51 protein-coding genes and 1 tRNA gene (1 of these 52 cut by a window edge) are annotated in these 57,671 nt (G+C 60.5%); 13 read left to right on the top strand and 39 right to left on the bottom strand.

What is annotated here, in order from left to right:
- On the bottom strand, window positions 1-1,946 hold the 5' portion of the coding sequence (gene purL / locus HBO05_RS24665) for a phosphoribosylformylglycinamidine synthase (protein ID WP_169956698.1). The gene continues 1,951 nt to the left of window position 1, outside the view; 1,946 of the gene's 3,897 nt are visible here — the first part of the coding sequence; the start codon lies at window positions 1,944-1,946; its stop codon lies beyond the left edge, outside the window.
- A gap of 287 nt (window positions 1,947-2,233) precedes the next feature.
- Here purL and mltF point away from each other — a divergent pair, with 287 nt between their 5' ends.
- Complete coding sequence (gene mltF / locus HBO05_RS24660; RefSeq protein WP_172314422.1) at window positions 2,234-3,694, top strand: membrane-bound lytic murein transglycosylase MltF; 1,461 nt, start codon at window positions 2,234-2,236, stop codon at window positions 3,692-3,694.
- Between the two features lie 139 nt (window positions 3,695-3,833).
- Here the strand turns inward: mltF and HBO05_RS24655 are convergent, their stop codons facing one another.
- From HBO05_RS24655 to treP, 5 genes are all read right to left on the bottom strand, one after another.
- Window positions 3,834-4,118 carry a PTS transporter subunit EIIB gene (locus tag HBO05_RS24655; protein WP_169956669.1) on the bottom strand — a complete coding sequence of 95 codons (285 nt, stop codon included), beginning with the start codon at window positions 4,116-4,118 and terminating at the stop codon, window positions 3,834-3,836.
- A 2-nt stretch (window positions 4,119-4,120) separates the two neighbouring features.
- Entirely contained in the window at window positions 4,121-6,652 is a 2,532-nt protein-coding gene (gene ptsP / locus HBO05_RS24650; RefSeq protein ID WP_172314420.1) for a phosphoenolpyruvate--protein phosphotransferase, read from the bottom strand.
- A 169-nt stretch (window positions 6,653-6,821) separates the two neighbouring features.
- Entirely contained in the window at window positions 6,822-8,042 is a 1,221-nt protein-coding gene (locus HBO05_RS24645) for a carbohydrate porin (protein WP_170042961.1), read from the bottom strand.
- A 71-nt stretch (window positions 8,043-8,113) separates the two neighbouring features.
- Window positions 8,114-9,760 carry an alpha,alpha-phosphotrehalase gene (gene treC / locus HBO05_RS24640; RefSeq protein ID WP_172314418.1) on the bottom strand — a complete coding sequence of 549 codons (1,647 nt, stop codon included), beginning with the start codon at window positions 9,758-9,760 and terminating at the stop codon, window positions 8,114-8,116.
- Window positions 9,761-9,879: 119 nt separating this feature from the next.
- Complete coding sequence (treP, locus tag HBO05_RS24635; RefSeq protein WP_170042963.1) at window positions 9,880-11,322, bottom strand: PTS system trehalose-specific EIIBC component; 1,443 nt, start codon at window positions 11,320-11,322, stop codon at window positions 9,880-9,882.
- 200 nt (window positions 11,323-11,522) lie between these two features.
- Here treP and treR point away from each other — a divergent pair, with 200 nt between their 5' ends.
- The 4 genes from treR to HBO05_RS24615 all read left to right on the top strand — a co-directional run bounded on the left by treR (window position 11,523) and on the right by HBO05_RS24615 (window position 16,613).
- Window positions 11,523-12,227: a trehalose operon repressor gene (gene treR, locus HBO05_RS24630; protein ID WP_169956677.1), complete on the top strand. Its 705-nt coding sequence runs from the start codon at window positions 11,523-11,525 to the stop codon at window positions 12,225-12,227.
- 64 nt (window positions 12,228-12,291) lie between these two features.
- The gene (locus HBO05_RS24625; protein ID WP_172314416.1) at window positions 12,292-15,324 is read left to right on the top strand and encodes a membrane-targeted effector domain-containing toxin; all 3,033 of its coding nucleotides are present in this window, start codon (window positions 12,292-12,294) and stop codon (window positions 15,322-15,324) included.
- A 118-nt stretch (window positions 15,325-15,442) separates the two neighbouring features.
- Complete coding sequence (locus HBO05_RS24620) at window positions 15,443-16,213, top strand: APH(3')-II family aminoglycoside O-phosphotransferase (protein ID WP_172314414.1); 771 nt, start codon at window positions 15,443-15,445, stop codon at window positions 16,211-16,213.
- Between the two features lie 88 nt (window positions 16,214-16,301).
- Entirely contained in the window at window positions 16,302-16,613 is a 312-nt protein-coding gene (locus tag HBO05_RS24615; protein ID WP_169956683.1) for a hypothetical protein, read from the top strand.
- A 323-nt stretch (window positions 16,614-16,936) separates the two neighbouring features.
- Here HBO05_RS24615 and guaA read toward each other — a convergent pair whose 3' ends face one another.
- The 4 genes from guaA to HBO05_RS24595 all read right to left on the bottom strand — a co-directional run bounded on the left by guaA (window position 16,937) and on the right by HBO05_RS24595 (window position 21,722).
- Window positions 16,937-18,514 carry a glutamine-hydrolyzing GMP synthase gene (gene guaA / locus HBO05_RS24610; protein WP_029298509.1) on the bottom strand — a complete coding sequence of 526 codons (1,578 nt, stop codon included), beginning with the start codon at window positions 18,512-18,514 and terminating at the stop codon, window positions 16,937-16,939.
- Window positions 18,515-18,595: 81 nt separating this feature from the next.
- On the bottom strand, window positions 18,596-20,065 hold the full coding sequence (gene guaB / locus HBO05_RS24605) for an IMP dehydrogenase (protein ID WP_016977684.1): 1,470 nt from the start codon (window positions 20,063-20,065) through the stop codon (window positions 18,596-18,598).
- Between the two features lie 186 nt (window positions 20,066-20,251).
- The gene (locus tag HBO05_RS24600; RefSeq protein WP_172314412.1) at window positions 20,252-20,800 is read right to left on the bottom strand and encodes a sugar ABC transporter ATPase; all 549 of its coding nucleotides are present in this window, start codon (window positions 20,798-20,800) and stop codon (window positions 20,252-20,254) included.
- A gap of 154 nt (window positions 20,801-20,954) precedes the next feature.
- Window positions 20,955-21,722, bottom strand: coding sequence for a sulfite exporter TauE/SafE family protein (locus HBO05_RS24595; RefSeq protein ID WP_172314410.1), 768 nt, complete (start codon window positions 21,720-21,722; stop codon window positions 20,955-20,957).
- Between the two features lie 99 nt (window positions 21,723-21,821).
- On the opposite strand from HBO05_RS24595, the gene HBO05_RS24590 reads away from it, so the two are divergent.
- From HBO05_RS24590 to leuA, 4 genes are all read left to right on the top strand, one after another.
- A complete protein-coding gene (locus tag HBO05_RS24590; RefSeq protein ID WP_170058294.1) occupies window positions 21,822-22,712 on the top strand; it encodes a LysR family transcriptional regulator in 891 nt (296 codons plus the stop codon).
- 30 nt (window positions 22,713-22,742) lie between these two features.
- Window positions 22,743-24,122 carry an exodeoxyribonuclease VII large subunit gene (gene xseA / locus HBO05_RS24585; protein WP_169956692.1) on the top strand — a complete coding sequence of 460 codons (1,380 nt, stop codon included), beginning with the start codon at window positions 22,743-22,745 and terminating at the stop codon, window positions 24,120-24,122.
- Window positions 24,123-24,125: 3 nt separating this feature from the next.
- On the top strand, window positions 24,126-24,947 hold the full coding sequence (locus HBO05_RS24580; protein ID WP_169956694.1) for a M23 family metallopeptidase: 822 nt from the start codon (window positions 24,126-24,128) through the stop codon (window positions 24,945-24,947).
- A gap of 382 nt (window positions 24,948-25,329) precedes the next feature.
- A complete protein-coding gene (gene leuA, locus HBO05_RS24575; protein ID WP_169956696.1) occupies window positions 25,330-27,009 on the top strand; it encodes a 2-isopropylmalate synthase in 1,680 nt (559 codons plus the stop codon).
- A gap of 173 nt (window positions 27,010-27,182) precedes the next feature.
- On the opposite strand, the gene HBO05_RS24570 is transcribed toward leuA, so the two are convergent.
- The 21 genes from HBO05_RS24570 to trmJ all read right to left on the bottom strand — a co-directional run bounded on the left by HBO05_RS24570 (window position 27,183) and on the right by trmJ (window position 46,098).
- Entirely contained in the window at window positions 27,183-27,974 is a 792-nt protein-coding gene (locus HBO05_RS24570) for an amidohydrolase (protein ID WP_172314408.1), read from the bottom strand.
- Entirely contained in the window at window positions 27,962-29,110 is a 1,149-nt protein-coding gene (locus tag HBO05_RS24565; protein ID WP_172314406.1) for a pyridoxal phosphate-dependent aminotransferase, read from the bottom strand. Before HBO05_RS24565 ends, HBO05_RS24570 begins: the two co-directional genes overlap by 13 nt.
- 220 nt (window positions 29,111-29,330) lie before the next feature.
- Window positions 29,331-30,800, bottom strand: coding sequence for a ribosome biogenesis GTPase Der (gene der, locus HBO05_RS24560; protein ID WP_057437955.1), 1,470 nt, complete (start codon window positions 30,798-30,800; stop codon window positions 29,331-29,333).
- Window positions 30,801-30,934: 134 nt separating this feature from the next.
- The gene (gene bamB, locus HBO05_RS24555) at window positions 30,935-32,086 is read right to left on the bottom strand and encodes an outer membrane protein assembly factor BamB (protein WP_032858293.1); all 1,152 of its coding nucleotides are present in this window, start codon (window positions 32,084-32,086) and stop codon (window positions 30,935-30,937) included.
- Complete coding sequence (locus tag HBO05_RS24550; RefSeq protein ID WP_029298536.1) at window positions 32,079-32,720, bottom strand: tetratricopeptide repeat protein; 642 nt, start codon at window positions 32,718-32,720, stop codon at window positions 32,079-32,081. The genes bamB and HBO05_RS24550 overlap by 8 nt, the downstream gene beginning before the upstream one ends.
- Before the next feature lie 41 nt (window positions 32,721-32,761).
- Window positions 32,762-34,051 carry a histidine--tRNA ligase gene (gene hisS, locus HBO05_RS24545; RefSeq protein WP_099169878.1) on the bottom strand — a complete coding sequence of 430 codons (1,290 nt, stop codon included), beginning with the start codon at window positions 34,049-34,051 and terminating at the stop codon, window positions 32,762-32,764.
- 23 nt (window positions 34,052-34,074) lie between these two features.
- Window positions 34,075-35,184 (bottom strand): flavodoxin-dependent (E)-4-hydroxy-3-methylbut-2-enyl-diphosphate synthase, encoded by a 1,110-nt coding sequence (gene ispG / locus HBO05_RS24540; protein WP_057437947.1) that lies wholly within the window; start codon window positions 35,182-35,184, stop codon window positions 34,075-34,077.
- A gap of 2 nt (window positions 35,185-35,186) precedes the next feature.
- On the bottom strand, window positions 35,187-36,176 hold the full coding sequence (locus HBO05_RS24535) for a RodZ family helix-turn-helix domain-containing protein (protein WP_169956317.1): 990 nt from the start codon (window positions 36,174-36,176) through the stop codon (window positions 35,187-35,189).
- Window positions 36,176-36,934: a type IV pilus biogenesis/stability protein PilW gene (gene pilW, locus HBO05_RS24530; protein ID WP_169956315.1), complete on the bottom strand. Its 759-nt coding sequence runs from the start codon at window positions 36,932-36,934 to the stop codon at window positions 36,176-36,178. The genes HBO05_RS24535 and pilW overlap by 1 nt, the downstream gene beginning before the upstream one ends.
- A 12-nt stretch (window positions 36,935-36,946) precedes the next feature.
- The gene (rlmN, locus tag HBO05_RS24525; RefSeq protein ID WP_169956313.1) at window positions 36,947-38,095 is read right to left on the bottom strand and encodes a 23S rRNA (adenine(2503)-C(2))-methyltransferase RlmN; all 1,149 of its coding nucleotides are present in this window, start codon (window positions 38,093-38,095) and stop codon (window positions 36,947-36,949) included.
- A gap of 29 nt (window positions 38,096-38,124) precedes the next feature.
- Window positions 38,125-38,550 (bottom strand): nucleoside-diphosphate kinase, encoded by a 426-nt coding sequence (gene ndk / locus HBO05_RS24520; RefSeq protein ID WP_017846179.1) that lies wholly within the window; start codon window positions 38,548-38,550, stop codon window positions 38,125-38,127.
- A 91-nt stretch (window positions 38,551-38,641) separates the two neighbouring features.
- Complete coding sequence (iscX, locus tag HBO05_RS24515) at window positions 38,642-38,842, bottom strand: Fe-S cluster assembly protein IscX (protein WP_057437937.1); 201 nt, start codon at window positions 38,840-38,842, stop codon at window positions 38,642-38,644.
- Between the two features lie 14 nt (window positions 38,843-38,856).
- Window positions 38,857-39,198, bottom strand: a complete 342-nt coding sequence (gene fdx, locus HBO05_RS24510) for an ISC system 2Fe-2S type ferredoxin (RefSeq protein WP_016977666.1) — start codon at window positions 39,196-39,198, stop codon at window positions 38,857-38,859.
- A 3-nt stretch (window positions 39,199-39,201) separates the two neighbouring features.
- Window positions 39,202-41,064 (bottom strand): Fe-S protein assembly chaperone HscA, encoded by a 1,863-nt coding sequence (hscA, locus tag HBO05_RS24505; protein ID WP_169956311.1) that lies wholly within the window; start codon window positions 41,062-41,064, stop codon window positions 39,202-39,204.
- Window positions 41,065-41,115: 51 nt separating this feature from the next.
- A complete protein-coding gene (gene hscB, locus HBO05_RS24500; RefSeq protein ID WP_169956309.1) occupies window positions 41,116-41,637 on the bottom strand; it encodes a co-chaperone HscB in 522 nt (173 codons plus the stop codon).
- Between the two features lie 8 nt (window positions 41,638-41,645).
- Window positions 41,646-41,969, bottom strand: coding sequence for an iron-sulfur cluster assembly protein IscA (gene iscA / locus HBO05_RS24495; protein ID WP_010565230.1), 324 nt, complete (start codon window positions 41,967-41,969; stop codon window positions 41,646-41,648).
- 28 nt (window positions 41,970-41,997) lie between these two features.
- Window positions 41,998-42,384, bottom strand: coding sequence for a Fe-S cluster assembly scaffold IscU (gene iscU / locus HBO05_RS24490; protein ID WP_028617851.1), 387 nt, complete (start codon window positions 42,382-42,384; stop codon window positions 41,998-42,000).
- Window positions 42,385-42,483: 99 nt separating this feature from the next.
- Window positions 42,484-43,698 (bottom strand): IscS subfamily cysteine desulfurase, encoded by a 1,215-nt coding sequence (locus tag HBO05_RS24485; protein ID WP_169956307.1) that lies wholly within the window; start codon window positions 43,696-43,698, stop codon window positions 42,484-42,486.
- A gap of 50 nt (window positions 43,699-43,748) precedes the next feature.
- Entirely contained in the window at window positions 43,749-44,240 is a 492-nt protein-coding gene (iscR, locus tag HBO05_RS24480; RefSeq protein WP_003210305.1) for a Fe-S cluster assembly transcriptional regulator IscR, read from the bottom strand.
- 299 nt (window positions 44,241-44,539) lie between these two features.
- Window positions 44,540-45,325, bottom strand: coding sequence for a serine O-acetyltransferase (gene cysE / locus HBO05_RS24475; RefSeq protein ID WP_169956306.1), 786 nt, complete (start codon window positions 45,323-45,325; stop codon window positions 44,540-44,542).
- Window positions 45,326-45,327: 2 nt separating this feature from the next.
- On the bottom strand, window positions 45,328-46,098 hold the full coding sequence (gene trmJ, locus HBO05_RS24470; protein ID WP_170058289.1) for a tRNA (cytosine(32)/uridine(32)-2'-O)-methyltransferase TrmJ: 771 nt from the start codon (window positions 46,096-46,098) through the stop codon (window positions 45,328-45,330).
- A 145-nt stretch (window positions 46,099-46,243) separates the two neighbouring features.
- Here trmJ and suhB point away from each other — a divergent pair, with 145 nt between their 5' ends.
- Window positions 46,244-47,059 carry an inositol-phosphate phosphatase gene (gene suhB / locus HBO05_RS24465; protein WP_003175971.1) on the top strand — a complete coding sequence of 272 codons (816 nt, stop codon included), beginning with the start codon at window positions 46,244-46,246 and terminating at the stop codon, window positions 47,057-47,059.
- A 182-nt stretch (window positions 47,060-47,241) separates the two neighbouring features.
- Here suhB and HBO05_RS24460 read toward each other — a convergent pair whose 3' ends face one another.
- The 6 genes from HBO05_RS24460 to queA all read right to left on the bottom strand — a co-directional run bounded on the left by HBO05_RS24460 (window position 47,242) and on the right by queA (window position 53,315).
- Window positions 47,242-47,784 carry a glycine zipper 2TM domain-containing protein gene (locus HBO05_RS24460; RefSeq protein ID WP_029298576.1) on the bottom strand — a complete coding sequence of 181 codons (543 nt, stop codon included), beginning with the start codon at window positions 47,782-47,784 and terminating at the stop codon, window positions 47,242-47,244.
- Between the two features lie 123 nt (window positions 47,785-47,907).
- Entirely contained in the window at window positions 47,908-48,822 is a 915-nt protein-coding gene (gene secF / locus HBO05_RS24455; protein ID WP_169956302.1) for a protein translocase subunit SecF, read from the bottom strand.
- A 9-nt stretch (window positions 48,823-48,831) separates the two neighbouring features.
- Window positions 48,832-50,700, bottom strand: coding sequence for a protein translocase subunit SecD (gene secD, locus HBO05_RS24450; RefSeq protein ID WP_169956300.1), 1,869 nt, complete (start codon window positions 50,698-50,700; stop codon window positions 48,832-48,834).
- A gap of 62 nt (window positions 50,701-50,762) precedes the next feature.
- Entirely contained in the window at window positions 50,763-51,101 is a 339-nt protein-coding gene (gene yajC / locus HBO05_RS24445; RefSeq protein ID WP_003175975.1) for a preprotein translocase subunit YajC, read from the bottom strand.
- Between the two features lie 43 nt (window positions 51,102-51,144).
- Entirely contained in the window at window positions 51,145-52,260 is a 1,116-nt protein-coding gene (gene tgt, locus HBO05_RS24440; RefSeq protein WP_032858353.1) for a tRNA guanosine(34) transglycosylase Tgt, read from the bottom strand.
- Between the two features lie 5 nt (window positions 52,261-52,265).
- Window positions 52,266-53,315 (bottom strand): tRNA preQ1(34) S-adenosylmethionine ribosyltransferase-isomerase QueA, encoded by a 1,050-nt coding sequence (gene queA, locus HBO05_RS24435; protein WP_170042975.1) that lies wholly within the window; start codon window positions 53,313-53,315, stop codon window positions 52,266-52,268.
- A 108-nt stretch (window positions 53,316-53,423) separates the two neighbouring features.
- Here queA and HBO05_RS24430 point away from each other — a divergent pair.
- From HBO05_RS24430 to HBO05_RS24420, 3 genes are all read left to right on the top strand, one after another.
- A tRNA-Leu gene (locus HBO05_RS24430) sits at window positions 53,424-53,508 on the top strand.
- A 94-nt stretch (window positions 53,509-53,602) separates the two neighbouring features.
- Entirely contained in the window at window positions 53,603-53,932 is a 330-nt protein-coding gene (locus HBO05_RS24425; protein ID WP_169956296.1) for a hypothetical protein, read from the top strand.
- Between the two features lie 34 nt (window positions 53,933-53,966).
- Window positions 53,967-54,338, top strand: a complete 372-nt coding sequence (locus tag HBO05_RS24420) for a PH domain-containing protein (RefSeq protein WP_172314404.1) — start codon at window positions 53,967-53,969, stop codon at window positions 54,336-54,338.
- Between the two features lie 240 nt (window positions 54,339-54,578).
- On the opposite strand, the gene ribD is transcribed toward HBO05_RS24420, so the two are convergent.
- On the bottom strand, window positions 54,579-55,718 hold the full coding sequence (gene ribD, locus HBO05_RS24415; protein WP_172314402.1) for a bifunctional diaminohydroxyphosphoribosylaminopyrimidine deaminase/5-amino-6-(5-phosphoribosylamino)uracil reductase RibD: 1,140 nt from the start codon (window positions 55,716-55,718) through the stop codon (window positions 54,579-54,581).
- Window positions 55,719-55,725: 7 nt separating this feature from the next.
- Window positions 55,726-57,618, bottom strand: coding sequence for an aminotransferase class I/II-fold pyridoxal phosphate-dependent enzyme (locus HBO05_RS24410; RefSeq protein WP_172314400.1), 1,893 nt, complete (start codon window positions 57,616-57,618; stop codon window positions 55,726-55,728).
- Window positions 57,619-57,671: the final 53 nt, after the last annotated feature.

Genomic DNA, 57,671 nt, shown 5'->3' with positions numbered 1-57,671 from the left:
AAGCTTTTGCTCGCCACGGCCGGGTGGTGCAGCACGCGCTCGATGCTGTCGGCCAGGTCGAGGCTGCTTGGGTCGAAATCATCGCCCAACTCGGCTTCACGTACCGCCGAGCGGTGCATGCGTGGAGCCTTGCCCAGCAGCACTTCCAGGGGCATGTCCACCGGGCTGTTGCCGAAGTGGCTGTCAGTGACGGTCAGTTGCGGCTCGGCGGTTGCTTCGCCGACGACCGCAAACGGGCAACGCTCGCGCTCGCAGATCGCCTGGAAGCGTTCGAAGTCCGCAGGCCCCACCGCCAACACGTAGCGTTCCTGGGATTCGTTGCTCCAGATCTCGTGCGGGGCCATGCCCGGCTCGTCGTTTGGAATGTTGCGCAGTTCGAAACGGCCGCCACGGTCGCCATCGTTGACCAGTTCCGGGAAGGCGTTGGACAGACCGCCGGCGCCGACGTCGTGGATGAAGCTGATGGGGTTCTTGTCACCCAACTGCCAGCAACGGTCGATGACTTCCTGGCAACGGCGTTCCATCTCAGGGTTTTCCCGTTGTACCGAAGCGAAGTCCAGGTCCGCCGAGCTGGTGCCGGTGGCCATGGAGGAAGCCGCGCCGCCGCCCAGGCCGATCAGCATGGCCGGGCCGCCGAGGACGATCAGCTTGGAGCCGACGAGAATCTCGCCCTTCTGCACGTGGTCTTCACGGATGTTGCCCATGCCGCCGGCCAACATGATCGGCTTGTGGTAACCGCGCACTTCATCGCCACGGGGGGTGGTGATGGACTGCTCGAAGGTACGGAAGTAACCGGTCAGGGCCGGACGCCCGAATTCGTTGTTGAACGCGGCGCCGCCCAGGGGGCCTTCGATCATGATGTCCAGCGCGGTGACGATGCGCTCAGGCTTGCCGTATGGCACTTCCCACGGCTGTTCGAAACCTGGGATCTGCAGGTTGGACACGGTAAAACCGGTCAGGCCGGCCTTGGGCTTGGCGCCACGACCGGTGGCACCTTCGTCGCGGATCTCGCCGCCCGAGCCGGTGGCTGCGCCCGGGAACGGGGCAATCGCGGTCGGGTGGTTGTGGGTCTCGACCTTCATCAGGATGTGCACCGGCTCCTGCACCGCGCCGTACTGGCGGGTCTGCGGGTCCGGGAAGAAACGGCCGGCGACAGAGCCGACGATCACCGAGGCGTTGTCCTTATAAGCCGACAGAACGCCTTCGCTGTGCATCACGTAGGTGTTCTTGATCATGCCGAACAGGCTTTTTTCCTGGCTCTGGCCGTCAATATCCCAACTGGCGTTGAAGATCTTGTGGCGGCAGTGCTCGGAGTTGGCCTGGGCGAACATCATCAGTTCGATGTCGTGGGGGTTGCGCTGCAAGCCGTTGAAGGCGTTGACCAGGTAGTCAATCTCGTCTTCGGCCAGGGCCAGGCCCAGCTCGGTGTTGGCCTTCTCGAGGGCGGCGCGGCCACCGCCGAGCACGTCAATCGCGGTCAGCGGCTTGGGCTCGGCGTGGCTGAACAGGCCGCCAGCCTGTTCCAGCTGGCTGACGATGATCTGGGTCATGCGGTCGTGCAGGCTGCTGGCGATCAGCTCGGCCTCGGCGTCGCTGAACTGGCCAGCCACGTAGAAGGCGATCCCGCGTTCCAGACGCTGGATTTTTTCCAGGCCACAGTTGCGGGCGATATCGCTGGCCTTGCTCGACCAGGGCGAGATGGTGCCGAACCGCGGCAGAACCAGGAACAAGCGGCCGGTCGGCTCTTGAACGGGAACGCTGGGGCCGTACTTCAGAAGGCGTGCCAGCACTTGCTGTTCGTCGGCGGTCAAAACGCCGTTAACGTCGGCGAAGTGAGCAAATTCAGCATACAAGCCTGTGACAGCTGGAACCTTCTGGCTCAGTTGCTCAAGGAGTTTGCTGTGGCGAAAGGCAGAAAGGGCAGGAGCGCCGCGCAGGATCAACATCTTCGGGACAGCCTCGGGAAGGGGGTGTGCTTTGAGGCCGTGCATTCTAGCGTAAACCTGCGCCAACGGCACCCGAAACGGCACCGCTGGCCGCTGCCGAACGTCAGTTGGCACCGATTGCACGGTATCGGGGCGTTTTCCAGGGCCGGCGGCGCAGTTATTTTAACCGTCACAATCGCGCCCCAGGCCACGTTTCTGCGGGCTGCAGCACAGTTTCGCGGGCGCTAGCAGACAACGCCGATGCTGTCGAGATATGGCGCCATGGGCCGTTTGCGTATACTGCGCAGATGTTCCCCCCAACTGCTTTGCGCCCGCGATGTGCCAAATGGCTCCTCGCCACCGGACTCTTCCTGATGCTCAGCGCCTGTGTTGATAAGCCCAGCACGCTCGAGCGAATCAAGGAGGATGGCGTATTGCGGGTGATCACCCGAAACAGTCCGGCCACCTATTTCCAGGACCGCAACGGCGAAACCGGTTTCGAATACGAACTGGTCAAGCGCTTTGCCGACGACCTGGGGGTCAAGCTTGAAATCGAGACTGCCGACAACCTCGACGACCTGTTCGGCCAGTTGGGCAAACCCAACGGCCCGGTATTGGCCGCTGCCGGCCTGGTCAGCAGCGAACAGCGTAAACAGCAGGTGCGCTTCTCCCATGCGTACCTGGAAGTGACCCCGCAGATCATTTACCGCAACGGCCAGTCCCGCCCCACCAACGCGGCCGACCTGGTGGGCAAGAAGATCATGGTGCTCAAGGGCAGCACCCACGCCGAGCAACTGGCCGAGCTGAAAAAGCAGAATCCTGCGATTGAGTACGAAGAGTCCGACGCCGTTGAAGTAGTCGACCTGCTGCGCATGGTCGATGAAGGGCAGATCGACCTGACCCTGGTCGACTCCAATGAAGTGGCGATGAACCAGGTGTACTTCCCCAACGTGCGGGTGGCCTTCGACCTGGGCGACGCCAGCAACCAGAGCTGGGCCGTGGCAGCCGGGGAAGACAACAGCCTGCTCAACGAGGTCAACAGCTACCTCGACAAGGTCGAGAAGAACGGCACCCTGCAGCGCCTCAAGGATCGTTATTACGGGCATGTCGATGTGCTGGGCTACGTGGGCGCCTACACCTTTGCCCAGCACTTGCAGCAGCGCCTGCCCAAGTACGAGAAGTTTTTCAAGACCTCGGCCAAGGAAGAAAAGGTCGATTGGCGGCTGTTGGCGGCCATTGGTTATCAGGAGTCATTGTGGCAGCCGGCGGTCACCTCCAAGACCGGCGTGCGTGGCCTGATGATGCTGACCCAGAACACCGCCCAGGCCATGGGCGTATCCAACCGCCTCGACGCCCGGCAGAGCATCAAGGGTGGCGCCAAGTACCTGGCGATGATCAAGAGCGAACTGGACGACAAGATTCTCGAACCTGATCGCACCTGGTTTGCCCTGGCGGCCTACAACGTCGGCGGCGGTCACCTGGATGACGCGCGCAAGCTGGCGCAAAAGGAAGGCCTGAACCCGAACAAATGGCTGGACGTGAAGAAAATGCTGCCGCGCCTGTCGCAGAAGCAGTGGTACAGCAAGACCCGCTACGGCTACGCCCGGGGCGGTGAGCCGGTGCACTTCGTGGCCAACATCCGCCGTTACTACGACATCCTGACCTGGGTGACCCAGCCACAGCTGGAGGGCAACCAGGTGGTGGAAGGCAATCTGCATGTGCCGGGCGTGGACAAGACCAAGCCGCCGCAAGATACCCCCCAACTCTGACCCCTGGGAACGACCAGACACCACAAAACCCAATGTGGGAGCGGGCTTGCCCGCGATCGCGGTGGGTCAGTTGATGAGTATTTGACTGACCCACCGCTATCGCGGGCAAGCCCGCTCCCACATTGGGTTTTGTGGTGTTCTACAGGCCGGTGATCAGATGTACTACCCCACCCGCCAGTACCATCACCGCCGTGATACCCGCCGCCTTCAGCGCCGCCTCGTCCACCCGCGCCGGGTCCTGTAGCTGCACGCGGATCCGGGTCAATGCCACGCGCTGCTGTGACTTGAGATTACTCGCCCCACCCAACGCACTCAGCACCTCAGGCGCCAGCATCGCATCAGCCGCCGGCTCGGCAACCACCGTTTCTGCCACCAGGTCCGGGGTCAGGGCTTTCCAGAACGCCTGCTGCAATTTCTCGAACATATTCAGTTCTCCACAACCAGTGAGGTTTCCACAGTCGCCGCGTGGTACTGGCTCAAGGCCTCGCGCACCTGGGCGGCTTCTTCCAGGTTTAACACCTGGTGGGCGATCAGTTGGCAGTCCGCCAGGTCCAGCTCACGCACCGTGGCCTTGATGCTCGGGATCAGCGGTACGCTGACGGACAACTCGTCCACCCCCAGCCCGATCAGCATCGGCACCGCCAGCGTTTCGGACGCCAGCGCGCCACACACCCCCACCCACTTGCCGTGGGCATGGGCGGCCTTGACCGTGGTGGCGATCAGGCGCAGCACCGCCGGGTGAAAGCTGTCGGCCTGGCTGGCCAGGCGCGGGTGGTCGCGGTCCATGGCCAGGGTGTATTGGGTCAGGTCATTGGTGCCGATCGAGAAAAAATCCACATGGGGCGCGAACACATCCGCCATCAACGCGGCTGACGGCACCTCGATCATGATCCCCAGTTTCGGCAGTTCAGTGAGCCCCAGGGCCGCCGCTTCCTCTTCGAGGATCTGGCGGGCCTGGCGCAGCTCCGACAGCAGGCTGACCATCGGCAACATGATGTGCAACCGGGCCAAGCCCGCGCTGGCGAGGATTGCCCGCAACTGCTCGCGCAACAGCTCAGGACGCTCCAGGCACAGGCGAATGCCACGCAGGCCAAGAAAGGGGTTGCTCTCGCTGTCCATCGGCACGTAGGCCAAAGGCTTGTCACCGCCCACATCGAGGGTGCGCACCACCAGGTTGCGCTCGGTGCCCAGGGCACCGGCAATGGCGCTGTAGGTCTGGGCCTGTTCCTGCGGGCTCGGCGCACGGTTGCGGTCCAGGTAGAGAAACTCCGAGCGCAACAGCCCGACACCCTCAGCCCCCAAGACCAGGGCTTGCTGCACTTCTTGCAGCGAAGCGACGTTGGCTGTCACCTCGACATGATGACCATCGCGCGTGGTAGCCGCCAAGGCGGCCTGTTGCACATCGCGCTGGTGACGCAACACCTGTTGCGCGCGCACGGCCCGCAGCCGCTCGATTACCGTCGGGTCCGGGTCCAGGTGCAGTTCGCCTTTATCGGCGTCCAGCAACACTTGCTTGCCCTCGGGCAAGTCCAGGACCTGGGCTGGCACCCCGCACATCGCTGGCAAGCCCAAAGCACGCGCAAGGATGGCGACATGGCTGGTGGCGCCGCCGGCAACGGTGATAAATCCCAACACCTTGCGCGGGTCGAGGCTGGCGGTTTGCGAGGGTGTCAGTTGCTCGGCAATCAGGATTGCCTGCTCCGGCAACTCCCAGGCGCCGTCCTGCACCCCGAGGATCAGCTTGAGCACACGCTGGCCAACATCCGCCATATCGGCGGCGCGTTCGGCCAGCAGGGAGCTGCCGGATTGCTCGAACAGCCCGGCGGTGGCGAGTGTGGCGCTGTTCCAGGCAAAGGCGGCGCTCTTGCCTTGGGCGAGCAGGCCTTGGGCTTGTTCAAGCAGGGTCGGGTCTTCGAGCAATTGCTGATGGGCGCGGAAAATCTCTGCCTGGGCACTGCCACCGGCCTTGTCCTGCAACACTTGCAGCGCTTGGGTTGCAGCGCGCAAGCCACGTGCCAGGGCGGCATGCTCCAGCGTCTCGCCAGCCCCCTGCTCAGGCACATTCAGCTCGGGCTCAGCCACCTGCACCACCTGACCAAACGCCGAACCCGGCGATGCACATACGCCACGCAGCACGCTTGCCGATGACAGCGGCGCAACTGGCTCAACCACCTCGGCCACCAGCGCAACGGTTTCGCCACAGCCTTCTGTCAACAGCGTAACCAACGCCTGGATCGCCGCCGCGGCATCCTCCCCCGCCGCGCTCACTTGCAGGATATCGCCCCGTACCGTTTGCAAGCCCATGATCGCCACCAGGGACTTGGCGTTGGCGCTCTGGGTTTGCTTGTGCAGGCAGATGCTCGCCTTAAAAGCCTTGGCCGCCTGGGCCAGCACCGCCGCCGGGCGGGCATGCAAACCGTTGGCGTTGGGCAGCTTCAGGGGCTTGGAGAACAGTGCGTCACCCTCCTCCTCGTCATCGTTGGCGGCGCGTATTACCGGCGTCACACGCAACAACGGTTGCCCGGTTTCCACCAACCCCGCGCCCGCCGCCAGCAGCACAAATGGCTCACCGCTGACCACCAGCATCAGGGTCAGCAAGCTACGGGCATTGAGCGCGATAAAGTCGCCATCGAATTCGATCAAAGGCTGGCCCGCCTCAACCCGCTGGCCTTCCTCGACCAGCCGGGTGAAGCCCTTGCCCGCCAGGTTCACGGTGTCCAGGCCGATATGCATCAGCACTTGCACGCCCTGGTCGTCGGTGACGCTGACCGCATGCCCACTGTCCTGGATATTGCTGATCACCCCGGCCAGCGGCGCGCAGAGGGTCTGCGAGGTGGGATCGATACACACGCCGTCGCCAATCAGGCGGCTGGAGAACACCGGATCCGGCACCTGGTCCAGGGGCAACAGCACACCCGCCAGGGGCGCCAGCAGTTCCAGGGGTTGAGTTGTGGTCATGACATCACCTGCTGTTTGGTTCTGTAAAAAACATGGGCCGAGTACACGTCCCGGGGTGAAATGGGCCCCTGTGGGAGCTGGCTTGCCTGCGATTGCATCAACGCGGTCTCATTGGAATACCGAGCCGCCTGTATCGCGGGCAAGCCCGGCTCCCACATAAAGCCGGTGTTTATTTCCACCAGTATTCGACCTGCACACCGAAGTTGGAACCGTGGCGCGCGGTGCCATAGGAGCCGGTGTCGGACAACGCCGAACCCGCCGCCAGTTCATTGGCCGCGCGCTTGGCTGCTTGGTTCCAGGTGGCATAGGTGTAGTACAAACGCACCTCCGGCCGCGCCCAGAAATCCGGGCCCTTGGGCGACCAGGTCGGGGCGAAGGTGAACTTGCTGAGTTTGCGCGTGCCGCCGCTGGCGTCGACCTGATCGTGGCCCAGTTCGGTGACCAGCTTGAACTGTTCGCTGATGGCATACGCCGGGCGCACACCGACAGACATCCAGGTCTGGTCCTGGCTGCCGGGGCGCACGTCTTTCTGGTACACCGCCTCCACCTGGCCGCCAAAACGCGGGGTCACTTGCCAGTCAAAAAACTCCACCGCGCGGTAGCTTTTGCTACTGCGCTCCAGAGCTGTATTCCCGGTGTAGCCCAGGCCGGTGCCCGGCCCTTCGCCGTACTGCAGGGCGAACTTGTTCTTGCCACCGAGGAACGCGGCCTGCACATGCTGCGCAGTGAGGGCCCAGCCGCTGTGGGTGTCGCGCCCGCCCGCCTGTTCGATATAGCTCAGGCCCAGTTCCAGTTCGCCGCCGGGGTTGGTCTTGAAGCCTGCGACGTTGAAGTCGTGACGGGTGGCGTATTGCTTCTGGTACAGGTTGTCCTTGCGCGACAGGGCGTAGCTGTACTTCAGATCGCCGATCAGCACGTCCTCGATGCCGCCGCCGGTGGCGCTCTGGTTCCAGTAGTAGAAGTCGGAAATATGGATGTCGTTACGTTTGTAGTAGCGCCGACCGGCCCACAGTGAGCCGCCGTTGAGGCTGGGCATGTTCGACCATTGCGCATACATCTGTGGCATGCGCGCCGAGCCGTTGTTTTCGCCCTGGAACTTCAGTTCGCGGTCGTATTTGTTATACAGCGAGGCCATGGCATCCACGCTCAGCACCGAACCGTCGTCCAGGGTGAACAGGTCCTGGCGCAATTCCAGCTCGGCATATTGCTCGCATTCGTTACCCAGGCGGTACTTGGATTGAGCGCCCGGCAGTTGGAAACATTGCTGCGGGCCGCTGCCGGTCGAGGTGCCGGCGCCGCTACGCAGGTAGCCGGCAAATTCCAGGGCGTGGGCCGCCAGGGGCAGGGTCAGGCAGGATGCGACGAGGCCCAGCTTTATTGTTGTTTTCATGAAGCGCTCCATTATTTTTTTTATTTTTTCCCTGTCGGAGCCGGCAAACCGGCTCCTGAAAAGGGGATGTTTCAGTCGGTCAGGTGCAGCACAAAAGACTCGTAAGGACGCAAGATGAGCGTGTCGGTGCGCACCGGGCAGTCGGGGTAGTTGCTGATCAGCAGGCGTTGCGCGCTCGTCGCGCTAATCACGCTGTGAGGCAGTTGGATTTCGCAGGGCTGGCCGTAGAAGTTGTTCAGCACCAGCAGGCGTTCGCCATGGCCTTCGCGCAGGTACGCCCAGACCTTGTCGTGGTCCTGTAGCAGTTGGCGGTAAACCCCCTCCTGGATCAGCGGCTCAAGGCGCCGCAAAACGATCAAGGCCCGGTAGTGATGCAGCACCGAATCCGGGTCATCCAGCTGGCTCTGGACATTGATCTGCGCCGCATTGGCCGGGATGCCGATCCACGGTTCAGCGCGGCTGAAACCGGCATTGGCCTGGCTGTTCCACTGCATCGGCGTGCGCCCGTTGTCACGGGACTTCTGCATGATCGCGGCCATGCTCGAGGCCTCGGACTCACCGGCATCGCGCTTGAGGCGGTAGATGTTCAGGGTCTCGACATCACGGTACTGCTCGATGCTGTCAAAGCCCGGATTGGTCATGCCCAGCTCTTCGCCCTGGTACACAAACGGCGTGCCCTGCAGGAAGTGCAAAGCGGTGGCGAGCATCTTGGCCGAGACCACGCGGTGCTCGCCGTCATCGCCAAATCGCGAGACCACCCGCGGCTGGTCGTGGTTACACCAGAACAGCGCGTTCCAGCCGCCACCGGCCTGCATGCCCATTTGCCAATCGGAAAGGATCTGCTTGAGCTGCAGGAAATCGAAGTCGGCGCGCACCCACTTTTGCAGGTTGGGGTAATCGACTTTCAAGTGATGAAAGTTGAAGGTCATCGACAGTTCTTTCGACTCAGGGCCAGAGTAGCGAATGCAATGTTCGAGACTGGTGGAGGACATCTCGCCGACGTTGATCAGCGCGTGGCCCTCGAACACTTCGCGGTGCATTTCCTGCAGGTAGGCATGCACGTTCGGGCCGTCGGTGTAGAAGCGCCGGCCGTCGCTGTTGTCTTCGGGGAAATCCGCCGGCTTGGAGATCAGGTTGATCACGTCCAGACGGAAGCCGCCCACGCCCTTGTCACGCCAAAAGCGCATGAGTTTGTAGACCTCGGCGCGCACCTTGGGGTTGTCCCAATTGAGGTCGGCCTGGGTGTGGTCGAACAGGTGCAGGAAATACTGGCCGGTCTGCGCCTCGTATTCCCAGGCCGAACCGCCGAACTTGGATTGCCAGTTGTTCGGCTGGTCGCGCCAGATGTAGAAGTCGCGGTACGGGTTGTCGAGGCTGCTGCGTGCCTGCTGGAACCACTCGTGCTCGATGGAGGTGTGGTTGACCACAATATCAAGCATCAGCTTGATGCCGCGCTTGGCTGCTTCGCTGATCAGCAGGTCGCAGTCGGCCATAGTCCCGTAGCTGGGGTCGATGGCGTAGTAGTCGCTGATGTCGTAGCCGTTGTCGCGCTGGGGCGAGCGCAGGAACGGGGTGATCCACAGGTAATCGACGCCCAGCCACTGGAGGTAGTCGAGCTTGTCCACGATGCCCAGCAGGTCACCGGTGGTGTTACCCGCGTGGCTGTGGAAGCTTTTGGGGTAGATCTGGTAGATCACCGAGTGTTGCCAGTCTTGCATGGTGGGTTCCTTCAATTGAGTGGTGTAGCGGCCTTGCGGGCCTCATCGCGGGCAAGCCCGGCTCCCACAGTTGAAATGCATTCCTCTGTGGGAGCTGGCTTGCCTGCGATAGCGATCTATCAGGCGACGCGATAACCCGGCCGCACAATTTTCATGCTTAACCCACAGGTCAAAACAAACGGCACCACAATCGCGACGGCCATGCCGATGACAAAGCTTGGGATGTATTGCGGGATGATCGAGATGAATCCGGGCAAGCCGCCAACCCCGATGGCCGAGGCCTGGACCTTGTTCAGCGAGAGGAAAATGCTGCCCAGGGCCGAACCCAGCAACGCGGCATAGAACGGAAACTTGAAGCGCAGGTTGACCCCGAACATCGCCGGCTCCGTGATGCCGAAGTAGGCGGAAATCGCCGAGGTCGAGGCCATGCTTTTGTCTCGCGCATTGCGGCTCATGTAGAACACGCCGAGGGCCGCACTGCCCTGGGCCAGGTTGGACATGACGATCATCGGCCAGATAAACGTGCCACCCTGGGTCGAGATCAGTTGCAGGTCCACGGCAAGGAACATGTGGTGCATGCCGGTAATCACCAGCGGCGCATACAGCAGGCCGAAAATCGCCCCGCCCACCATTGGCGCCAGGTCAAACAGGGTGACCACGCCTTCGGTGATCAGGATGCCGAGGTGCCGGGTGACCGGGCCGATGATCGCCAGGGCCAGCACGCCGGTGACAACGATGGTGGTGATCGGCACGACAAGCAATTGAATGGCATTCGGCACCCGCGCCCGCAGCCATTTTTCAATTACGCTCATGACGTAGGCGGCCATCAGGATCGGCAGGATCTGGCCTTGATAGCCAACCTTCTCGATCTGGAACCAGCCCAGAATGTCGAAGTACGGCAGGCTCTGGCCGTCGAGCCCGGCCACCGCCTTGCCGTAGTTCCAGGCATTGAGCAGGTCCGGGTGGACTAGCATCAGGCCGAGCACGATGCCGAGGATTTCACTGCCACCAAAACGCTTGGCCGCCGACCAGCCCACCAGCGCCGGCAGGAACACAAACGAGGTGTTGGCCATCAGGTTGATCAGGCTCCACAGGCCATCCAGGTTCGGATAGGCCTCCAGCAACGTCTGGCCCTCGATGAACATGCCCTTGGCGCCCATCAGGTTGTTGATGCCCATTAGCAGGCCGGCAATGATCAGCGCCGGCAGGATGGGCATGAACACATCGGAGAACACCCGCACCAGGCGCTGCATGGCGTTGGTCTTGTCGGCGCCCTTTTTCTTCACGTCGGCGATGGTGGCGGCGGCCAGGCCGGTCTGTTCGCGCAGGGCGGCGTAGACCTTTTCTACTTCGCCGGGGCCGATGACGATCTGGAACAGCCCGCCGGTGAAGAACGAGCCCTTGACCAGGTCGACCTGGTTCAACGCACTGGCGTTGACCAAGCTCGGGTCCTTGAGCGCCAGGCGCAGGCGCGTCACGCAGTGGGCCGCTTGCTCAAGGTTATCGCTGCCGCCGAGGTTCAGGAGAATCTCGCGGGCAATGTTGGAATAGTCGTGGCTCATGCTTGGTCTTCCACTTTAGATTCTTGTTATTGGCAGCACGCCGAGGGCAAAAGTACTCGTCTGTACGAGTTAAAGCAACAACTCGTCTGTACGAGTTGTAAAAATATTCGCCCAGCGCTTTCCAAGGGTCCAATGGACAAAGCCCACCTGTGCCACTAAGGTTCCTGCCTTGAACGCAAACGCGGCACAGAGCCCTCTCCATGAGTAAATACAACCAGATCTACACCGATCTGCTTGCCAGCATCACCACCGAACGCCTGCAACGCGGCACGCGCCTGCCTTCTGAAACCGAATTGATGCAGACCTACCAGGCCAGCCGCGGCACCGTGCGCCGGGCCATCGAGCAGTTGCAGGAGCGCGGGTTTGCGCAAAAAATCCACGGCAAGGGCACCTTCGTGCTGTCGCCCAACCCGATTGAGTTTCAACTGGGCGGCATCGTCAGCTTCCACGAAACCCACGCCGACCTGGGCGATGACGTACGCACCGAAGTGGTTGAGTTCACCCAACTCCCGCTGGAAGGTTCGCTGCTGCAACACATCGAGGCCGACCCCGGCACCCTGATCACCCGCATCAAGCGCGTGCGGCGCATTGGCGGCAAACGGGTGATCCTCGATATCAACCACTTCGTTGCCGAGCTGATCCCGGGCTTGGACCAGACGATTGCCGAACAGTCGATCTACGCCTTCATCGAACAAACCCTGCACCTGCAGATCAGCTACGCCCAGCGCACCATCGAAGCCCTGCCCCGCAGCAAGGACGACCAGGCGCACCTGGACCTCGACGGCCAGAGCCATGTGATCGTGGTGAGCAACCAGACGTTTTTGCAGGATGGGCGCCAGTTCGAGTACACCGAGTCGCGGCATACCCTGGATAAGTTCTACTTCTCCGATATCGCCCGGCGTTAATTATCTACCCACACCCACTCTGAAGCGCTTGGCATGCTCGCCTCCCCCCCTCAAGGAGAGCAGCATGCCACTTGCCGACACATCCCCCGCCGCCCAGCAACAACTTCGCGCCCTGGCCCCCGTGGTACTGGATGCCTGCCCGAACATGCAGGCGATGGCCATCGAGGCCGCCGGTGAAATCCTCACGAAACATGGCCTGGCGCACCTGGATCCCGATCAGGTGTACTGGCACCGCTTCAACCGCGGCACCGGTGATCCGGCGACCTTTACCGGCTGGAGCCATAACGAAAAACCCCAGGCGTCGATGACCCTGACGCAGTTGGTCATGCACCGCTTCGAGGTGCATGACCAGGATAATGCCGACCTGCTCGACGGCGATGGCGGCTTCTACAGCGAGGGTGCCCAGGTGCGAGTGTTCGATCAGCACAACGAAGTGCAGCTGTCCGCCAGCGCCGTGCTCCATGATTTCTGGGCGATCAATTTCAGCGATCGCTACACCACGCGCGTGGAGCAATTCTGGAGTACCCACCACCACCATTTCCGCACCCTGGCCAAGGTCAATTGCCTGGCCCAGGCCCTGCAAGCGCGACAGGCCGGGCACCTCGACGAGGAGCAGTTGCAGAAGGTGATCAAGGCCCTTGCCGGCAACCTGGGCTGGCCGCCGACCCTGCCCGACCTGCAAGCCGAGGCAACCCCGGCAAGCGGGCTACGCGTGGCGGCACTGGATATTGGCGGGCATATCGCCACGGACATCCTGCGTATTGTCGATGGCGATGGTCGGCAAATCCTCTACGTGCCCGGCGAGGCCCAGGCCTTCCACTGCCTTGAGACGCCTGCCGACCTGCATTTCTGGCTGTTGAACCAGACCAACCGCGCCGATAACCGCGAGCGTTTCATGGCCCATTTCCCCTTGTCGGCCCAGGTCCAGCAGGACGACACCGACGCCGTGACCTGGAAGCAAATGCTGCTGACGCCCGTGCTGATCTACCGCACCGCCCAGGCCGTGGCCGGCACCCTGCCGCCAGACTGGGTGGACAAAGGCCTGTACCACCAACTCGACCAGCTGTTTATCGACTGGGGCACGTGGGACCACCACCTGATCAATCAAGCCGACCAGCCCCTCGACGGCGACGCCTTTACCTGGCTCGCACAGTCGAGCCGTGCGCGCATGGACAACGATGCGCAGTTCTCCCTGCAGAGCAACGGCGACCTGCGCAAGAAGCTGTGGATCGGCTACCTGGCCGCCTTTGGCAAGACCTTCGGACCAATGGCCGTGGCAGGCTGGCCGGTGGCCCTGGTGGTGATGGGCGCCAGCGTGGCCAGTCTGGGCCTGAATATCGACCAGGCAATCAATGGCAAAACCCCGGCCGAACGCCGCGCGGGAGCGCTGGGCGCGGTCCTCAGTGCTATCGATGCGGTGTTCAACCTGACGCTGCTGAAGGCCGACGGCGTCATGCCGCAGATCGCCGAAACAGTCGATACCGTGGCGATTGAACACACTACGCCCGCCGTTATACCCATGTCGCCAGAACCGACCGTACCTGCCAGCTACCAAAGCAACCTGATCCTGGAAGGTGAAACCCTCAACACCGCACCCGGCAAGTTTCACCAGGTCTATACCCTCAAAACCTCCAGCGGCATGCCGCAGCACGCCATTATGCTCAACGATGAAGCCTATTACGTACGCTACGAGGCCGACCCCAACGGCCACGGTTTCTGGGCGATCGTCGACCCAAGTAACCCCCATGGCTTTTCCGGCTCGCTGCCAGTGCGCCTGAACGAACTCAACGAATGGGAACCCGTCAGCGCCAGCAAAGGGTTGAAAGGCGGTGGCGGCAACTCCAGCAAGGCCGCACACACGCCAGCGCCCTCCCCTAGCGAGGAACCGGTGACTGCCCCCGTCAACCCGCTGCGCCGGGTCACTACCCCCTTCGACACCCCGCCCTCGACCCGCACGCACATAAGAAAGTGGGTACTGGGCCTGCCTGAAACCCATGTTCAAAGCCGCTTCGGGCGCATCGACCGCTTCACGTATTACTTCGGCGTCACTCACGACAAACTGCTGCAAACGGCGAAAGACTTCTTTACCGAACTGCCCTGGACCCGACTTCCAGCGCGCCCGGACATCCCCGCGTTCGAGCCCACTACGCCCTTTGCCGAAATCATCGAGCGCCTGCCCGAAGACATACCCGGATACGTCATCGGTGAAACCCTGGACCGCATCGCCAGCACCCGCCTGGTGATCGACAACCTGCCCCTCTTCGCGCGCAAAGGTGTGAAGACCCTATATCTGCGCCGCCTGCTCAACGATTTTGTCCAGGATGACTTGAACCTCTATTCGCGCACCGGGGTGATGTCCGAAGACCTGGAAAGCTACCTGAACCGGCTGGGCACCGACCCGGCAGGCCAGTACAACGAGCTGGAGTTGGTCAAGACTGCCAGGGCCAATGGCATCCGCGTGCAGGCTCTGGACTGCGTCGCCCACTACAAGTACCCCAATCCCACCGCCAACCTTTCAGAGCAAGCGATGAGTAACTACCTCGCCCATACCATTATCCAGGCCGACCAGACCCTCAATGGCGGCGGCAAGTGGCTGGTGCTCACTGGCGCGCGAAACATCAATACCTTCAATGGCTTTGCCGGTATCAGTGAACTGCACGGCGGCATCGGACTGCGGGTCGAGGAGGTGCTTCCCGGGCAAGGCAGCGACATACGCATTGACCCCGGCATCGACATCGACCGCGACAGTGCACCTGCCCACGAACACGTCGGAGACAGCTTCGACACCTTGCATGCCGACCTGCGGGTGCAAGTGGAGGCCCCGCTGGTGCACAGGACCCTGGAGCAAAACCAGCGGCTGCTGTTTCGCAAGGGCATGTACCTGATCGATGCAAGCCAGGGCCGCTATACCCTGCTGCATCACAGCCGCGCCATGAGCGTCGTCCGCACCCCCATCAACCGATTGGCCGATGGTAGTTTCTCCATCGACCGGCCGGCCTGGCCCGGGGTACATAACGTGCACTTCGCGACCCTGGAAAAGCTGTCCAGCGCCCTCACCAATATGGGCTTGAACCTGCAATGCCGGCTGCCCGCTTGACGCCCCCGCGCGCGCCAGGCAGTAAAACGCCTGCCGCGCGGGGCGCCCATGACAAGCCGAGGCCAAACGTTGTTTAATCGGCGTTTGACAACGCTCAGGCGAGGACCGGGACAGCACCGTGAACATTCCAGAAAAGTGGCGTGAACAGTTCCCCCTCGCACTCATCGAACAACAGGCCATCGGCGAGTCCCGGGCTGACGTGTTTCGACTGCGCAGGGACAACGGCCCAGACCTGTTCCTGAAAGCCGAGCCCCTGGTCGAACACGCCGAGCTTGCCGACGAAATCGAACGCCTGCACTGGCTGCAGCAACAGGGCCTGCCAGCGCCAGTGGTACTGGACCAAGTGCAGGAAAACCATCACCACTGGCTGCTGATGAGCGCCATGCCGGGACAGGACCTGGCCAGCAGCAGCGCGCTTTCTGCCGCGCAGATCATCGACGTCCTGGCCACCGCCTTGCGCACATTGCACCAGGTACCCGTGGCGCAATGCCCCTTCGATCACAACCTGGAACAGCGCATCACCGTCGCCCGGGAACACGTCGACGCCGGGCTGATTGATGGGACGGACTTCGACGATGAGCGACTGGGACGCAGCGTCCGCGATGTGTTTGCCGAACTCCTCGCGACACGGCCCGCCACCCACGACCTGGTGGTGACGCACGGCGATGCGTGCCTGCCAAACTTCATGGCAGCGGGCGGTCACTTCAGTGGTTTTATTGACTGCGGTCGCCTTGGAGTCAGCGACCGCTATCAAGACCTGGCCCTGGCGGCACGCAGCGTCGAACGCAACCTGGGGCGGGAATGGGTAAGGCCCTTCTTTGAGCTGTATGGTGTGGAGCCTGATGAGCAGCGAATGGCTTTTTACTGCTTGTTGGATGAATTTTTCTAATGACTCCTGAGCAGCCCTCGACACTACCTCGACAAGCTCGCTGATACGACGCATCCGATATCTGAGTCAAACCATGAGGAAGAACGCCATGCTCATCAAGAGCCTGTTGCTGAGTTTTTGCGCTGTGTTATTGGTTGGCTGCACGGGCAGGGGCTTTCAACCTCCGCCGCCGGAATTTACCAATTGGAAGAAAATCGGGGTGTCTGAAGAAGGCGTCAAGAGTGCTATGACCGCCTGCGGCTATACCAACCTGATAGGGACGGGGGACAGGACGCCGATTGACCAGGTACTCACGCGGTTTTATTGCATGAAAGACGCCGGTTTCAAGCGCACAGATAACATTGACCTGTGCAAGGAAGGCCGCATCGGCGAATCACCGGTGTGCGAAGGCCGCCGGTAATCCATTGGGGGGTTGGTGGTAGTAGCGCTGGGCAGTCGCGCCTTCTCGACCGCCATCACCGGGGAACCTGGCGAGCCCTAATACCAGTCAGTTAAGCGGATTCTGCTTTCTGTAGGAGCGAGCTTGCTCGCGAAGGACGTCAACGATAACGCGTGTTTGCTAGGTAAACGCGGCGCTCTCAAGTTCTTCGCGAGCAAGCTCGCTCCTACAAAAAGGCTTAACTGACGGGCATTATGGCGAGCCCCAAAAAGCCAAAAGCCCGCAATTAAGCGGGCTTGAGGGTACTTTTTGCTAGGGGGTGCCGGTCAGTGCCGGACGCCCAATCATTCCCACTCAATCGTCGCCGGCGGCTTGCTCGACACGTCATACGTCACGCGCGAGATGCCTTCGATTTCATTGATGATACGGCCGCTGACAGTCTCCAGCAGTTCGTACGGCAGGTGTGCCCAGCGGGCGGTCATGAAGTCGATGGTTTCTACGGCACGCAGGGCCACGACCCAGGCGTAGCGACGGCCATCGCCAACCACGCCAACCGATTTCACCGGCTGGAACACGACGAAGGCCTGGCTGACTTTGTGGTACCAGTCGGCCTTGCGCAGTTCTTCGATGAAGATGTGGTCGGCGCGACGCAGCAGGTCGGCGTATTCCTTCTTCACTTCACCGAGGATGCGCACGCCCAGGCCCGGGCCCGGGAATGGGTGGCGGTAGACCATGTCGTACGGCAGGCCCAGTTCCAGGCCCAGGCGACGGACTTCGTCCTTGAACAGTTCGCGCAGCGGTTCTACCAGCTTGAGGTTCATTTCCTCAGGCAGGCCACCCACGTTGTGGTGGGACTTGATCACGTGGGCCTTGCCGCTCTTGGCGCCGGCCGACTCGATCACGTCGGGGTAGATGGTGCCCTGGGCGAGGTACTTGATGTTGTCCAGTTTGTTGGACTGGGCATCGAAGACGTCGATGAAGGTGCGGCCGATGATCTTGCGCTTCTTCTCCGGGTCGGACTCGCCGGCCAGGTTGTTCAAGAACTGATCTTCGGCGTTGGCGCGGATCACCTTAACGCCCATGTTCTCGGCGAACATGGCCATCACTTGCTCGCCTTCGTGCAGGCGCAGCAGGCCGTTGTCGACGAACACGCAGGTCAGTTGGTCGCCGATAGCCTTGTGCAGCAGCGCAGCAACCACGGAGGAGTCAACGCCGCCGGACAGGCCGAGCAGGACGTTGTCGGTACCGACCTGGGCGCGCACGTTGGCGATGGCGTCTTCAGCAATTTTAGACGGGGTCCACAGGGCTTCACACTCGCAGATGTCGAGGATGAAGCGCGACAGGATGCGCCCGCCTTGCTTGGTGTGAGTCACTTCCGGGTGGAACTGCACGCCGTAGTAACGACGCTCGTCGCTGAACATGCCGGCGATCGGGCAGCTCGGGGTGCTGGCCAGGATGTGGAAGTCTTCCGGCATCCGGGTGACCTTGTCACCGTGGCTCATCCAGACATCGAGGCCGAACAGGCCGTCGGCGTCGACGTGGTCTTCGATGCCGTCCAGCAGGCGGCTCTTGCCGACCACGTCGACACGGGCATAACCGAATTCACGCAGCTCGGAACCTTCAACCTTGCCGCCCAGTTGCTCGGCCATGGTCTGCATGCCGTAGCAGATACCAAATACCGGCACGCCCAGGTCGAATACCGCTTGTGGGCAGCGCGGGCTGTTGGCTTCGTGCACGGACTCGGGGCCACCGGCGAGGATGACGCCTTTAGGGGCGAATTCGCGGATCGCTTCGTCATCCATGTCGAACGGATGCAGTTCGCAGTACACGCCGATTTCACGCACGCGGCGGGCGATCAGCTGGGTGTACTGGGAACCGAAGTCGAGGATCAGGATGCGGTGGGCGTGAATGTCGAGGGCCATGAAGTCAGTCTCGTCTAATGAATCAGAAACAACTCGGGGCTGAAAGAACAGCCCCGGTTACTTAACGTTTTGCTGGAAGCCTCAACCTACGCGGTAGTTTGGCGCTTCCTTGGTGATCTGCACGTCGTGGACATGGGATTCAGCCATGCCGGCGCCGGTGATCCGTACGAACTCTGGCTTGGTGCGCATTTCTTCGATGTCGGCGCTGCCGGTGTAGCCCATCGAGGAACGCAGGCCGCCCATCAGTTGATGGATGATGGCGCTCAGGGTCCCTTTGTACGGCACACGGCCTTCGATGCCTTCCGGTACGAGCTTCTCGGCGCCTGCCGAGGAGTCCTGGAAGTAGCGGTCGGAAGAGCCTTGCGCCTGGGACATGGCGCCCAGCGAACCCATGCCACGGTAAGCCTTGTAGGAACGGCCCTGGAACAGTTCGATCTCGCCTGGCGCTTCTTCAGTGCCGGCAAACATCGAGCCCATCATCACGCAGGAAGCACCGGCCACGATGGCCTTGGACAGGTCACCGGAGAAACGGATGCCGCCGTCGGCGATCAACGGTACGCCAGTGCCTTCGAGGGCAGCGGCAACATTGGCGATGGCGCTGATTTGCGGCACGCCCACACCGGCGACGATCCGCGTGGTGCAGATTGAGCCAGGGCCGATACCGACCTTGACGGCGTCAGCGCCGGCTTCGGCCAGGGCCTTGGCGGCAGCGCCGGTGGCGATGTTGCCGCCGATCACCTGTACGTCAGGGAAGTTCTGCTTGACCCAGCGCACGCGGTCGATCACGCCTTTGGAGTGACCGTGGGCGGTGTCGACCACCACCACGTCAACCCCGGCAGCGACCAGGGCCGAAACGCGGTCGCCGGTGTCTTTACCGGTACCAACGGCGGCGCCAACGCGCAGACGACCTTGGTCATCCTTGCTGGCCAGCGGGTAAGCCTTGGCTTTTTCGATGTCGTTGACGGTCATCATGCCTTTGAGGGCGAATTTGTCGTCGACGATCAGCACGCGCTCGATGCGGTGCTTGTGCAGCAGTTCACGCACATCGTTCTTGTCGGCGCCTTCCTTGACAGTAACGAGGCGCTCTTTAGGCGTCATCACTTCACGGACGGTGACTTCAAGACGGTTTTCAAAGCGCACGTCACGGGAAGTGACGATGCCGACCAGGTCGCCATCGTGCAGCACTGGAACACCGGAGATGTTGTGCAGGCGGGTCAGGTCGAACAGGTCGCGCACGGTGGCGTCGGCTTCGATGGTGATCGGATCTTTCACCACGCCGGCTTCGTAACGCTTGACCTTGCGCACTTCGGCAGCTTGCTGCTCGATGGTCATGTTCTTGTGGATGATGCCGATGCCGCCTTCCTGAGCCATGGCGATTGCCAAACGGGCTTCAGTGACGGTGTCCATGGCAGCGGAAACCAGAGGAATATTCAGCTCGATGCCACGGGTTAGGCGGGTCTTGAGACTGACTTCGTTAGGAAGCACCTCGGAATAACCGGGCACTAGGAGAATGTCGTCGAATGTCAGAGCTTCTTGGCTGATACGCAGCATCGCGGGGGCTCCCGAGCGGGAAAATGGAAGCGCGTCATTATACTCAGACACCCCTCGGGCCTCAACGTAAAACTCTGACAAACTTGGTAATACTGATAGATGGGTAAAACCAGTCTCTGGTTTGGCGCACGGCCCAGGCTCCATCGCCGGCAAGCCGGCTCCTACAGGTAGGGGGCGGCAGTGGTTTTAGAGTTCGACTTTGACCCAACTGATTTTCTGATCGAGCCAATCGGCAAACTCGTCGATAAAGCTCTGCTTGAAGCCCGCTTCCGCCCAGTTGTTGAAGATAAAGCCCAGGTTGGAAAAGCCGCATTCCTGCAGGAACAGGAAACCGTTGATGTCATCTTCATGCCCACACAGCGGGCAGGTGAAGTTGTCGGTGTGGCCGGGCATCCAGTCTTCCAGGCTGTCGAACAGCGCCTCGCCAACTTCTTTAAGGCATTGCGGGCAGCCGGCTTCTTCGAGAAAACCCTTGGCGGGGGTATAGATGCAGCGTTTGTAGATGATTTCCAGGCCGTTGACCGGTTCGTTGAACGGCAGCGCCTCGGGGTGCAGCACCACCGCGCGGGCACCATCGGCCAGGGCATAGCCCATGCGGTTGCCGCTGCGCCCGCAGGTGGTCAGTTCTTCCTTGATGATGTTCTTGCGCACCAGCCAGCGCACGATGGCCCGGGCGCGGGGTTCGTGGACGGGCAAGGTGGAGATTTTCGGGACAAGGATGCTTTGGGAATTCATGAGAGTCCTGCGGTGTGGCGTCTGACGCCTTCGCGAGCAAGCCCGCTCCCACATTCGACTGCATTCCTACAGGAGAAATGCAGTCGAATGTGGGAGCGGGCTTGCTCGCGAAGAGGCCCTGAAGGCTGGCAGCTTAATCTCTGCCCCACACAGGTCAAGTACTCAAATACCGTCCAATCAAGGCAATGCCACTGGCCAGTACCAGCCACGTCACCAACCGCACAAACGCCTCGCGGGACATGCGCAGGGTCAATCGCCGCCCCGCCCACAGCCCCAGCGCCATCGCCGGCAGCAGGCACACGGCCAACATCAGCAGCGGCAACTCGGCATACACCCCGGCGATCAAAAACAGGCTCAGGCGTACCACCGTGCTCGCGCTGATCAGCGCACTTTGGGTCGCTCGCGCCCCGTCCTTGGGCAGGCGGCTGTTCAGATAGATCGCATATAAAAAGCCGCCACTGCCAAACAAGGCACCAAACAGTCCGCCCACCACGCCCATCGGCACCGACCAGCCGGCAGCCAGGGCTGTGGGCTTGGCCCTTACCGTCAGGCTGTAGATGCCATAGGCGCTGATAAACAGGCCCATCAACAGCAGGAGCAGATCCGAATGCAGGTTGAGCAGGAAGATCACGCCAAGCGTGCAGCCAATCGCCATGCACGGCAGTAAGCGCAACAGCTCCGGCTTGACCACATCCCGCCGCGATTGCAGCAGGTTGCCAAAGGCCGCGACGAAATCCAGCAGCACCAGCAGCGGGATGATCTTCGACAGCGGCATAAACATAATCAGGATCGGCCCGGCCACCAGCGCCGTGCCAAAGCCGGCGATGCCAAACACGATGTAAGCCAGGGCAATCCCCAGGCCGATTACCAGCCAGTCCATCATCCCGAACGACCACTGCCCCATCAATTCAACCAGGCTCATGCAATATTCCTTGTCAGCGATGGCCCTCACTTTAGCCAAGCCGGTGAGTTGCGACTAATATCTTCCACGCCCTCCACCTATCTCGAAAAGGCATGACTCGTGATTTCCACCCGGCAACTGCGTTACTTCGTTGAAATCGCCGAGAGCGGCAGCTTCAGCGCCGCCGCCGAGCGCCTGTTTGTCGCGCAATCGGCCCTCAGCCGGCAGATCAAGGAGCTGGAAATTATCCTGCACACCCCGCTGTTCGAGCGCACCGCCCGCCAACCCAGGCTGACTGCCGCCGGCGAGGCGTTTTATCCACGGGCGCGCAATCTGCTGGGCGAGTTGCACAAGGCCAGTGAACTGGCGACCCAGGTCGGCCACGGCCAGCTCGGCACCCTGCGCCTGAGCCACTCCAGCACGGTGCCGATGAGTGGACGTGTACTGCGCGGGATCAGCGCCTGGCTGGAACAGGGCCCCGGGGTGTCGCTGGATATCGTCAAACTGTCCTCTGAAGCGCAGTTGGAAGACATTGCCGAGGGTCGCCTGGAGGTCGGCCTGCTGCGCCTGCCGGTGCTGCGCCAGCGCGAGGGGGTACGCATCCTGCCTTTATATAAGGAGCCGCTACTGCTGGCAGTCCCGCCAGGCCATCCGTTGGCCCGGCATTCCTCGGCCATTGAGCTGGCGCAGTTACAGGACCAAGCCTTTATCTCGATCCCCCATCCGCAACGCGGCGGCCTGAGTTACCTGTCAGCCGAGTTGTGCATGCGCGCCGGATTTTTCCCCAAGGCGGCGCGGGTGATGTCGCGCAAGACCACCCAATTGCAACTGATCCAGGCGGGGTTTGGCATTGCCCTGCTGCCCGAGTCGATGCGCGATATCGCCCCGGCCAACATTCACTTCCTGCCCCTGGCCGACCCCGATTGCCACAGCACTGTGGCCCTGGCCTGTGCGCAGGCGCCGAGCGCGCTGGTTGCGCAGTTCTGTCAAACACTGGGCGAATGCCTATAAACTGCCGCCCATGACTAAAGATCGCCTCTCATGATTAAAGACCCGTTTGCCCGCCTGGGCCTGGACCGCGAAGTCCTGACTGTCAGCCAGCTCAACGGCCGCGCGCGGGTGTTGCTGGAGGACGTGTTCACCAATATCTGGGTCGAGGGCGAGATCTCCAACCTCGCTCGCCCGGCCTCCGGCCATGTGTATTTCACCCTCAAGGACAGTGGCGCGCAGGTGCGTTGTGCACTGTTTCGCAATAACGCTGCGCGGGTGCGCCAGGCGTTGAAGGATGGCCTGGCGGTCAAGGTGCGCGGCAAGGTCTCGCTGTTCGAGGGGCGTGGCGACTATCAATTGATTCTCGACACCGTTGAACCGGCCGGTGATGGTGCGCTGCGCCTGGCCTTCGATGCACTGAAGGAAAAACTCAGCGCCGAAGGCTTGTTCAGCGCCGAGCGCAAAGTGCCACTGCCGGCCCACCCGCGGCGCATCGGCATTATCAGCTCACCTACGGGCGCGGTGATTCGCGACATCATCAGTGTGTTCGGCCGCCGCGCGCCGAATGTGCAACTGACCCTGATCCCCACCGCCGTGCAGGGCCGCGAGGCCGTGGCGCAGATTGTCCGCGCCCTCAAGTTGGCCGATGCCCGTGGTTTTGATGCACTGATCCTGGCCCGTGGTGGTGGCTCGCTGGAAGACCTCTGGTGCTTCAACGAAGAAGCCGTGGCGCGGGCCATCGATGCCTGTGTCACGCCTATCGTCAGTGCCGTGGGCCATGAGACCGATGTGTCCATCAGCGACTTCGTGGCCGACGTACGCGCGCCCACGCCGTCGGCGGCTGCTGAGCTGCTGGCGCCGGATGCGAGCAACCTGGTGCGTCAGGTCGAAAGCCTGCATCGCCGGCTGGTGATGCTGATGCGCAATCGCCTGACCCACGACCGCCTGCGCCTGGAAGGCATGGCCCGGCGCCTGCGCCACCCCGGTGAGCGCCTGCGCCAGCAGGCCCAGCGCCTGGATGACCTGGATATGCGCCTGCGCCGCGCGTTCGAGCGCAGCCTCAATACCCGCCGCGAACGCCTGATCCGCCTGGAAACCCGCCTGGCCGGCCAGCATCCGGGGCGGCAATTGGCGCTACTGCGCCAAAGGCTGGACAGCCTCGCCGAACGCCTGCCCCGGGCCATGCGCGAAGGCCTCAAGGCGCGCCGCCTGCAACTGCAAAGCCAGGTGCAGACGTTGCAGGTGGTCAGCCCGCTGGCGACCTTGGGCCGTGGCTACAGCATCCTGCTGGACGAGCGCGGCCAGGCCATTCGCAATGCCGCACAAACCCACACCGGCCAGCGCCTGACCGCGCGCCTCGGTGAAGGCCAATTGCAAGTGCGGGTGGAAGACAACCACCTGACACCCGTCACCCTTTCATTACTGGATTGATTGATGCCTCGTCTATTTAGCCTGTTGATGTTGCTGTGCCTGACCTTCAATGCCCACGCCGACAGCTACATCACCCGCACTCTGAACAAGCCGGTGCCTGGCGGTGTGGCCGTGGTCGACCTGGGCCCTGGAGCCGCCGCGCCGAAAGCCACTTACCAAGGCAAACCGGTGCTGGTGGTCAAGGAACAGAACAACTGGCTGGCGATTGTCGGCATCCCGTTGACGGTCAAGCCCGGTAACGAGCGGATCAGCAGTGGCGGGCGCACCCTGCCGTTTATCGTTGGTTTCAAGAAGTATCCGGAACAGCGCATCACCCTGAAGAACAAAAGCCAGGTCAACCCTGAGCCGGCGCAACTCAAGCGCATCGAGGGCGAGTTGGCGGTGCAGCTCAAGGCTTACCGCAGCTTCAGCCCGAACCTGCCGAGCAACCTGGTACTGGACAAGCCGGTGAATGGTCCGCTGTCGAGCAGGTTCGGCGTGCGCCGCTTCTTCAACGGCGAAGAGCGCAACCCGCACTCGGGCCTGGACTTCGCGGTGCCTGCCGGCACGCCGATCAAGACGCCGGCCAATGGCAAGGTGATCCTGGTGGGTAATTACTTCTTCAACGGCAACACGGTGTTCGTCGACCACGGCCAGGGCTTTATCAGCATGTTCTGCCATATGTCGAAGATTGACGTGAAGGTGGGCCAGCAATTGGTGCGAGGGGCGGTGGTCGGCAAGGTCGGGGCGACGGGCCGGGCGACCGGGCCGCATATGCACTGGAATATCAGCTTGAATGATGCGCGGGTGGATCCGGCGATCTTTATTGGCGCGTTCCAACCTTGATGTGATCGTTGAGCTTACTGGCGCCGTCGCGGGCTTGCATGCGATGGCGCCCGATCAGTCGCCACTGATTGCGCATCTGGAAACCCCAACGCAAATAGAACAAAGCCTCCCGACTTTTTCCACAATAAAATCTCGTTTCCTACAGCAATAGCAGAACTTCTCTCAATTTTTTCCGACTGCTTGCCATCTTTCACCCCGGCGGTTAGGGTTGAGCTTATGAAAACCTCTCACACCCTCATTCAGCTCCGCCAGCACCGCAGCCTGTGCCTCGTCAGCGCACGACTGCCAGGCTGAATCGATCTGCCTCGTCCCCGATTTGCATCCCTAATAAACGCTTTCTGGCAGGCCGCCTCTTCTCGGCCCTACAACAAGGATTCTTCTGATGAGCATGCTCAAAGACCCGTCTTCGAAATACCGCGCGTTCCCGACCATTGATATCCCGGACCGCACCTGGCCATCCAAGACCATCACCACCGCGCCGATCTGGTGCAGCTCCGACTTGCGCGACGGTAACCAGTCGCTGATCGAGCCCATGGATGCGGTGAAAAAACTGCGTTTCTGGAAAACCCTGGTCGCGGTGGGCGTGAAAGAGATCGAAGCCTCGTTCCCGGCCGCGTCGCAAACCGACTTCGACTTCGTGCGCACCCTGATCGAAGACAACCACATCCCCGAGGACACCACCATCCAGGTGCTGACCCAGGGCCGTGAAGACTTGATCGCCCGTACCTTCGAATCCCTGCGCGGTGCCAAGAAAGCCATCGTGCACTTGTACAACGCCACTTCGCCGTCGTTCCGCCGTATCGTGTTCAACCAGGACAAGGACGGGATCAAGGCCATCGCAGTCGACGCAGCCAAGCTGTTCGTCAAGTACGCTGCCCAGCAGCCGGAAACCCAGTGGACCTTCGAGTACTCCCCGGAGACCTTCAGCGCTACTGAACTGGAATTCGCCAAGGAAGTGTGTGACGCGGTGATCGAGGTGTGGAACCCGACGCCCGAGCACAAGATGATCCTCAACCTGCCGGCCACCGTGGAATGCGCCACGCCGAATATCTATGCCGACCAGATCGAGTGGTTCGGTCGCCATATCAACCGTCGTGACAGCGTGATCATCAGCCTGCACACCCACAACGACCGTGGCACTGGTGTTGCAGCGACCGAACTGGGCCTGATGGCCGGCGCCGATCGTGTCGAAGGCTGCCTGTTTGGCAACGGCGAGCGTACCGGTAACGTCGACCTCGTCACCGTGGCGTTGAACCTCTACACCCAGGGCGTGAACCCTGAGCTGGACTTCTCCGACATCGACGGCGTGCGCAAAGTGGTCGAGGAATGCAACCAGATCCCGGTGCACCCACGTCACCCGTATGTTGGCGACCTGGTCCACACCGCGTTCTCCGGCTCGCACCAGGACGCGATCCGCAAGGGCTTCGCCCAGCAGAAACCGGACACCTTGTGGGAAGTACCGTACTTGCCAATCGACCCGGCCGACATTGGCCGCAGCTACGAGGCGGTGATCCGCGTCAACAGCCAGTCGGGCAAGGGCGGCATCGCCTACTTGCTGGAGCAGGAATACGGCATCAGCTTGCCACGCCGCATGCAGATCGAGTTCAGCCAAGTGGTACAGGCCGAGACCGATCGCGTGGGCCTGGAAATGACCGCCGCGCAGATCCACGCGTTGTTGCAGCGTGAATACCTGCAGGCCAACACCCCGTACGCGTTGGTCAGCCACCGCTTGCAGGAAGAGAACGGCAACAGCTCGGTAGAAGTTGAAGTGTCCGGCAAGGGTCAGGGCGAAACCAACCTGCGCTGGCACGGCAAGGGCAATGGCGCGCTGGAAGCGCTGGTGGCCGGCCTGCCGATTGGGGTCGAGATCATGGACTACAACGAGCACGCGATTGGCGCGGGTACTAACGCCAAGGCTGCCGCTTACATTGAACTGCGCGTGAACGGCGAGCGTCCGGTGCACGGTGTGGGGATTGATGAAAACATCACCACGGCCAGCTTCAAGGCAGTGTTCAGCGCGCTGAACCGTTCGTTGAGCCAGCTGGAAGCGAAAGCGGCGTAACTGCCTGCTGGAATGCAAAGGCCCCTGGGTGAGAACCCAGGGGCCTTTTTTATTTGTGGTTGTGGTGGTGCTGATGGCCTTATCGCGGGCAAGCCCGCTCCCACATTTGCAATGCAGTACCCTGTGGGAGCGGGCTTGCCCGCGATAGCTACCTCGCTGGTAACGGGCTCCTGTCAGACAAACTGAAAGCTATCGGCATCCAGATTCGCCGGAAACCGCGTGCGGTACTCCGCCAATTGCGCCGCCTCCAGGCACACCTGGAACACCCCGTCCGCCTCCCCCGCGCTCATCAGGCTTTCACCCTGGAAGTCCAGGACCTGGCTGTCCCCGGTGTAGGCAAAACCCTTGCCGTCCGTCCCCACCCGATTCACCGCCGCCACATAGCATAGGTTTTCGATGGCCCGGGCCGGCAACAGGCGGTTCCAGTGCTGGCGCCGCGCCCCCGGCCAGTTGGCGGTGTACAGCAGCAGGTCGGTGTCCTGGGCGTCCCGGCTCCACACCGGGAAGCGCAGGTCATAGCAGATCAGCGGGCGTATCCGCCAACCCTTGAGCTCGAACTGCACCTGACGCTCGCCAGGCGTGTAGTGATTGTGCTCGCCGGCCATGCGAAACAGGTGGCGCTTATCGTAGTGCAACACCTCGCCATCGGGCCGCGCCCACAATAGGCGGTTACGGTGACTGCCATCGGCGGCCTGGATGATCACGCTGCCGGTAATCACCGCGTCGTGCTTATGTGCCTGAGCCTTGAGCCATTCATGGGTCGGGCCGTTTTCGGCTTCGGCTAGCAGTTGGGATTCCATGGAAAATCCGGTGGTGAACATTTCTGGCAGCACGATCAGGTCGGCGCCCGCGGCCTGCTCCAGCAGCAGCTCGAAATGCTCCAGGTTGGCCTGGCGGTCATGCCAGGCCAGGGTGGTCTGTACCAGGGCGATATTCAGGTCGGGTAAAGCACTTAGATCACGCATAGTTTCTCGGCTGCTTGGCGCAGCGTCTCCTCGCGTTTGGCAAAGCACAGGCGCACCAGGCGCTGGCCTTGAGGTGGGGTCTGGTAGAACACCGAGACCGGAATTGTCGCCACGCCATGCTCGCGGGTCATCCACAGCGACATGGCCACGTCATCCAGGTCCGGGCGAATCTGTGAGTAATCCACCAGTTGAAAGTAAGTACCGGCCACCCGCGTAAAACTGAAACGCGAGGGGGCCAGCAGATCGCAGAACAGGTCGCGCTTGGCCTGGTAAAAGGCTGGCAGTTCCTCGACATGCTCCGGGTGCTCGGCCATAAAGTCGGCCAGGGCGAACTGCAACGGCGTCACACCGCAGAAGCTGACGTATTGATGTACCTTGCGCAGCTCGGCGCTCAAGGCCGCTGGGGCCACCACGTAGCCGGTCTTCCAGCCGGTGACGTGGTACGTCTTGCCAAAGGAGCTGACCACGAACGCGCGCTGATACAGCTCTTCGTGGGCCAGGACGCTGACGTGGGGCACGCCATCGAAAACCAGGTGTTCGTAGACTTCATCGCTGACTAGGTAGATATCGCGGTCGCGGATCAGCTCGGCCAATTGGTCCAGCTCGGCGCGGCTGATCAGGGCGCCGCTGGGGTTGTGCGGGGTGTTGAGGATGATCATCCGCGTACGCGGTGACAGCGCCGCCTCGATCTGCTCGAAATCCAGGCTGAAGTCCGTCAGCCCCAACGGCACATGCACACAACGCCCACCGGCCAGCTCCACCGCAGGTTCGTAGCTGTCGTAGCACGGGTCGAAGACAATCACTTCATCACCGCTGCGGATCACCGCCTGGATCGCACAGAAGATCGCCTGGGTGGCGCCAGGGGTGATGGTCACTTCACTGTCGGGACTGACCTGCACGCCATAGCTGCGGGCGATCTTGGCGGCCACTTGCTGGCGCAGGGCCGGTAGGCCGGTCATCGGCGCGTATTGGTTATGGCCGCTGGCAACGTGTTTGCCCACCGCGTCGAGCAAGGCCTGGGGGCCATTAAAGTCGGGAAATCCCTGGGACAGGTTCAACGCGCCGGTTTCGGCAGCGAGTTGCGACATGGTGGTGAAAATGGTGGTGCCGACATTTGGCAGCTTGCTGGTGATCATTCGGTGGGCCCCTGGCGGTGAGTTACAAGTTGTAAGCTGCAAGCGCCGAAGGGTCAATCGTGAGGCACAAAAAAGGGCTCGTTCAGAGCCCCTTCTTGGGTAACGCCTAACTTACATAAGAGCTGGCTTGCCTGGGTTGGCGGTGGGTCAGTCAGCACATCGGTGTCTGACCTGTCGCTATCGCGGGCAAGCCCGCTCCCACACAAGCCTGCTCCCAGAGCTAGCGTCGATCTTTACGCTTTTTGTCAGCCTTCTTGTTGTGGCTCATCAAGCGACGTTTCTTGTTCACTTGGCGGTCAGTCAGGCTGTTCTTGTTGCCTTCGTACGGGTTTTCACCACCTTTGAACTCGATGCGGATCGGTGTACCGACCAGCTTCAGGACACGGCGGTAGGTGTTTTCCAGGTAACGCACGTAGGATTTGGGCACCTTCTCGATCTGGTTACCGTGGATCACGATAATCGGCGGGTTGGCACCACCCAAGTGGGCGTAACGCAGCTTGATCCGACGGTTGTTGACCATCGGTGGCGCATGTTCGCCCACGGCGTCTTCGAGGATCTGGGTCAGGCGGTTGGTCGGCCAGCGGGTGACCGCCGACTTGAACGAGTTCTGTACCGAAGCGTAGAGGTTGCCCACGCCAGTGCCGTGCAGCGCCGAGATAAAGTGGATATCGGCGAAGTCGACGAAGAACAACCGACGTTGCAGCTCGACCTTGACGAAGTCGCGCTCGCTCGGGGTCATGCCGTCCCATTTGTTGATCGCGATCACCAATGCCCGACCGGCCTCCAGGGCAAAGCCCAGCAGGTTGAGGTCGTGGTCGACCACGCCTTCGCGGGCGTCCATGACGAAGATCACCACGTTGGCGTCTTTGATCGCCTGCAGGGTTTTGACCACCGAGAACTTTTCAACTTCCTCGTGGATCTTGCCGCGCTTGCGCACACCGGCGGTGTCGATCAGCGTGTACTTCTCGTCGTTACGCTCGAACGGGATGTAGATGCTGTCGCGGGTGGTGCCGGGCTGGTCATAGACGATTACCCGGTCTTCACCGAGCATGCGGTTGACCAGGGTCGACTTGCCCACGTTGGGGCGGCCGATGATGGCGATCTTGATCCCGTCTTTTTCACTCGGGCCAGGAATGCGCTTGGCTTCCTCGCCTTCGGCGACGATCTCTTCCTCACCTTCGACTTCTTCGGCGTCATCCTTGGGGAAGTCGCGCAGGGCAATTTCCAGCATCTGGGTGATGCCGCGACCGTGGGCACCGGCGACAGGAATCGCGTCACCCAGGCCCATCGGGCTGAATTCGGCACGGGCCGCCTCAGGATCGATGTTGTCGATCTTGTTGGCGATCAAATAGGAGCGCTTGTTACGCTTGCGCAAGTGCTCGCCGATCATTTGGTCGGCAGCGGTGTAGCCCGCGCGGGCGTCCACCAGGAACAACACGACATCGGCTTCTTCAATGGCCAGCAGCGACTGCTCGGCCATCTTTTCGTCCATGCCATGCTCGTCACCGGAGATACCACCGGTGTCGACAATAATGTAGGAGCGCCCTTGCCACTTTGCCTCACCGTATTGGCGATCACGGGTCAGACCGGACAAGTCGCCGACGATGGCGTCGCGAGTCCTGGTCAGGCGGTTGAACAAGGTGGACTTGCCGACGTTAGGTCGGCCCACCAGGGCGATTACGGGAACCATGCGGCTCTCCACTGCGTTATTTCAGAAAATACAAAAGCCGCTGCAAGGCAGCGGCTGGTGCTCGGGGCAACACCCGAAGGTGCCGCATGCCCTGCCGAAGCAGGGCCGCCTGGGGGTTACCCCAAGAATAGTTCTTACTTGATGGTCAGGGCTTCCAGCTTGCCGCTGTTACCAAACACATAAAGCATGTTGCCTACTACCAGCGGACGCGCACGCAGGCCGTCGCTGTCGATACGCTCACGGCCGACAAAGCGGCCATCCACCTGGCTCAGCAGGTGCAGGTAACCTTCCAGGTCGCCTACCGCTACATAGCTGGAGAATACTTCCGGAGCCGACAGTTGACGGCGAGCCAACGAGTCGTTGCTCCACAGGGCTGTGGTGGAACGTTCGTCGACGCTTTCAACGGTACCGGATGCCAGGCTCACGTAGACGCTGCCAAACCCTTGGGCGACACCGGCGTAGCTGGAAGCATCACGCTGCCACAGGACACGACCGCTTTGCAGGTCCAGCGCCGCAACACGGCCCTGGTAAGTGGCGACGTACAGGGTTTCGCCCGACAGCAGCAAGCCGCCGTCGATGTCCACGACACGGTCCAGCTCGGAGCGACCTTGCGGAATGGCGACCCGCGATTCCCAGGCCGGCACGCCGTTCTGGGTATCCAGGGCGACCACTTTACCGGTCGAAAGACCTGCCAGCGCCAGGTTATTGGTCACAACCGGACCACTGGTACCGCGCAACGTCAACACCGCAGGGGTGCTGTCATACAGCCAGCGCTGCTCACCGGTGTTGGCGTCGAGGCCGATGACACGGTCATCCTGGGTCTGCACCACGACGATGTCGCCGTTGGTGGCAGGCGGTGCGAGGACTTCACTGGTCACGCGAGCGCGCCATTTCTCTTCACCGTTGCTCGAATCCAGGGCCACGACTTCGCCTTTCAGCGTGCCGATCATCACCATGCCGTAACCCACGCCGACGGCGCCGGAAACCGGGAGCTCGAGGTCTTTCTTCCACTTGACGTCGCCGTTCATGCGATCCATGGAGATCACCACGCCCGTCACGTCAGCGGCCACAATGTTGTCACCGTCGATTGCCGGTACCAGCATGTTGTAGGTGTCGCCCTGGCCGTCACCGATGGAGCGGCTCCACTGCTTTTGCAGGACCACTTCTTCCTTGAAGCTGGTCAGCTCGGCCGGAGGCAGTTCTTTTTTGCTGTTGCTGCTGCAACCCGCGGCCAAAACGGCCAGAGCCAGCAATGCTGCATGTTTCCAACGGATCACGTCACGCATCCCCTTTGGCCAAGTCGTCCAGCTTGATTTGTAAGCCACCGACCGCTGCTTCATCAGACAGCGCAGCCTTGGCTTTTTGGTACGCAGCATTGGCTTCGTCGGTACGACCCAATTGGACCAGCAGGTCGCCCTTGAGCTCTTCGCGAGTGGCTACAAATGCCTTGTCAGCATCGCCGTCGAGCAGTTTCAGTGCTTCGTCGGCTTTGTTCTGTGCGGCCAGGACCTGGGCCAGGCGCTGACGTGCGATTTCACCCAGGGTCGGGTTGCTCGGTTTGTCGGCGATGGCTTTGAGCTCGGAGGCTGCATCATCCAGCTTACCGGTATCGACCGCGACTTTCGCGACGAACAGGCTGCCGTATTGGGCGTAGGTGCTACCACCAAATTCGTTTTTCAGCTTGCCGGCCAGGTCCGCCACTTGGGCAGGATCAGGTTTGCCAGTGGGCGTCAGCGTGGTTTCCAGCAGTTGCTGATAGAGCATCGAGGCGCCTTGCGACTGATTGCTCTGATACTTCTGGAACGCCTGCCAACCGAACACCACCACCAGCGCCAGCAGGCCGCCAGTTACCAAGGGTTTGCCGTTACGCTGCCACCAGTCTTTGAACTCGGCCAGCTGATCATCTTCAGTACTCGACACCCCAATACTCCTTAATCGCTAAATTCGGCTGTTTGACAGCTTCAACCCTGCACGATGCAGGTGGCCAAGTGCGCGGCAAGCGCATCAAAGGCAATGCTTTGTTGTTCGCCCTGGCCACGCAGGGGTTTGACACTTACCACTTGCTGGGCCAGTTCATCGTCGCCCAGGATCAGCGCGTACAACGCGCCGCTCTTGTCGGCTTTCTTAAATTGGCTCTTGAAGCTGCCAGCGCCGGCATTGACCAGCAGGCGCAGGCTCGGCAGTTGGTCGCGCAGTTGCTCGCTCAAGGCCAGGCCAGCCAATTCAGCTGCCTCGCCAAAGGCGCACAGGTACACGTCCACCTGACGGGAAATTTCTTCAGGGATCTGCTCCAGGGTTTCCAGCAGCAGGATCAGCCGCTCGATGCCCATGGCAAAACCCACGCCCGTGGTCGGCTTGCCGCCCATCTGCTCGACCAGGCCGTCGTAGCGCCCACCGGCACACACGGTGCCCTGGGCGCCGAGCTTGTCGGTGACCCACTCGAACACGGTCTTGCTGTAGTAATCGAGGCCGCGCACCAACTTGGGGTTGATCACGTAGGGAATACCGGCCGCATCCAGGCGAGCCTTGAGGCCCTCGAAGTGGGTGCGGGATTCGTCATCCAGGTAGTCGGCCATTTTCGGCGCGTCGACCAGCACGGCCTGGGTGTCGGCGTTCTTGGTATCGAGGACGCGCAACGGGTTGGTCTTCAGGCGACGCTGGCTGTCTTCATCGAGCTTGTCCAGGTGGGCCGACAGATACTCGACCAGGGCCTCACGGTAACGGCCACGGGACTCACTGGTGCCCAGGCTGTTGAGCTCGAGCTTGACCGCGTCGCGGATGCCCAATTGGCCCCACAGGCGCCAGGTCAGCACGATCAGCTCGGCGTCGATGTCCGGACCATCGAGGTTGAAGACTTCGCAACCGATCTGGTGGAATTGGCGATAACGGCCTTTTTGTGGGCGCTCGTGGCGGAACATCGGGCCGATGTACCACAGCTTCTGGGTCTGGCCACCACCGGTGATGCCATGCTCAAGCACAGCGCGCACGCACGCAGCGGTACCTTCCGGACGCAGGGTCAGGGAGTCGCCGTTGCGATCTTCGAAGGTGTACATCTCTTTTTCGACGATGTCGGTCACTTCACCGATGGAGCGTTTGAACAGCTCGGTGAACTCGACGATTGGCATGCGGATCTGCTTGTAACCGTAGTTATCCAGCAGGCGCGCGACCGTGCTCTCGAAATAGCGCCACAGGGGCGTCTGCTCGGGCAGGATGTCGTTCATGCCACGAATGGCTTGCAGAGACTTGCTCACATCAAATCCTTAAATTCGTTCGATCAGCCGCGAGCGATAAGCGCTGCGTCAGAGGCGACCTTCTCGGCCGCTTTCTCGCGGATCAGCCGTTCCAACTGATCCACCAGATTATCATTCGTCAATTTCTGCGACGGCTTGCCATCGATGTAAATCAGGTTCGGGGTACCGCCGGTCAGGCCCACATGCGCCTCCTTGGCCTCACCCGGCCCGTTGACCACGCAACCGATCACCGCGACATCCAGCGGCACCAGCAGGTCTTCCAGGCGTACTTCCAACTCGTTCATGGTTTTCACCACGTCGAAGTTCTGCCGCGAGCAACTCGGGCAGGCAATAAAATTGATGCCACGGGAGCGTAAATGCAGGGATTTGAGAATGTCGTAGCCGACTTTCACTTCCTCTACCGGGTCCGCCGCCAGGGAGATGCGAATGGTATCGCCAATCCCGTCGGCCAGCAGCATACCGAGACCCACCGCAGATTTCACTGTGCCTGAACGCAAACCACCGGCTTCGGTGATGCCCAGGTGCAACGGCTGCACGATTTCCTTGGCCAGCAGGCGGTAGGCTTCTACCGCCATGAACACGTCGGAAGCCTTTACGCTGACCTTGAAGTCCTGGAAATTCAGGCGCTCAAGGTGCTCAACGTGGCGCAGTGCAGACTCGACCAGGGCTGCCGGGGTAGGCTCGCCATATTTTTTTTGCAGGTCTTTTTCCAGGGAACCGGCGTTGACGCCGATACGGATCGGGATCCCGCGATCACGGGCCGCATCGACCACGGCACGCACGCGGTCTTCGCGACCGATGTTGCCCGGGTTGATCCGTAGGCAGTCGACACCCAGTTCGGCCACGCGCAACGCGATCTTGTAGTCGAAGTGGATATCGGCGACCAGTGGCACCTTGACCAATTGCTTGATGCGGCCAAACGCCTCGGCAGCGTCCATATCCGGCACGGAAACCCGCACGATATCGACGCCGGCGGCTTCCAAGCGGTTGATCTGGGCCACTGTGGCAGCCACATCATTGGTGTCGCTGTTGGTCATGCTCTGTACGGCGATGGGGGCATCGCCACCCACCGGCACCGAGCCGACCCAGATCTTGCGCGATACGCGACGTTTGATTGGAGATTCGCCGTGCATGACTATTGTCCCAACTTCAGGCGAGCGGTCTCGCCACTGGTGAACGGCGCCACGTCCACAGGCTGGCCGTTGTAGGCCACTTGCGCGCCACGGGCGAAGCCCAGACGCAGCGTCAAAGGAGGCTTGCCGACCTGATCAAGCGTATCTCCCTTACGCTTCAAAGCACTGAACAGGACCTTGCCATTGCCATCGGTGACTTGTGTCCAGCAGTCAGCGACGTAGGTAATCTGGAGACGGCCATCGCCCGCCACGCTGGCAGGCGCCTGGGCGGCAGGTGCGGCGACCGTTGGAGCGACGGGTGCGACCGGTGCCGGCACAACGGGGGCCTGGGCCGCAGTGGCCGGAACCTGGCTTGCGGGCGCGGCTGGAGCGGCTGCAACGACGGCCGGGGCCGACTCGGTGCCGGCTTCGGCAGGCGGTTGGCCTGCTTGCAGGTCAAGATTGGTTTCAGCCGTGGCCTCGCCCTGGGCGACAGCCTGGTCTTCCGGCTCGTCCAGGGGATGAATCTGGGTGGTGCCGTCGGCGCTTTCGACTTCGACGTGCTCCATAGCGTTGCTGATCAAGTCCTTGCTGCGCAGCGAGGTCTGGTCCTGCCACCAGACAAAACCACCACCGATCACCGCAATCAGCAGCAACAGGCTGACAATTCGCAAAATCGTGTGGGAAACACGCACGGGCTCTTCAATACGACCAAGACCGTGTACGTTGCTGCCCTGGGAATCAGTACCGGTGAACTGGTCGAATTGCTGGACCAGGATGGCCTGGTCGGTGCCCAGCAGCTTGGCGTAGGCACGGATATAACCGCGGGCGAAGGTATGCCCGGGCAGTTTGTCGAACGCGCCGTTTTCCAGGTTGCCCAGGGAAGTGGTGGTCAAATTGAGCTTGAGGGCCACTTCTTCGAGCGACCAACCATTGCTTTCGCGGGCCTGACGCAAGGTCTCGCCTGGGTTTACGCGATTAGCGGCTACAACTTCCGGGTGCGCGGCTTTCATCATTGCTCCGACAGGTATTGCTGATATTCCGGCGTACCGGGATAGAGTCGTTCTAGTTGCTGGCCAAAACGTGCGGCCTTGTCGCGTTCTTCATGAACTGTGGCCAGGCGCACACCAAGCAATAGACTACGTGCATTTTGCCCACTGAGCAGGCTAAAACGCTCGTAATAGTCACGTGCCGGCACATAATGCCTGTCTTCAAACGACAACTGGGCCATTTCAAGCAAGGCCCGTGGCTGGCGCTGGTTCAGGTGCAGGGCTTTTTCCAGTTGCCGGCGGGCGTCTTCACGTTGGCCAAGGCGCATGGAGGTCACTCCCAGGTTTTCGAAAACCCGCGAACGCTCAGGATATAGGGTATCAGTAGCTGCTTGCTGGAAATAACCGGCCGCGTGCTTATAACGCTCCTGCTGAAACAGGAAGCTGCCGTAGTTGTTAAGCAGGCGCGGATCATGGGGGCGAACCGCCAGGGCCTTCTGGAAATACTGGTCGGCCAGCTCGGGCTCGGCCTGGGCCTGGAACACCAGCGCTAGCGCAGCATTGGCGTCGGCATCCTGATTATCGAGGGCCAGGGCCTTTTGCAGCGGAACCTTGGCCTGCTCGCTCAAGCCCTGGCGCAAGTAACCCAACCCCAGCTGCACATAGGCAGCACGCGCTTCGTCGCGGCCCTTGCCAGTTTGCAGCGGGCTGTCAGAGCCCGATGAAACACAGCCAACCGAGAGGCTGGCAACAAGCAAAAGCAGCGCAAGGCGCAGGGGCATAGAGTTCCTCTCTCAGGTTCGTGTCGCGGCGTTCTGCGCCAGATCGCTGTCGGCGCTCAACTCGCGCACGGCGATATAACGCTCGCTACGACGGGTGCGATCCAGCACCTGTCCTACCAATTGACCACAGGCGGCGTCGATGTCTTCACCACGGGTGGTGCGCACAGTGACGTTGTAGCCTGCCTGGTGCAGTTGATCCTGGAAACGACGAATGGCGTTGTTGCTCGGCCGCTCGTAGCCAGAATGGGGAAACGGGTTGAACGGAATCAGGTTGATCTTGCACGGGGTGTTCTTAAGCAGCTCGATCATCTCGACCGCGTGTTCGACCTTGTCGTTGATGTCCTTGAGCATGGTGTACTCAATAGTCAGCACGCGCTTCTCGCCCAAAGTCGCCATATAACGCTGGCAAGATTCGAGCAGCATCTTAAGCGGATACTTCTTGTTGATCGGCACCAATTGGTTACGCAATGCGTCATTGGGCGCATGCAGCGACAACGCCAGGGAGACGTCGATGTGCTTGGCCAGCTCATCGATCATCGGGACCACGCCGGAGGTCGACAGGGTCACACGGCGCTTGGAAATGCCGTAGCCCAGGTCGTCCATCATCAGATGCATGGCCGCAATCACGTTGTCGAAGTTCAGCAGCGGCTCACCCATGCCCATCATCACCACGTTGGTGATGGCACGGTCGACGGTCGCCGGTACGCTGCCAAAGGATTTGTTGGCAATCCACACCTGGCCGATGACTTCGGCGGCGGTGAGGTTGCTATTGAAGCCTTGCTTGCCGGTGGAGCAGAAACTGCAGTCCAGGGCACAGCCTGCCTGGGACGAAACGCACAAGGTGCCGCGTTTGCCCTGGGGAATGTAGACGGTCTCGACGCAACTGCCGGACGCCACGCGCACCACCCACTTACGGGTGCCATCGCTGGAGATGTCCTCGCTGACAACCTCGGGACCACGAACCTCGGCAATCGCCTTGAGCTTGTCGCGCAGGGCCTTGCTGACGTTCGTCATGGCGTCGAAATCGTCGACGCCAAAGTGGTGAATCCACTTCATTACCTGACCGGCACGGAAACGCTTCTCCCCGATTGAGTCGAAGAATTTTTCCATTTCCTGTTGAGTCAGACCCAGCAGGTTGGTTTTTACAGTCGATGTAGTCATGGATTCACCTTCACTCTTTAAGCCAATGCTTAGCGAGTGGTTACTTCAGTAGCTGCGAAGAAGTACGAAATTTCGCGAGCAGCAGCGGCTTCGGAGTCCGAACCGTGTACAGCGTTGGCGTCGATGGAGTCAGCGAAGTCAGCACGGATGGTGCCGGCAGCAGCTTCTTTAGGGTTGGTAGCGCCCATCAGCTCACGGTTCAGAGCGATAGCGTTTTCGCCTTCCAGAACCTGTACAACAACAGGACCGGAGATCATGAAGGCAACCAGGTCGCCGAAGAAGCCACGAGCGCTGTGCTCAGCGTAGAAGCCTTCAGCTTCAGCCTTGGACAGTTGCTTGAGTTTCGAAGCTACAACCTTCAGGCCGGCTTTTTCGAAACGAGTGGTGATCTCGCCGATGACGTTTTTTGCAACAGCGTCAGGCTTGATGATGGAGAAAGTACGTTGAACAGCCATGGTGTAACTCCAGAAACGGTAATTTGCGAAAAATTAAACCCGCGAATTATACGCGGGTTCTTGGGTATTGCCTAACTGCGTGAGGGAGGCTTCAGTCCTGTTCTTCTTTCCAGGCAGTCTGGATAGCTTCAAGAACCTTTTCACCGCCGCGATCCCGCTCGTCTTCGAACCCTGGCAAGGCCATGACCATGTCACGCAAAGCTACAAAGTTCACGGAATAGGGATCCGTATCCGGATGGCCATCGGCCAGCAGAATAGCGATCTCTTGCACATCAACCCATTTAAGACTCATGACACTTCCTTGAATCAGTGCGGCGCTTCGGCCGCATGGTTGAGCGAATACTTCGGAATTTCGACGGTAAGGTCTTCTGTTCCCACCTTGGCCTGACAGCTCAGACGCGACGTCGGTTCCAGGCCCCACGCCCTATCAAGATAGTCCTCTTCCAGCTCATCGGCCTCTTCAAGGCTATTGAAACCTTCGCGGATAATGCAGTGACACGTGGTACAGGCGTTAACGCCACCACAAGCACTCTCGATCTCGATGTGGTTGTCGTGGGCAACTTCGAGAATGGACTTGCCGGTCTCAGCCTCCACGACCATACCGTCCGGGCAATGCTCGGCGTGTGGCAGAAAAATGACCTGCGGCATCAGTTATTCCTCGATTTCATTCAGGTTGCGTCCCGCCAGGGCGGCTTTCACCGTCTGGTTCATACGACGGGCGGCAAAGGCATCGGTTACTTGTGAAAGGCGCTTGGTCTGTTGTTCGATGGCATAGCCATCGGTGCCTTTCATCAATTGGGCCAGCTCCTGCATCTGCAGGTCGATGACCAGGCGTTCTTCAGCATCCAGCAGGCGCTCACCGTCTGCCTCAAGCGCGCCCTGCACCGCTTCAAGCAGGCGCTGGGCATCGACTTGCTGCTCACGCAACACACGGGCGACCTTATCGTCACCGGCATACTGGAACGAATCCTTGAGCATCTTGGCGATTTCGCCGTCAGTCAGGCCGTAGGACGGCTTGACCTGAATGCTGGCCTCAACGCCCGAACCCAGTTCGCGTGCAGCTACGCTGAGCAGGCCGTCGGCGTCGACCTGGAAGGTCACGCGGATCTTCGCCGCACCCGCGACCATGGCCGGGATGCCGCGCAATTCAAAACGCGCCAGGGAGCGGCAGTCGCTGATCAGCTCGCGCTCGCCTTGCAGCACATGGATCATCATGGCCGTCTGGCCATCTTTGTAAGTAGTGAAGTCCTGGGCGCGGGCGACGGGAATGGTGGTGTTGCGCGGAATCACCTTCTCCATCAGGCCACCCATGGTTTCCAGGCCCAGGGACAACGGAATCACGTCGAGCAGCAACAATTCGCCACCGTCACGCTTGTTGCCGGCCAGGGTATCGGCCTGGATCGCAGCCCCAATGGCCACCACTTGATCCGGATCGATTTCGGTCAATGGCTGGCGGCCAAAGGCTTCAGCCACCGCTTCGCGAACCCGAGGCACACGAGTCGAGCCGCCAACCATGACCACCGCACCCACTTCTTCCAGCTCAATGCCGGAATCACGAACCGCACGACGACAGGCTTTCAGACTGCGGGCAACCATTGGCTCGATCAGCGCATCAAAGGCGTCACGGGTCAGTTGGGCCGACCAGGAGCCGTAGGAAACTTCAACAGATGCGGCGTCAGTCAGCGCTTCCTTGGCGGCGCAGGCAGTTTGCAGCAGGTTACGCTGCTCGCCCGGATCCAGGTCGGCGGACAAGCCGGCGCTGGTGATAATCCAACCGGCGATGGCGTGGTCGAAGTCATCACCGCCCAGGGCACTGTCGCCACCAGTGGCCAGCACTTCAAACACTCCGCCGGTCAGGCGCAGGATCGAAATATCAAAGGTGCCGCCGCCCAGGTCGTAAATCGCAACCAGGCCTTCAGCGTGCTGGTCCAGGCCGTATGCCACGGCGGCCGCAGTCGGCTCGTTGAGCAGGCGCAACACATTGAGGCCGGCGAGTTTCGCTGCATCCTTGGTGGCTTGGCGCTGAGCATCGTCGAAGTAGGCAGGAACAGTGATTACCGCGCCAACCAATTCACCGCCCAAGGTGGTTTCTGCACGCTGGCGCAGCACCTTGAGGATATCGGCCGACACTTCCACCGGGCTTTTCGGCCCCTGGATAGTGTCGATGAACGGCATATGGGATTCGCCGCCGACAAAGCGATATGGCAGTTGGTCGCCCAATTGCTTGACGTCGGACAACCCACGCCCCATCAAGCGCTTGACCGACAGCACGGTATTGAGCGGGTCGGTAGACGCCGCCAGTCGAGCGGACTCGCCCACTTCGGTGCGATCCGCGTGATAGCGCACCGCCGACGGCAGGATCACCTGGCCATCAGCATCGGGCAACGGCTCGGAGAGACCGCTGCGCAGTGCGGCGACCAGTGAATTGGTAGTACCCAAGTCGATGCCAACCGCCAGGCGACGCTGGTGCGGTTGAGGACTTTGGCCGGGTTCGGCGATCTGCAGTAGAGCCATGGTAATCAGGTCTTATCTGTCTATCAGGCGTGCAATCTGTGCAGCACTGGGTTAATCGTCGAGGCGCTCTTCTAGCTGGCGCACTTCGTAAGTGAGCTTGTCGAGGAACTGCATGCGCCGCATCAGGCGTTCGGCCTGCTCACGTTGCGCTGCATCGTCCCAACAGGCTGCGAAGCTTTCGTTGAGTGCATCCTGGGCCACTTTCAGACGCCGCTTGAAGACCGCGACGCCAGCCAGATCGGCCTCGTCCTGCAGGTCTTCGAGCTCTTCACGCCATTGCATCTGCTGCATCAGGAAATCAGGGTCATGGACCGTGACTTCCAGCGGCATTTCGCCACCACCCATGGCGAGCAGGTAACGCGCGCGCTTGGGAGGGCTTTTGAGCGTCTGATAGGCTTCGTTGAGGCTGGCTGACTGCTCCAGCGCCAGGCGCTGCTCACGCTCGGAAGCGTCGGCAAAGCGATCCGGATGCACCCCACGCGCCAATTCACGGTAGCGCGTGGCAAGCTGCTCGAGGTCCAGGCGAAAACTCGGCTGCAACTCGAATAAAGCGAAATGACAAGGAGTACCCACAAATAGCCTCAGATGTTGAAGCTTTCGCCGCAGCCACATTCACCGCGCACGTTAGGGTTGTTGAACTTGAAGCCTTCGTTCAACCCTTCCTTGACGAAATCGAGCTCGGTGCCGTCCAGGTAGGTCAGGCTTTTCGGGTCGATGATCACTTTCTCGCCGTGACTTTCGAACACCTGATCTTCCGCAACCACCTCGTCGACGAACTCCAGCACATAGGCAAGGCCGGAACAGCCTGTGGTGCGCACACCCAGACGAATCCCCTCACCTTTACCGCGCCCATCCAGGGAGCGTCGCACGTGCCGCGCAGCCGCTTCTGTCATGCTGATAGCCATCGTTGACTCCTTACTCGTCGCCAAATGCTTAGATCAAGCCTTTCTTCTGCTTGTAGTCGCGAACGGCCGCCTTGATGGCGTCCTCTGCAAGTACCGAGCAGTGAATTTTCACGGGCGGCAGGGCCAGCTCTTCAGCCAACTGGGTGTTGCTGATAGTGACAGCCTCATCCAGGGTCTTGCCTTTCATCCATTCGGTCGCCAGGGAACTGGAGGCGATGGCTGAACCGCAGCCGTAGGTCTTGAACTTGGCGTCTTCGATAACGCCAGCGTCGTTGACCTTGATCTGCAGGCGCATGACGTCGCCGCACGCCGGGGCGCCGACCATGCCGGTGCCCACATCAGGATCTTCCGCGTCCATCTTGCCGACGTTGCGCGGGTTTTCGTAGTGGTCGATGACCTTTTCGCTGTAAGCCATGGTACTGAATCCTCACTCATCAGGGCCGCTCTGGAACCCTGTAAAAACGCCTGCGTTTTCCGCCACGTTCCTACAGAGCTTGGGTGGCGGCTTCTATATTTAGTGTGCCGCCCACTCGATCTTGGAAATATCGACACCGTCTTTGTACATGTCCCACAGCGGCGACAGGGTGCGCAGCTTGGTGACCGCTTCGCAGACTTTCTGCGCTGCGTAGTCGACTTCTTCTTCGGTGGTGAAACGGCCGAACGTAAAGCGGATCGAGCTGTGTGCCAACTCGTCGTTGCGGCCCAGGGCACGCAGGACGTAGGACGGCTCGAGGGAGGCCGAGGTGCAGGCCGAACCGGACGAAACCGCCAGGTCCTTGAGCGCCATGATCAGCGACTCGCCTTCGACGTAGTTGAAGCTCAAATTCAGGTTGTGCGGTACACGGGCGGTCATGCTGCCGTTGATGTACAGCTCTTCAAGGTTCTCGACCTGCTTGTAGAAGCGATCGCTGAGGGCCTTGATGCGCACGTTTTCGCCAGCCATGTCTTCCTTGGCTACGCGGAAGGCTTCACCCATGCCGACGATCTGGTGGGTCGCCAGGGTGCCAGAACGCATGCCGCGCTCGTGACCGCCGCCGTGCATGGTGGCTTCGATACGCACGCGAGGCTTGCGGCTCACGTACAGCGCACCAATGCCTTTAGGGCCGTAGGTCTTGTGGGCCGAGAACGACATCAGGTCGACTTTCAGCTTGGACAGGTCAATGTCGACCTTGCCGGTAGACTGGGCAGCATCGACATGCAGCAACACGCCTTTGGAGCGGGTCAGCTCGCCAATGGCGGCGATGTCGTTGATGGTGCCGATTTCGTTGTTCACGTGGATCACGGAAACCAGGATGGTGTCTTCACGCATCGCGGCTTCGATCATGGCCGGGGTGACGATACCGTCAGTGGTGGGCTCGAGGTAAGTCACCTCGAAACCTTCACGCTCCAGTTGGCGCATGGTGTCGAGGACAGCCTTGTGCTCAATCTTGGTGGTGATCAGGTGCTTGCCCTTGGTCGCGTAGAAATGCGCGGCGCCCTTGATTGCCAGGTTGTCGGACTCGGTGGCACCGGACGTCCAGACGATTTCACGCGGGTCGGCATTGACCAGGTCGGCGACCTGGCGACGAGCGTTTTCCACCGCCTCCTCGGCTTTCCAGCCGAAAACGTGGGAACGGGACGCCGGGTTGCCGAAGTTTCCGTCAACCAGCAGGCATTCGCTCATCTTTTGCGCGACACGCGGATCAACCGGGGTGGTCGCTGAGTAATCAAGGTAAATCGGCAATTTCATGGACTTTCTCCTAAATCAGGCTGGCTGGCGTGCCGTTAGCTCTTCGGCTGTCACTCGACGGCGGACGCTTCAATCTTGTCCAGACGCGGCGCCTTGGTATTGCATCGGCGCTGGTCCTGACGCTGGGCTACTTCCTGCACCTCACGGCGAGTCACAAGATCAGCCAAGCTGATACCGCTCAAAAACTCATGGATCTGCAGGCTCAGGTCACACCACAAGTGGTGCGTCAGGCAGGTGTCGCCGGCATGGCAATCACCCAGGCCCTGGCACTTGGTGGCATCGACGGATTCATTGACCGCATCGATCACCTGGGCGACCTGGATGCCCTGCATGTCGCGGGACAACTGATAACCGCCGCCCGGGCCACGCACACTGGAAACCAGGTTGCTGCGGCGCAACTTGGCGAACAGTTGCTCAAGATAAGACAGGGAAATGCCTTGGCGCTCGGAGATATCGGCCAGGGACACCGGCCCGTTTTGCGCGTGCAAGGCCAGATCGAGCATGGCGGTCACCGCGTATCGGCCTTTTGTAGTCAGTCTCATGGACAAGTACCAAGGTGTTTCAGAATGGGAGCAAGTATGCGATTCCCGAGTATTTAAGTCAACTATAAGACCTAGTACTTTAGTCAGGAATACCCGTAAAAAGGGCGCGCGAATCATAGCAGGGTGGGGTGGAATCGAACAGCAGGAACCTGGCGAGGGCCCAACCTCAAGACCAACGGAGGTCAAATGCGGGAGCGGGTTAGCCTGCGATGGCGGTGGATCAGCCGCCCATGGGGTGACTGGCAGACCGCTATCACCGGCAAGCCAGCTCCCACAGGGGACTTTATCAATCTTAAAACCTAACCCACCTTGGTGGCACCGGCCTCATCCTTGATCTCGGCGAAGTCTTCTTCGCGCAACTCAGGCAGATCTTTCGCACAGTAAGGACTACCCAGATCTTTCAACGCGCCGCACATGCCATCCAGCTTGCCGTCCACCGCCTGCAGGTGGTCGAGCAACTGGCCAATGGCGCGCGCTACCGGATCCGGCATGTCTTCGCTGACGCCATAAGCGTCGAAGCCGATCTTCTCGGCCATGGCCTTACGCTTGGCCTCCTGCTCAGTGCCGACTTCCGGCTTGACGATGATCCGCCCCGGAATCCCCACTACGGTTGCGCCTGGCGGCACAGCCTTGGTGACCACGGCATTGGAGCCAACCTTGGCACCGGCACCGACCGTAAACGGGCCCAGGACCTTGGCGCCTGCCCCGACCACCACACCATCTTCAAGGGTCGGGTGACGCTTGCCCTTGTTCCAGGTGGTGCCGCCCAGCGTCACGCCCTGGTACAGGGTCACGTCATCACCAATCTCGGCCGTCTCACCAATCACGATGCCCATGCCATGGTCGATGAAGAAGCGACGACCGACCTTGGCCCCCGGATGAATCTCGATCCCGGTCAGCCAGCGGCCAAAGTTCGACACCAGCCGCGCCAACCACTTCCAGCCCATGCCCCACAAGGCGCCGGACAAGCGGTGAATCCAGATCGCGTGCATGCCCGGGTAGCAGGTCAGCACTTCAAAGGCGTTGCGCGCCGCCGGGTCACGATGGAAAACACTTTGGATATCTTCTCGCAGACGCTCGAACATTTTTAATCCTTCCGCTTCAGAAGCTCGCCACGGGCCGCTTTCTGGGTCTCCGTGAGGATGCCACGCAATATATTCATCTCTGCCCGGCTGACCGAGCTACGTCCGTAAAGCCTTCGCAGGCGCGCCATCAAGTGCCTCGGTTTTTCCGGATCGAGGAATTCGATGGCCACCAGGGTTTGCTCCAAGTGCTCATAGAACCGTTCCAGCTCATCCATGGTGGCCAATTCGCCACTTTTGGTGGATGCAACCTCGTCCTTCTCCATTTTGCTCGGCTGGCCTTGTGCTGCCAGCCAGGCCATGCGCACTTCATAACTCAACACCTGCACCGCTGCCCCGAGGTTCAGCGAGCTGAATTCGGGGTCTGATGGGATGTGCACGTGATAATGACATCGCTGCAGCTCGTCATTGGTCAAGCCAGAGTCTTCACGACCAAACACCAAGGCGATTTCAGCGCCACCAGCCGCCTCTTCGACCACTTTGGCCCCGCATTCGCGGGGATCGAGCAGCGGCCAGGGGATGCGGCGGTCGCGAGCACTGGTGCCGAGCACCAGGTTGCAACCCACCAGGGCATCTTCCAGGGTGGCGACGACCTGGGCTTTTTCCAGGAGGTCATTGGCGCCGGAGGCACGAGCGTCGGCTTCGTGGTGCGGGAACACACGCGGTTCCACCAGCACCAGGCGCGTCAGCCCCATGTTTTTCATGGCCCGCGCCACCCCGCCGATATTGCCGGGGTGACTGGTATTGACGAGGACGACACGAATGTTTTGCAGCAAGGGAGGCGCTCGCGGACACGGGAAAGGGGAGCAAATCTTACAGAACAGCCTAAGGTTATGCCATGAAAGCGAACGTCGTCCTTCACCTGAAGAAAGTTTCTGCTAGAATGCTCGGCTTTCTTTAACAACCTTAGGTGACACATCCATGCAGCCCATGCTGAATATCGCGCTGCGCGCCGCCCGCAGCGCCAGTGAATTGATCTTCCGCTCCATCGAGCGCCTGGATACCATCAAGGTCGACGAAAAAGACGCCAAGGATTATGTATCCGAGGTGGATCGCGCCGCCGAACAGAAAATCATCGACGCCCTGCGCAAGGCCTACCCTACCCACGGCATCCTCGGTGAAGAAACCGGCCTGCACAAAGGTAGCGGCGAAGGCGAAGACTACCTGTGGATCATCGACCCACTGGATGGCACCACCAACTTCCTGCGCGGCATCCCGCACTTTGCCGTAAGCATTGCCTGCAAATACCGTGGCCGCCTGGAGCACGCCGTGGTCCTGGACCCGGTTCGCCAGGAAGAATTCACCGCCAGCCGTGGCCGTGGCGCCCAATTGAACGGTCGTCGCCTTCGCGTCAGCGGTCGCACCAGCCTGGACGGCGCCCTGCTGGGCACCGGTTTCCCGTTCCGTGACGACCAGATGGACAACCTGGAAAACTACCTGGGCATGTTCCGCGCCCTGGTTGGCCAGACCGCCGGCATCCGCCGCGCCGGTGCCGCCAGCCTGGACCTGGCGTATGTGGCCGCCGGTCGTTTTGATGCGTTCTGGGAGTCGGGCCTGTCCGAGTGGGACATGGCTGCAGGCGCCCTGCTGATTCAAGAAGCCGGCGGCCTGGTGAGCGACTTCACCGGTGGTCACGACTTCCTGGAGAAGGGTCACGTGGTTGCAGGCAACACCAAATGCTTCAAGGCAGTCCTGACGGCGATCCAGCCGCACCTGCCGGCTTCGCTGAAGCGCTAAGCGAGCGAGCACAAAAAAGCACCCTTAGGGGTGCTTTTTTATGCCCGGGATTTGACCAAGAACCAATACCCACTGACCCCACTGTGGGAGCTGGTTTGCCGGCGATAGCGGTTGGCCAGCCAACTTGCTTAATACTGACCCGCCGCTATCGCCGGCAAGCCGGCTCCTACAGGATATGTGGGTTACTGCTGATTCTGGCCGAGGATCAGGCGACCCTCTTTATCCACAGGGATCTGGCTACCCGGATCACGCTCCATGCGCACCGATCCTTCCTTGCCATCCAGGTTGTAACGCACGTCATACCCGACCACCTTGTCGCTGATGTCGTTGACGGTGTTACAGCGAGTTTGCGTGGTGGTGTAGGTATCACGGTTCTGCATGCCTTCCTGAACCTTGTTACCGGCATAACCGCCACCCACTGCGCCGGCTACGGTGGCAATCTTCTTGCCAGTACCACCGCCGATCTGGTTACCCAGCAGGCCGCCTGCCAGGGCGCCGACCACCGTGCCGGCGATTTGATGCTGATCCTGCACCGGACGCTGCCGGGTCACGGTGACGTCCTTGCAGACCTCACGGGGAGTTTTGATCTGGGTCTTGACCGGCTGCACCGCCAGCACTTGCGCATACTCAGGGCCGCTTTTTACCAGGCTGTAGGTGGCAACAGCACCCCCGGCAGTCACACCGACAGCACCCAATACCGCACCAACCAGTAACGACTTGTTCACGTGAACCTCCTGACCATCACAAGCGGACTGAAACGTCCGCGCTATACCCAGCCTTGGAGCAAAAAAAAAGGCGCGAGTTCAATACTCGCGCCTTCTTTGCAACAGTGGATCAACAAACACCCATCAAGGGCGGTCGTCGACCTCCTTGTCGGTCGCAACAGGAGGAATCAGGTCTTCGCTGTTGAGGTTCAGCCAGATCAACACCACGTTGGCGATGTAGATCGACGAGTAGGTGCCCGCCAGGACGCCGATAAACAGCGCCAGGGAGAAGCCCCACAGGTTGTCGCCACCGAAGATCATCAGCGCGGCAATCGCCAGCAAGGTGGAAATCGACGTCGCCATGGTGCGCAACAGGGTCTGGGTGGTGGAGATGTTGATGTTCTCGATCAACGTCGCCTTGCGCAGTACCCGGAAGTTCTCGCGAACCCGGTCGAATACCACGATGGTGTCGTTGAGGGAGTAACCAATGATCGCCAGCACCGCCGCCAATACCGTCAAATCGAAGGTGATCTGGAAGTACGCCAGGATACCCACGGTCACGATCACGTCGTGGATCAGCGAGACAATGGCACCGACGCCGAACTTCCACTGAAAGCGGAACGCCAGGTAGACCATGATGCCGGCCAGCGCCATCAGCATGCCGAGGCCGCCCTGGTCGCGCAGCTCTTCACCTACCTGCGGGCCGACGAACTCGACGCGCTTGACCGAAGCCGGGTTATCGCCACCGACCTTGAGCAAGGCCTCGGCCACCTGGTGGCCCAGTTGCGGGTCTTCACCCGGCATCCGCACCAGCAGGTCGGTGGTCGCACCAAAGCTCTGCACGATCGCCTCGTGGTAACCGGCCTCGTTCAGTTGGGTACGCACCTTGGTGACATCGGCCGGCTTCTCGTAGGTCAGCTCGATGAGCGTACCGCCGGTGAAGTCCAGACCGTAGTTCAGGCCCTTATGGAACCAGCTGAACAACGCCAGGACGGTAAGGAGCACAGTGACGCCGAACGCAACGTTGCGAACGCCCATGAAGTTGATTGTACGTAACATGGCAGCCCCTTAAATCCACAACTTCTTGAAGTCACGCCCGCCAAAGATCAGGTTGACCATTGCGCGGGTCACCATGATGGCCGTGAACATCGAGGTAAAGATACCGAGGGACATGGTCACCGCAAAACCCTTGACCGGGCCGGTGCCCATGGCAAAGAGAATCCCGCCGACCAGCAATGTGGTCAGGTTGGAGTCGAGAATCGCGGTAAATGCCCGGCCGAAACCTTCGTTGATTGCCCGTTGCACGCTCATGCCCGCCGCGATCTCTTCACGAATCCGCGAGAAGATCAGCACGTTGGCGTCCACCGCCATACCCATGGTGAGTACGATACCGGCGATACCCGGCAGGGTCAGTGTAGCCCCCAGCAGCGACATCAAGGCCAGCAGCAGCACCATGTTCACCGCCAGCGCAACCGTGGCAATGATGCCGAAGAAGCGATAGATGGCGATGATGAACAGCGAAACGAACAGCATGCCCCACAGGGAAGCGTCGATACCCTTGGTGATGTTGTCAGCACCCAGGCTCGGACCAATGGTGCGCTCCTCGGCGAAGTACATCGGTGCCGCCAGGCCACCGGCACGCAGCAGCAATGCCAGCTCGGAGGACTCACCCTGGCCGTTCAGGCCGGTGATACGGAATTGAGCACCCAACGGCGACTGGATGGTCGCCAGGCTGATGATCTTCTTCTCTTCCTTGAAGGTCTGTACGGCTACGTCCTTCTCGACGCCATTGACCATTTGCTTGGTGTAGGTGGTCACCGGGCGTTGCTCGATGAAGATCACCGCCATGCTGCGACCGACGTTGCTGCGGGTGGCGCGGCTCATCAGTTCGCCACCATGACCATCCAGGCGGATGTTCACTTCAGGCGTGCCGTGCTCGCCAAAACCAGCCTTGGCATCCGTCACCTGGTCACCGGTGATGATCAGGCCACGCTCGATCTGCGCTGCTGGGCGATTGCCCTCGCGGAACTCGAACATTTCGGAAGTAGCCTTGGAAGCACCCGGCTCGGCAGCCAGGCGGAACTCAAGGTTGGCGGTCTTACCGAGAATCCGCTTGGCTTCAGCGGTGTCCTGCACGCCTGGCAGCTCAACCACTATGCGGTTGGCGCCCTGGCGCTGGACCAGAGGCTCGGCCACACCCAGCTCGTTGACGCGGTTACGTACCGTGGTCAAGTTCTGCTTGATGGAGTATTCACGGATTTCCGCCAGCTTGGCCGGGGTCATCGCCAGACGCAGCACCGGCTGACCATTGAGGTCGGCAGGAACAATGTCGAAATCGTTAAAGCTTTTGCGAACCAGGGCGCGTGCCTGTTCACGGGTGGCTTCGTCAGCAAAGCCCAGCTGGATGGCACCGTTGAGCTGCGGCAGGCTGCGATAACGCAGGCGCTCTTTGCGCAGCAGGCTCTTCACATCGCCTTCGTAGACTTTCATGCGTGCATCGAGGGCTTTGTCCATGTCCACTTCCAACAGGAAGTGCACACCACCGGACAAGTCCAGGCCCAGCTTCATCGGGTGCGCGCCGAGGCTGCGCAGCCATTGCGGAGTGGTTTGTGCCAGGTTCAGTGCGACTACATAGTCATCACCCAATACCTTGCGCACAACATCCTTGGCCGGCAATTGGTCTTCTTGCTTGGCCAGGCGCAACAAACCGCCCTTGCCGTTCGGCGTCAGGCTGGAAGCCTTGACCGTCAAGCCGGCTTCGGTAAGCGCCTTGCTCGCGCGCTCGAGGTCGGCATCGGTCACTTGCAACGACGTGCTAGCGCCGCTGATCTGGATCGCCGGGTCATCTGGATAGAGATTGGGAGCGGAATAAATAAAACCGATCGCCAGCACCGCCAGGATCAGTACGTATTTCCACAGAGGGTATTTGTTCAGCATCACGCCGCCCGCTTATGACGCGGGGCGCCTTGCGCGCCCCGTCGATTGGTAAAAGTTGTTACTCAGATCGCTTTGAGCGTGCCTTTTGGCAGCGTGGCGGCGATGGCGCCTTTCTGGAACTTCATTTCAACGGTGTCGGAGACTTCCAGTACCACGAAAGCATCGGAAACCTTGGTGATCTTGCCAGCGATACCGCCGGTGGTGACCACTTCGTCGCCTTTTTGCAGGCTGCCCAGCAGGTTTTTCTGCTCTTTGGCGCGCTTGGCCTGTGGACGCCAGATCATCAGGTAGAAGATGACCAGGAAGCCGACCAGGAAAATCCACTCGAAACCACCGCCCATAGGACCGGCAGCGGCCGGTGCAGCGGCGTCAGCCATAGCGTTAGAGATAAAAAAGCTCATTTAGCACTCCAGTTGCAAATAGTGAATCTTAGGGTCGGGAAACTCAGTCCAAGGGCGGCACAGGCAGCCCGCGCTTGGCATAGAAGGCATCGACAAAGGCGGCCAATGTACCCTGTTGAATAGCCTCGCGCAAACCAGCCATCAGGACTTGGTAGTGACGCAAATTGTGGATGGTATTCAACATGCTACCCAGCATTTCCCCGCATTTGTCCAGATGGTGCAGATAAGCACGGGAGAAGTTCTGGCAGGTGTAGCAATCACAGGTGGGATCCAGCGGCGAATCATCATGGCGATGGAACGCGTTACGGATCTTCAGCACGCCTGTATCAATGAACAGATGCCCATTGCGGGCATTACGGGTTGGCATCACGCAATCGAACATGTCCACACCGCGGCGCACACCCTCTACGAGATCTTCTGGTTTGCCAACGCCCATAAGGTAACGAGGTTTGTCAGAAGGCATCAGGCCTGGCAGGTAGTCCAGCACCTTGATCATTTCGTGCTTGGGCTCGCCCACCGACAGGCCGCCAATGGCCAGGCCATCGAAGCCGATCTTGTCCAGGCCTTCGAGCGAGCGCTTGCGCAGGCTTTCGTGCATGCCGCCCTGGACGATGCCGAACAACGCGGCAGTGTTGTCGCCGTGGGCATTCTTCGAACGCTGGGCCCAGCGCAACGACAACTCCATGGAGATCCGCGCCACGTCTTCATCGGCCGGGTACGGCGTGCACTCGTCAAAAATCATCACAATGTCTGAGCCCAGGTCACGCTGGACCTGCATCGACTCTTCCGGGCCCATGAACACCTTGGAACCGTCCACCGGCGAGGCGAAGGTCACGCCCTCCTCCTTGATCTTGCGCATGGCGCCCAGGCTGAACACCTGGAATCCACCGGAGTCGGTGAGGATCGGGCCTTGCCACTTCATGAAGTCATGCAGGTCGCCATGCTTCTTGATCACTTCGGTGCCCGGGCGCAGCCACAGGTGGAAGGTATTGCCGAGGATGATCTCGGCGCCGGTGGCGACAATGTCACGCGGCAGCATGCCCTTGACCGTGCCGTAGGTGCCGACCGGCATGAACGCCGGGGTCTCCACGGTGCCACGGGGGAAGGTCAGGCGGCCGCGACGGGCTTTACCGTCAGTAGCCAACAATTCAAACGACATACGACTCATAGTTGTTCCTCTGGGCCGCGCGGCGCCGGATTACGGGTGATAAACATCGCATCACCGTAGCTGAAAAAACGGTACCCATTATCGATGGCGGCCTGATAGGCGGCCATGGTCTCGGGGTAACCGGCAAATGCCGACACCAGCATCAACAGCGTGGATTCCGGCAAATGGAAGTTGGTGACCAGGCAATCGACCACATGGAACGGCCGGCCTGGGTAGATAAAGATATCGGTGTCGCCACTGAACGGCTTGAGCACGCCATCGCGCGCGGCACTCTCCAGGGAACGCACGCTGGTGGTGCCCACCGCGACCACCCGCCCGCCACGCGCCTTGCACGCGTTGACCGCGTCCACCACGGCCTGGCTGACTTCCAGCCATTCGCTGTGCATATGGTGATCTTCGATGTTCTCCACACGCACCGGCTGAAACGTCCCTGCCCCCACGTGCAGGGTCACATAGGCCGTCTCGACACCCTTGGCGGCAATCGCCTCCAGCAGCGGCTGGTCAAAATGCAGCCCAGCCGTCGGCGCGGCGACGGCGCCGAGGCGCTCGGAGTAAACCGTCTGATAGCGCTCGCGGTCCGAATCTTCGTCGGGGCGGTCTATATAAGGAGGCAACGGCATATGGCCGACACGCTCCAGCAGCGGCAACACTTCTTCGGCAAACTTGAGCTCGAACAGCGCGTCATGGCGCGCCACCATCTCGGCCTCGCCACCGCCATCAATCAGAATGCTCGACCCCGGTTTCGGCGACTTGCTGGAGCGCACATGGGCCAGCACACGATGGCTGTCCAGCACCCGTTCCACGAGGATTTCCAGCTTGCCGCCGGAAGCCTTCTGGCCAAACAGCCGCGCCGGAATCACCCGGGTATTGTTGAAGACCATCAAGTCGCCTGGGCGTAAATGCTCAAGCAAATCAGTAAATTGACGGTGTGCAAGGGCACCGTTGACCCCGTCCAGGGTCAACAGTCGGCTGGCGCGACGCTCGGCCAAAGGGTGGCGAGCGATCAGCGAATCCGGCAGTTCAAAAGTAAAGTCAGCAACGCGCATGATGGGGTTCGTCTAGCAGGGCCGGGAAGTCTAGCGGAAATAGTGAAAATAGACCATGAAACGTGATTGACCAACGGTAATCACGTCTCTATACTTCGCCGCCATTGAGCCCTGATGGCGGAATTGGTAGACGCGGCGGATTCAAAATCCGTTTTCGAAAGGAGTGGGAGTTCGAGTCTCCCTCGGGGCACCATCTTAAAAAAAGACCTTGAAATTCAAGGTCTTTTTTTTCGCCTGCAGAAAAGTGATCATCTCCCCCCGCACCAGACAGTAGAGGCCCCAGGACCATGGAATTGACACTCGAAGCCGTTGCTCTGTTCGCCCTCAAGCTGGTGCATGAGACGGAAGATGGCAGCCCGATCCTGCGCGACGATCTGGTGATGGATGGGTATGAACGGGAGGTGTTTGGGTTGCTGGTGCGCAGTGGCGACCTGGCAACTATCCAACGCAAGTTGGATGAATGCATGAAGTTGGCCCTGGAGACGTTGGGGGGTGCCAACACGGTAATGGGCCGCGAGTTGCAAAAGCTGGCGGCCCAAGTCCGGCAAGCCTCGACGCTGGAGGAACTAAAGCCCCCACTCGCCGCACTTAAGGACTACCTCAAGGCCATCTTGTAACGCACCCTCCCTGCCCCACCACAAGGACCGCCCAATGATCGACTTCAACAACAAAGGCTTCTTCAAGCTCAAGCAAAACAATGAATACGCCGAACGCGTTGCATCCCTGCTGCTCGATGACGAACACGTGGTCGATGCCTACAAAGCCATGCGCGACGGTGTGGTGTTTACCACCAAGCGCATCATCGCTGTGAACGTGCAAGGCATCACCGGCAGCAAGAAGGACTTCACTTCCCTGCCGTACAAAAACATTGTCGCGTACTCGGTGGAAACCTCCGGCACGTTCGACCTGGATTCGGAGTTGGAGATCTACTTCTCGTCATTGGGCAAAGTGAAGTTCGAGTTCACGGGCAAGACCTCGATGGTGGAAATCTCCAGGCTGATTTCCAAGCACCTGCTGGGTTGATCGGCCGGTAAAACCAAGGTCTTTTTACCGCAAGCCGTGTGATTCAGCGGCTGTATGCCATCAAATGTGGGAGCTGGCTTGCCGGCACCCTAGAACTACCCGCCTACACCAACTCTCTCACCCAGCGCTCAAGTCCTTCCTCCGTCAACCATACCGGACACTTGCCCTTGACCGCCAACACCTCGTTCCGTTGCTTCATTGAGGACGGTAAACAGTGCGTGCATGAGGCGTTCTATTACATCAATCCTGATGGCACGCCTTGTTATCCGGATGCAGCACTGCAGAACCCGCCGGCCGCGCAATCACACAAATATCATCCCCCAACGGTCTGACACTCGTGAATTCAAGCCTCACAGCTTCACCCAGTTTGTCGATCGGCCACTCCAACGCAGGCTTGGCAGTTGAACCCAGGAACTTGGCAGCAATATGGAATATGTACTCATCCACCAGGTTCAAACGCGCGAACGCCGCCACCAGCCGCGAGCCGGCCTCGATCAGTACCTCGTTGGCTCCACGGTTTGCCAAGGTCTTGAGCAATGCTTCAAGCGGCACCTGCCCGTCGACCGCGTCAAACATCAGTAACTCCTGGCCCTCGCCCGGATCGGTCAGCGAGGTCGAAGTGGTCGCCACCAACGTCGGGCCGGCGGTGAAAAAGGCAGCGTTCGGGGGCACTCGTCTTTGGCTGTCAATCAGCACACGCAGGGGCGGTCGCTCCATGGCCAGGCAAGCCTGGGACTCCTCCAACTGCAACTCGGCCTTACGTATCGTCAACCGCGCCTGATCCCGCAGCACCGTGTCCGCACCGGTGATGACGGCACTCGACTGCGCCCGCAGGCGCTGGGTTTCTGCCCGCGCCAGCGGCCCGGTAATCCATTGGCTTTCACCGCTGTGCATGGCGGTTCGGCCATCCAGGCTGATGCCCATTTTCACCCGCACCAGTGGCAGGCCAGTGACCATTCGTTTGATAAACCCTCGATTGAGCTGCCGTGCCTGTTGCTCCAGCAGGCCAAACGCGACACTGATACCCGCAGCACGCAGGCGCCTGACGCCCTGGCCGGCAACCTGCGGATTGGGATCGACCATGGCGATAACCACCTGTTTCACCCCGGCGCTGATCAGTGCATCGGCGCAAGGCGCAGTGGCGCCAAAATGACAACAGGGCTCCAGTGTCACATAAGCCGTTGCGCCGGCAGCGGCGGCGCCTGCCTGGCGCAGGGCGTGCACTTCAGCATGGGCGTGCCCTGCCCGGACATGCCAGCCCTCGCCGACAATGCGCCCGTAATTGACGATGACGCACCCGACGCGCGGGTTGGGGCTGGTGGAATACAGTCCCAACTGCGCCAGCTCGATTGCCCTTTGCATGCACTCAATCGGGTTCATAGGGTCATCACTCGCTGAGCGCTGCATCTTGACTGAGGGCTGGGCGGGTCAGTTTGACGCCAGTTCGAACGCACAGTGTGTAGTCGTCCAGAAACAATACGTGTTTTAACGCGTCAATAAGCCTGTCGTTCTGCTCACGATTCCTGGAGGAAATGCGCAAGTATCGATCGGCGTCATCCATGACTTTTCCGCTGCATTCCTTAATGAAGATGCTGAAGTCATCAACCAGCAACGCAGCCAGTTCCGGGGCCGACGGGTAGCCTGGTTTCAAGCGGCACAACACAAAGTTGCTGGCCGTAGCGAATACCTCAAGGGCCTCGATTTCACGTAGCTGCGCAACCAGATCATCCGTCTCGCTGCGCACCTGGGCGCAACTGGCCGCATATTCTTTACGGTATTGCGGAAGGTTGAGCATGAACTCCTCGGCAAATCCGTTGATGTTCCAGATCGGCAGTTCCTTACGCAAAGCGTCCAACCAGTCCTGGTCCGCACTGGCCGCGTACCCCAGCCTCAGGCCGCCAATACCGAAGGTTTTGCTCATGCTCCTTAGTACGATGATTCTTGGCAAAACCAAGAGGTCGTGGAGCAACGATTGATCCCGTGCATCGCCGGAAAAATCAAGAAATGACTCGTCCACTATCAGATAGGGCGCCTGATTCCGGGTACGCCGGTAGAGTTCCAGGATCGTATCCTTGGGAATAAGCCCGCCCGTGGGATTGTTCGGCGTCACCAACACAATCGCACTCGGCTTTTGTTGCTCAATGACGCGCAGCGTGTGCTCGATATCCAGCGCAAACTGATTTTGCGCAGTCAATCTGATCGTCGTAACACGCTCCACGGGGAAGGCATTGGCAAATTCATTGAACGAAGGTTCGAACACCAGCAAATTGCCGCCAAAGAGCCTGGGCATCAGACGAATGATTTCCGAGACACCGTTGGCAATCACCAGGTTTTCGGTAGGCACCCCCAGGAAGTCCGACAATAGCGGCAGGCTCGCACCCGCCGAGGCAGGATAGTTGAGGGCGATGTCAGCGAAGCGGTCAACCATCAGCTTCTTCAGCCCCGCAGGCGGGAAGTGCAGGTTGTAGATGAGGGCGTGGTCGGTCACAGGGAAGCGCCAATACCCCCCATGCTGGCTGGAAAGCAACGCATGCTTATGCTCGGAAAACTGATAAGACGCGATACGCAGGTCATATAAGTTATCTATTTCAATCCAGGTGCCCGGATCGACTTCAATTGCCTTGAACCCCATACCTTGCGTACACGCAGTTTTGAAAGTCACTTCGTAATAGTCATTCAACCGGTTGTTCCTGACGTTCCGTTCAAGTTCTCCGATCAAATAATTTTTGCAGAATTGGGCTGACAAGTAATAGATATTGGCCGTTTTGAGTGGCCTATCGGCGGTCAGATGATCATCAGCTTTGCTGCTACCAAACTGTCGGATAAGTCCATGGGCATCCACCTCGGCAAAGGTGCCTTCCATCAGTGGGGTAAGTGGTGAGACAACTGCCAGGCATTCGCGACCGCTTTGTGCGTCCAAAGCCGTAATTACCGAGGCGCGAAAGAAAATATCGCCCTCCAGCAACGTGACCCCCTCCTCGCCTTCCAGTTCATGGGAGGCCAGATACAACGAATACAAATTATTGGTAGTGGCCCACTCTGCGTTTTCGATAAATCGCACGGTCACCGGCAACTCCAGCGCCGCGACAAAGGCCCGTATCTTCAGACCCTTGTAGCCGATCACCACTACAACCTCCTGGTAACCCGCCTCGACGAGAATATTCAGTGCATTAGCCAGGATACTAAGGCCATTGACCTCAGTCAGTGGCTTGGGAGTAGAGTCAGAGGCTCGTCCAAGACGAGACCCCATGCCTGCGGCAAGGACAATAGCTTTTTTCATCACAGTTCACCTGTTGCAGAGCAAAAGCGAAGTAGCGAAACCTGTTGATTACC

The organism is Pseudomonas sp. WS 5079, assembly GCF_012985465.1.
Classification (GTDB): Bacteria; Pseudomonadota; Gammaproteobacteria; order Pseudomonadales; family Pseudomonadaceae; genus Aquipseudomonas.
The sequence above is the reverse complement of the archived record's forward strand: the minus strand, read 5'-3'. Positions and strand labels throughout refer to the sequence as shown.

What these genes read in the sequence shown, in the direction of transcription:
- cysE (WP_169956306.1), bottom strand. Translation starts at nt 45,325, where the DNA reads ATGTTCGAGCGTCTGCGAGAAGATATCCAAAGTGTTTTCCATCGTGAC.
- yajC (WP_003175975.1), bottom strand. Translation starts at nt 51,101, where the DNA reads ATGAGCTTTTTTATCTCTAACGCTATGGCTGACGCCGCTGCACCGGCC.
- HBO05_RS24410 (WP_172314400.1), bottom strand. Translation starts at nt 57,618, where the DNA reads ATGAAAAAAGCTATTGTCCTTGCCGCAGGCATGGGGTCTCGTCTTGGA.
- guaA (WP_029298509.1), bottom strand. Translation starts at nt 18,514, where the DNA reads ATGGCCCTCGACATTCACGCCCACCGCATCCTGATCCTCGACTTCGGT.
- iscX (WP_057437937.1), bottom strand. Translation starts at nt 38,842, where the DNA reads ATGAGTCTTAAATGGGTTGATGTGCAAGAGATCGCTATTCTGCTGGCC.
- HBO05_RS24420 (WP_172314404.1), top strand. Translation starts at nt 53,967, where the DNA reads ATGATCGACTTCAACAACAAAGGCTTCTTCAAGCTCAAGCAAAACAAT.
- suhB (WP_003175971.1), top strand. Translation starts at nt 46,244, where the DNA reads ATGCAGCCCATGCTGAATATCGCGCTGCGCGCCGCCCGCAGCGCCAGT.
- secF (WP_169956302.1), bottom strand. Translation starts at nt 48,822, where the DNA reads ATGTTACGTACAATCAACTTCATGGGCGTTCGCAACGTTGCGTTCGGC.
- rlmN (WP_169956313.1), bottom strand. Translation starts at nt 38,095, where the DNA reads ATGACTACATCGACTGTAAAAACCAACCTGCTGGGTCTGACTCAACAG.
- HBO05_RS24645 (WP_170042961.1), bottom strand. Translation starts at nt 8,042, where the DNA reads ATGAAAACAACAATAAAGCTGGGCCTCGTCGCATCCTGCCTGACCCTG.
- bamB (WP_032858293.1), bottom strand. Translation starts at nt 32,086, where the DNA reads ATGCGTGACGTGATCCGTTGGAAACATGCAGCATTGCTGGCTCTGGCC.
- HBO05_RS24600 (WP_172314412.1), bottom strand. Translation starts at nt 20,800, where the DNA reads ATGAATTCCCAAAGCATCCTTGTCCCGAAAATCTCCACCTTGCCCGTC.
- HBO05_RS24535 (WP_169956317.1), bottom strand. Translation starts at nt 36,176, where the DNA reads ATGAAAGCCGCGCACCCGGAAGTTGTAGCCGCTAATCGCGTAAACCCA.
- der (WP_057437955.1), bottom strand. Translation starts at nt 30,800, where the DNA reads ATGGTTCCCGTAATCGCCCTGGTGGGCCGACCTAACGTCGGCAAGTCC.
- guaB (WP_016977684.1), bottom strand. Translation starts at nt 20,065, where the DNA reads ATGCTGCGTATCAGCCAAGAAGCTCTGACATTCGACGACATTCTCCTA.
- fdx (WP_016977666.1), bottom strand. Translation starts at nt 39,198, where the DNA reads ATGCCGCAGGTCATTTTTCTGCCACACGCCGAGCATTGCCCGGACGGT.
- ribD (WP_172314402.1), bottom strand. Translation starts at nt 55,718, where the DNA reads ATGAACCCGATTGAGTGCATGCAAAGGGCAATCGAGCTGGCGCAGTTG.
- mltF (WP_172314422.1), top strand. Translation starts at nt 2,234, where the DNA reads ATGTTCCCCCCAACTGCTTTGCGCCCGCGATGTGCCAAATGGCTCCTC.
- ndk (WP_017846179.1), bottom strand. Translation starts at nt 38,550, where the DNA reads ATGGCTGTTCAACGTACTTTCTCCATCATCAAGCCTGACGCTGTTGCA.
- pilW (WP_169956315.1), bottom strand. Translation starts at nt 36,934, where the DNA reads ATGCCCCTGCGCCTTGCGCTGCTTTTGCTTGTTGCCAGCCTCTCGGTT.
- HBO05_RS24485 (WP_169956307.1), bottom strand. Translation starts at nt 43,698, where the DNA reads ATGAAATTGCCGATTTACCTTGATTACTCAGCGACCACCCCGGTTGAT.
- HBO05_RS24565 (WP_172314406.1), bottom strand. Translation starts at nt 29,110, where the DNA reads ATGATCACCAGCAAGCTGCCAAATGTCGGCACCACCATTTTCACCACC.
- treC (WP_172314418.1), bottom strand. Translation starts at nt 9,760, where the DNA reads ATGCAAGACTGGCAACACTCGGTGATCTACCAGATCTACCCCAAAAGC.
- secD (WP_169956300.1), bottom strand. Translation starts at nt 50,700, where the DNA reads ATGCTGAACAAATACCCTCTGTGGAAATACGTACTGATCCTGGCGGTG.
- iscR (WP_003210305.1), bottom strand. Translation starts at nt 44,240, where the DNA reads ATGAGACTGACTACAAAAGGCCGATACGCGGTGACCGCCATGCTCGAT.
- HBO05_RS24655 (WP_169956669.1), bottom strand. Translation starts at nt 4,118, where the DNA reads ATGTTCGAGAAATTGCAGCAGGCGTTCTGGAAAGCCCTGACCCCGGAC.
- ptsP (WP_172314420.1), bottom strand. Translation starts at nt 6,652, where the DNA reads ATGACCACAACTCAACCCCTGGAACTGCTGGCGCCCCTGGCGGGTGTG.
- tgt (WP_032858353.1), bottom strand. Translation starts at nt 52,260, where the DNA reads ATGTCGTTTGAATTGTTGGCTACTGACGGTAAAGCCCGTCGCGGCCGC.
- HBO05_RS24580 (WP_169956694.1), top strand. Translation starts at nt 24,126, where the DNA reads ATGCCTCGTCTATTTAGCCTGTTGATGTTGCTGTGCCTGACCTTCAAT.
- iscA (WP_010565230.1), bottom strand. Translation starts at nt 41,969, where the DNA reads ATGGCTATCAGCATGACAGAAGCGGCTGCGCGGCACGTGCGACGCTCC.
- HBO05_RS24615 (WP_169956683.1), top strand. Translation starts at nt 16,302, where the DNA reads ATGCTCATCAAGAGCCTGTTGCTGAGTTTTTGCGCTGTGTTATTGGTT.
- HBO05_RS24570 (WP_172314408.1), bottom strand. Translation starts at nt 27,974, where the DNA reads ATGCGTGATCTAAGTGCTTTACCCGACCTGAATATCGCCCTGGTACAG.
- leuA (WP_169956696.1), top strand. Translation starts at nt 25,330, where the DNA reads ATGAGCATGCTCAAAGACCCGTCTTCGAAATACCGCGCGTTCCCGACC.
- iscU (WP_028617851.1), bottom strand. Translation starts at nt 42,384, where the DNA reads ATGGCTTACAGCGAAAAGGTCATCGACCACTACGAAAACCCGCGCAAC.
- xseA (WP_169956692.1), top strand. Translation starts at nt 22,743, where the DNA reads ATGATTAAAGACCCGTTTGCCCGCCTGGGCCTGGACCGCGAAGTCCTG.
- queA (WP_170042975.1), bottom strand. Translation starts at nt 53,315, where the DNA reads ATGCGCGTTGCTGACTTTACTTTTGAACTGCCGGATTCGCTGATCGCT.
- HBO05_RS24595 (WP_172314410.1), bottom strand. Translation starts at nt 21,722, where the DNA reads ATGAGCCTGGTTGAATTGATGGGGCAGTGGTCGTTCGGGATGATGGAC.
- hscA (WP_169956311.1), bottom strand. Translation starts at nt 41,064, where the DNA reads ATGGCTCTACTGCAGATCGCCGAACCCGGCCAAAGTCCTCAACCGCAC.
- ispG (WP_057437947.1), bottom strand. Translation starts at nt 35,184, where the DNA reads ATGCACGGCGAATCTCCAATCAAACGTCGCGTATCGCGCAAGATCTGG.
- treR (WP_169956677.1), top strand. Translation starts at nt 11,523, where the DNA reads ATGAGTAAATACAACCAGATCTACACCGATCTGCTTGCCAGCATCACC.
- HBO05_RS24425 (WP_169956296.1), top strand. Translation starts at nt 53,603, where the DNA reads ATGGAATTGACACTCGAAGCCGTTGCTCTGTTCGCCCTCAAGCTGGTG.
- treP (WP_170042963.1), bottom strand. Translation starts at nt 11,322, where the DNA reads ATGAGCCACGACTATTCCAACATTGCCCGCGAGATTCTCCTGAACCTC.
- HBO05_RS24625 (WP_172314416.1), top strand. Translation starts at nt 12,292, where the DNA reads ATGCCACTTGCCGACACATCCCCCGCCGCCCAGCAACAACTTCGCGCC.